The organism is Segatella asaccharophila (assembly GCF_054687055.1).
This window is the reverse complement of sequence record NZ_BAACAN010000023.1, coordinates 1-44750: the sequence shown is the minus strand read 5'-3', so window position 1 is coordinate 44750 and position 44750 is coordinate 1. Positions and strand designations below refer to the sequence as shown.

Sequence of the window (44750 nt, the reverse complement as noted above, 5' to 3'; positions counted from 1 at the left end):
CCTAAGCCAATAGCCGCAGACAGCATACCGCAGCCTGCTTATTCTTTTATTGTGTCAAAACAAATAAGTTAAACCTGAATAGCCGATTTATAGGCTGTTCGCAATAAAAACATTTTCGAATGAAAGGAATAACAAAGGGACAACTAAACGAAGTCTTGGAAATATTCAACTAGACTATAAGATTTACGGATTAGAAGACTTACACGCCAATCTTAACCTTGGGTATGATGTTTCCAAAGCAACAGGAAACAATTTTGTAACTCCAGGATCTTTCTCCAGCGCTAAAGATACTGATTTTAAAAATATCGGACAAGGCAACTCCTGGAACAATCTAAGAAGGAATGAAGTAATGGATTTTTATTTGAATTACATCAAAAATATAGCCCCTATTAAAAGTGACATCAATGTAATGGCGGGATATTCATGGCAACATTTCTATTACAAGGACTACTCCATAGCAAAGTCAAACACCGTTGAAGAAAACACTTTTGGCGACAAAGAAGGATGGAGTTATGACACAACCGACAAACAATATATCAAAGACGGACAACATGCCAGTCCTTATGAGAATTATCTTATATCTTTATACGGTCGTTTAAATTACAATTTAATGGACCGTTACCTATTAACAGCCACAGTACGCCGAGACGGTTCTTCTCGTTTTAGCAAGAACCACCGTTGGGGAACGTTCCCATCAGCAGCATTGGCATGGAATATCATCAATGAACCATTTATGAGTGGCACACACAACATACTATCTAACTTAAAACTACGCATAAGTTATGGCATAACGGGACAACAAGAATTCAGCAATTATTATCTTTATCTCACTACATATTCTCTGGGGACAAATCCTAACGGTCAATACCTTGGCACGTATCTTTTAAAACCAAACGGCTATAATCCAGATCTAAAATGGGAACAGACTGCAACATATAACATAGGTATTGATTATGGTTTTCTTAATAATCGCATCAATGGCAGTATCGATTATTATCAGAAACACACAAAAGATTTGCTCAACACTGTAAGCACAGCTGCAGGTACCAATTTTATCAATCAAATTATTGCCAATGTTGGATCTATGAAAAATGAAGGACTTGAGTTCAATATCAACGCATATCCTATACAAACTAAAGATTTTAGCTGGAATTTAGGTTATAATATTACATGGAATACCAGTAAAATCACTAAGTTGACTGCCTCTTATAATCCAAATTATCCAGGAATAGATGCAGGTAGTGCAAGTTATGGTAGCAATTCCACAGTACTTGAAAAGCACCAAGTAGGTTATACTCCTTATACTTTCTGGTTATATCAGCAAGTATATGACAAAAACGGCAAGCCCATCCAAAACGCATTCGTAGACCGTAACGGTGATGGACAAATTACAGAAGCTGACCGCTATATGACCAAAAAGAGTCCTATGCCTAAGGTTTATATGGGTTTCAGTTCCGAATTTAAATACAAAAGCTGGGATCTCGGATTTAATCTCCGTGCTAATATAGGCAACTACGTATATAACGCTTTTGCAGCCGATAACAGCACTACGGATAATTTCTCAAACCAAGGAATGATAAGTAATTATCCCAAAAGCATATACAAAACTGGATTTACCCAAATCAGCCGTACAGAACAACGTGCCAGTGATTTATTCCTCGAAAATGCATCTTTCCTGAAAATGGATAATATCACATTGGGATATTCTTTCTTGAAGTTATTCTCTACAAATATCTCAGGACGTATCAGCGCTTCAATACAGAATGTATTTACTATCACAAAATATAGTGGCTTGGATCCAGAAACTGCTTCTATTGACCAAAATACAGTTCCTCGTCCACGCACTTATACGATAGGAGTCAATCTTAATTTTTAATAGCATAAATATGAAAAAGATAAATACAATATTCACGTCTGCGATCATTGGTCTGGCAGTTTTTACTTCAAGTTGTGTAAATGACTTGAACGTACAGCCTCTGGATCCCACGCAGATTACGGCAAGTAAAGCATATACCGATTCATTAAGTTATGCCGAAGGATTAAACAAGATATATTCAGTTTGGGCTTTATCTGGTCAAGACGGAGCTGGTGCATCGGATATAAGTGGACTTGATCCAGGAAATACTGTGTTATTGAGAAGCTGGTGGACATTACAAGAACAAACCACAGATGAATGCAAGAATGCATGGCCTGATTCCTGGTGCGCAGAAATCAATGGACAGACCTGGGGGACCGAAAAAGTGGAACCAATAGAAGGCGTTTATCAACGCTGCATGTTCATAGTGGCATTAACCAATGAATTCCTTCGCAATATTAGCAATGCTCCAAGTAATGTAAACATCTCGCAATATAAAGCTGAAGCCAGATTTAATCGGGCATTAGCTTACTATGTATTAATGGATATGTTTGGCAGACCACCCTTTATTACTGAGACGAACTATTCATCAACGCCCAGTCAGCTCTCCCGAGCTGATCTGTTTAAATGGATCGAAGGCGAATTGACGTCTATACGTCCAGATCTGCCTAAACCTCGCACTACCTATGGTCGTGCTGATCAGGCTGCTGATGATGCCCTGTTGGCACGAATGTATCTCAACGCAAAAGTATATACCGGAACCGAACGCTACACGGATTGCATCAGCGCTTGTAACAGAATTATCAACGACGGTGCCTACTCATTAGCAACAAACTATGCAGATCTTTTCAAAGCTGATAATGGAGAAAATGCTGATACACGAAAAGAGATCATCTACCCAATCATGTTCGATGGAAACAAGACACAGTCCTATGGCATGGCAGCTATCATTCTCGGATCTCGAAGTGCCAGTGACTATAGTGTGGTTCCTTCAGGGATCAACAGTGGGTGGGATGGTTTTCGAAGCACTCAGAACTTAATCAACTTGTTTGATTTCAAAAGTGGTGTAGACAAAGCCAATAACACTATCTTAGATAAAAGAGGAATTTTCTATAGTAAAGGACGAAACATTAATATTACAACCAGTGTAAAGGGAACATTTACCACTGAAGGATGGTCCGTTTACAAATGGACAAATATAACGAGTAAAGGGGCTAATGGAAGTAATTTGGGATTTCCTGACACCGATTTCCCCTTATTCAGACTCGGTGATGTCTATCTGATGTATGCCGAAGCAGTAGCTCGTGGCGGCCAGGGAGGTGATATCAACACTGCAGTAAAATATGTCAATATGCTTAGAGAGCGTGGCTATGGTGATAAGGATCATGACATAGATGCTGCATGGCTCACAGCCAACAATTTCAGGAACATACTGAACGAGCGCGGACGTGAGTTATATTGGGAAGGCGTTCGCCGTACAGATTTAATCCGCTTCGGTCTCTTTACATCATCTTCTTATGTATGGCCTGATAAAGGTGGTGTCATCACAGGTGTTGGTATCGATAATAAATATGATCTGTTCCCAATACCCCAAACAGATTTAAGTGTCAACGGAAATCTCTCCCAGAATGAAGGTTATACAAATTAAATTCGTACATTATCATGAAATTATTCCATTATATATTCGCATTAGGCAGCGCCGCACTACTATTCTCGGCATGCGAAAGCAACTTAGATAAAGTTGTATATAACAGCAATACCGCAAAGCCAGCTGTGTTGCAGACATTAAAGCAAAGCTCTTATGTCTTGAATCAAGACAACACACAAGACAGTGCCTTCACCGTTACGTGGGACAAACCGGACGTAGGTTACCAGGCAGAAGTGACAAGTGTTCTACAGATGGATCTTGATGGCAAGGATTTCGCCAACGCAATTGCATTATCATCCACAAAAACAGACAGCTCATACACTCTTACGGTGGGCGAACTCAATAACAAAATATTGAGTATGCTTGACAATTACAACATGGATCTATCACCTGTAAAGTTAGCATTCAGGGTCATCTCTACTATTTCAAATGCATCAGATACCCTTGTATCCAATGTTGTTAATACAACTGTCACGCCCTACTCAGCAGAAAAAGATTATCCCAAGATATACATTATTGGCGATTATTGTGGATGGAATTGGGACAACACCCAACATCTATTCAGTTTTAATAGCGATGCAACTTATCAAGGAATAATTGATTTTGGGACAAAAGCTGCAAATGGATTCAAGATTTCAGGCCAAGCAGCATGGGTTGACGCTGTCAACTGGGGAATCGATTCAAAGGCGACGGCTCCGACATCTGAAGCATCAAGCATCCAACTTATTGCGAGTGGCGGATCAGGAAATATCCAGGCTTATAGTAAAAGATTCTATCGTTTCACTTACAACACTTCTAGTTTAGTCTTGACAAAAGACCTTAGTTTTACGACACTAAGCATAGTTGGAGACGCTGGAAGCGAAGTCAGCGGTTGGGGTGCAAAAGAAGTAGACATGAATTTTGACCCGAAGACGCAACAATTCTATGCAGACGTAGATTTAAGCGATGGTGAAATTAAATTCCGGCTTGATCATGCCTGGGATACAGCATTCGGCTCCAAGACAGATGGTCTACTTGATAGTGACGACAACATAAAAGTAACCGCTGGCAAATACCGTATTTACGTAAACATCAACAATCCCAATAATATGACTTACAAATTAAGTTCAAAGGATTATGGGAAATAAAACTAAATAATTAATAAGAAACAGAGGAACGTATTCGAGATATAGAATTTCTATGCCGTAGCGTTCCTCTTTTCCTTTTTAACAAAATAGGAAACATTATTTAAAGCGAAATATACACACTTAAATTCAGTTGACTTCTTATAACTGGAATATTCTTACAAAACAGGTTCAAACTTGTCAATCTAACAGAAATTTCTATCAGGACATTCCACGTACTATTCTATGATATACGCATCCCACCATCATTTCCTAAAAATTGAAACCATCAGCATGAAAAAGAATTCTATTCTGACGATACTCACCGTCATTATTTTGCTTTTCAACCTGTCCTGCACAGAAAGCAGAACCGGAAATGACACTCCCAATCCAGGAAGCACGGGCAGTGTCCAAGACGGATTTAGTTTCAGCTCCGACAACATAAGTGCTGACGCTCCCCTAACCATTACATTCAAGGCTCCAGACGGAACAGCGCTTTACGGTTACAGCAGCGATCTCTACCTCTACTCCGGAGCCGGAACAGATTGGACCGGAGCTCCGAAATGGAACGATAATGAGAGTAAATATAAAATGACCGCCATAGCCGGTAAACCGGATGAGTGGAGCATCACGATTCCTAATTCACTGAGGTCTTTTTACGGTATATCATCCTCTACCCCCTTTCAGATCTTGAACCTTATTGTCCGGAATTTTGACGGGACCAAACAGACTTACGAATATTCCATACCCGTCAATGATCCGAAAAATGACTTCACCATCAACCAGTCTGATACGGAAACCTGCCCCATAAGCGGGAACCAGCCAGAAGGTGTTCACGTAAACTCTCCTACTTCTGTGACATTAGTGCTTTATGACCAGGACAAAAGTGGACTGCACAAGGACAATGCATTTGTACTGGGAGATTTCAACAACTGGAAACTGGACAACCATTACCAGATGAAATACGACAGCAATGCTCACTGCTGGTGGCTTACACTAGACAACCTGACTCCGGGAACACAGGCCTTTGAATATTTCCTTTACAGTAAAAGGGACGGAGGAGACTTCCTCTGTGATCCCTACAGCGAATCAGTACTTGAAAAGGGAGTAGACAACAACTTTCCTAAGGAGGCTCAAAGCCATTACGTATCCGTAATCAGTACTACTCCGCAGAAATATTATTGGCAAGTTTCAGACTTTAAGATGAATAATCCAAAGAATCCAGTCATTTATGAAATGCTGTTGCGCGACTTTACCAGTCAGGGAACACTTGCCGGTGCCATGCAGAAACTGGATTATCTGAAAGACCTGGGTATAGACGCTATAGAACTGATGCCGGTTGAGGAATTCACCGGAAACGACAGTTGGGGATACAACACAGGAGCTTATTTCGCTCTTGATAATTCATACGGAACCATCAACGACTATAAATCCTTCATAGATGCCTGCCACAAAAAAGGTATAGGTGTAATCCTGGATGTCGTATACAATCATACTACCGACGACAATGCTTTCGCCCGTCAGTATTGGGATCCGTATTTCAATCGTCCATCCACGCTGAATCCGTGGCTGAATGCCGTAACCCCTCATCAAAAATATATATTCTCACCTGATGATTTTAATCATCAATCCACACAGACCCAGAAGTTTGTGATCCGGAATCTCGATTTTCTCCTCAGCACCTATCATGTTGACGGATTCCGCTTCGATTTCACTAAAGGATTCACTCAAAGGCAGACTACCGGTGACGATGATCTGGCAGCAACCGATCCTGACCGTGAGGCCGTATTGAAAAAATACTATGATGCTGTCAAGAACGATAATCCAAATGCCTTCATCGTTATGGAACATTTTTGTAGTGAAGAGGAGAATGACCTTTCAAAATATGGCATCTGTTTCTGGCGAAACTTAAACAATGCTTTTGCACAGTCGGCCATGGGATGGAGTGACAACAGTGATTTCACCTCTCTTTATGATAAAAGCGACTGTTTTGACGGATACATGGAAAGTCATGATGAAGAACGTTGCGCTTACAAACAAACTCAGTGGGGAAATGGAATACTTAAAACTGACCTCACTGCTCGCATGAAACAGTTGGAAACCAATGCCGCATTCTTCTTCACTGTTCCCGGGCCAAAGATGATCTGGCAATTTGAGGAACTTGGATACGATATTTCCATCAATGACAATGGAAGAACAGGTCGAAAGCCAGCAGGATGGGACGATTTGAATGTTACCCAGCGAAAAGAATTACATGACACCTATGCCAAACTGATTGCGCTAAGACACAATAATCCGGATTTATTCCAGACCCCTAACTCCTTCAGCTCAAATACTACGGCATCCAACTGGAATGACGGTCGTTTCCTCACCCTTTCCTCTCCAACTAAAAAAGCGGTAGTTGCAGGAAACTTCACTAATTCTGACGCTACATACACCATTTCCTTCCCCGCTGACGGAACCTGGTACGATTACATGAAAGGCACGACCTATAGCATCTCCGGTGAAAAGACAAAGATCATGATCCCAGCTAACAGTTATATCATTTTCACTACATTCCAATAATGCCTGAGATAGATAGGCATAAACTTCGATCACTGAAAAAGGAACATTTCTACTTCATATAATTCATGATTATCTTGCATAGTCCAGAAAAAATAACCACCTTTGCCTATCCGAAAAAGATTCAGAACCCCACTATCCGCAAACAGCGCTGAGGAAAGCAGGAAAACAACAAGATCGCGCGAAGTACAGAAAGCGTAAACATGCTTGATAAAATTACTGCTCTCCGGCAAATGAACAAATGGGGGCAATCTCATCAGCCCTTTATATTTATCATCAGCTATGACCAGAGTGAATGTATTGTCCTTAAACCGGAAGATATTGATCCGCAAAGGCTTCTTTTTCATTTCAACCGATTCACCAACGAATCTCTACGAGCGCCAGCTCTGCCCCCCAAACAAATAAGTTGGTCAATAGATCCACCGGCTTTTGAACAATACCAGAAAGCCTTTCAGTTTGTCACGCAAAATGAAATGAAGGGCAATTCTTATCTGACCAACCTAACCAGTTGTACCCGGCTGAAGACCAATATGACCCTTCAAAACATCTATACAATGGCCAAAGCCAGATACAAACTTTGGATAAGGAATCAGTTTACCGTCTTCTCTCCAGAAACCTTTATCCAGATCAAAGGACACAAGATCTACTCTTTTCCGATGAAAGGCACCATTGATGCCACTTTAGAGAATGCTGCACAGAACCTCCTGAACGACCCGAAAGAAAAAGCAGAGCATGCGACGATCACAGACCTGATCCGGAATGATCTGAGCAGAATAGCCAGCCATGTGATGGTAGAGAGATACCGTTATGTAGAAGAGATACAGACTAACGGGAAGACACTTCTTGAAACAAGTTCTCAAATCTCGGGTATCCTTCCTGACCATTTCTATCCACGGCTTGGTGATCTGTTTTTTTCTCTTCTTCCGGCAGGCTCAATAACAGGAGCGCCAAAGGGCAAGACCATCAGCATTATAAATGAAGCTGAACACTATAACCGGAAATTCTATACCGGTGTAGCTGGTTATTTTGACGGAGACAACCTTGATAGCGGTGTTCTAATCCGATTCATAGAAGAAGAACCGGACGGCAGCCTCATCTTTAAAAGCGGAGGAGGCATTACCGCCAAGAGCAATTGTAAAAAAGAGTACCAGGAACTAAAAGAGAAAGTTTATGTGCCAATTTATTGAAACATTGAGAATAGAAGAAGAAAGGATCATGAATCTTGAAGCTCACGAGAAAAGGATGAATGATACCATAAAGGATTTCTTTCCGCAAGCATCAAGAGTTGACCTGAGGAAACATATTATGCTCCAGGAACATACAACACGGACGAAATGTCATATTGAATACAATAATGCCATCCTCTCTGTCAGCTATCATCCCTACCGCCCCCGTCAGGTCCACAGTTTATGGCTAACAGAATGTAATACGATCAATTATTCTTATAAATACAAGAACCGCAACCTCCTTCAATTACTTTACGATCAACGTTGTCACTGCGATGATATTCTGATCGTAAAGAACGGATTCGTTACCGACACCAGCATTGCCAATATTGCTGTCTATGATGGTTTCCAGTGGTACACGCCCGCGCATCCCCTCTTAAAAGGCACCCAGCGAGCCTTGCTTCTCCGCCAGGGGATATTAAAGGAAAAGGATATTACCCCACAGGAATTATTTCACTTTCAAAAGTTATGTACGATCAACTCGATGCTTGATTTCGAAGAGATGGAATTCAGAATATCAAATCAGACCATCAGATCATCATTCGCCTCAAGGCTCCCTGAAACAGGAAACTCCTGAAAATGAAAAGAGAACCAGAACATCCATTCTGATTCTCTCCTGATTATCAACATATCATATCTTCAGCCTTAGTACCCAGGATTCTGTAACGCCTCCTTTTGTTTAGCCGTCAAGGTAGACCCATCTGAATTCGTAATTCCATCAAGGAAAGACTGAGGTATAGGGCGATAATAGTTCTTAGCCGGATCAAAAGTACCCTGTCCTAATGTAGAGGCACAGTTGAAGGCTTCCCAGCGAGCGCCAAGGGTCTTTGTGCGAGCCAGGTCTTCCCATCGCTGACTTTCTCCAATCAACTCACGCGTACGCTCATCAAGGATAAAGCACATTACCTTCTGAGCAGTAGTCGTACAGTCTAGAGCCTGATATACCGGTATATCCGGAGCACTGTTGAGGATGTCATCCACAGAGTTCAAGTGCATTGCACTTTTCGTAGAAGCGACCGTACGAGGAATATCATTAGACTCATAATAGGTACTTGAATCACAATAAATAGCACTTTCCGTACCCGGCCTGCCGGCAGTTCCTCCAGAACAATACGGATTGTTCCTGTAAGCCTGTCCACCGTCGACATGCTTTTCCCTGTTCTCTCCAGCCGCATAGCCGGCACGGTCTCTGACCATATTCAAGTAAGTGATGGCATCGCTATAATCTCCTTTACGGGCATAAGCCTCAGCAACCATCAAGACGTCATCAGCAGAACGGGCTATGATTGCATCACGAGTACCGAATTGAGAATTATAGGAATTGCGATACCCATCACGAAACTTACTCAAAGCAACAGAACGGTTAATGGCCGGCATCAGATCATAGTAATTACCCGTAGTCTGACTTTTATCAATATTCCAACTAAACTTCTCCCCCTTATAATAGCGGATGAAAGTATGCTGAGGGAGTAATTTTCCATCCTCCAGAACCCCCAAGTCAGACTTCTTTCCATTCTCATCCGTAAAACGAGAATCTCCTGGGTTGTTGACAATATACTTGATACCAATATCACCCGCTGCGAAACGCTTGTCACCGGCTTTCACACCAGCAGGAGTTACTCCGTCAGCCACATCCTCTGCACTGTACTCAGGTGCACCCGAGGAGAGGTTACAATTGTAAGTAGTGACAAAGCTCTTCCAGAAGCGGGAATCATCCACACGATCAAAAACCTGCATGGCATATTCGGTAGCACTGACATAGGAAAATTCACGGTCACCGGAAATATCCCGAATACAACCGGAAAGATTCTGATAGACAGAAGGATAATACAAGTGCATCTGATTACCATAACGTCCCCACGTAGAAGCATCATCCGAGAACTGCGCTGCCAGGACCACTTCGCTGACCTTTTCATTGTCCCCGTTTGCTTTCTGATAGTCCCAAAGATCCGCAAAATCTTTACATAGAGGGTGAGCAGCTATCACTTCTTTCCCATACTGGATCACTGCATCCAGATCAGCATCCTTGTATTTGCTGTTCCAGGAATCGTAGAGCTCACTGGCGCGGAACAGATGAGCCTTCGCCAGGAAGTGTGCCGCAGCACTCTTCGTGATGCGTCCGGTCTGAGAAGCCGTTTCAGGCAACAGACTATATGCAGTTTCAAAATCCTTGATAATCTGATTATAGCATTCCTCTTCACTGTTACGGGTAAAAGTAGTCTCTACACTAGTGGACGGTGTCAGTTTCAAAGGTACCCCGCCAAACTGTTTCACCAGTTCAAAATAACCGTAAGCGCGTAAGAAATAAGCCTCGCCCAAACGGGTATTATAAGTGTCACTGGCCTTACTATAGTATTGTGGTATGTTCTGAATCAGGATGTTGCAAGGTTCTATCAGCCCATACATATTATCCCACATGGGTTGATTAGCACCAGTCTCAGTAGAATTCAAACTCGTACTATAGGCATTCCAGCCCGTAATATTGTTAGCACCACTGGTAAATTCATCAGTACCCATATTATAGCATTCAATACCCCAGATATAGTTAAACTTGAACTTCAGTTTTGTATAAGCACCAGTTACCAGTTCATCGAGTCCTGCCTGAGTCTTATAATGGTCTGTGGTCTGATTGGTGATCATTTTCTCATCCAGGAAACTATCGCTGCAGGATGTCATTGCCCCGAACATCGTTCCAAAAAGCAAAGCCATTGTTACTATCTTATTTGATTTCATAATCATTCTGTTTTTAACAATTTAGATTCCGATATTAAGACCTACGACCCACCCTCTGATGGTAGTAGTAGAACCATACGAAGTAGTATTATTGTCATAGTTCAGCATATCCGTATCCAGCCATTTGCACTTTCTGTAAATCATGAAAGGATTCTGAGCCTGGACGTAAATCTTAAGAGAACCGATACCTAAAGGTTTCAACTGACTCGGAGAGAAATTATATCCCAATGAAATATTACGCATTTTGATGTAAGAGCCATCCTGATAGTTCATAGAGGAAGAAAAGGCATCTGCAGCTCCAATGCCATTGGATCCCGGAGCATAATATCTTGCATTTTCATTCTTTCCAGCAATAAAATAGTCCACTTTACGCATCATATACATCCCCCCCAAAGTCTCCGCACCTTGAGGAACAGTAAATTTCCAACGACTGTAAATAAAGAATGACAGCTCCAGGTTCTTATAATCGAAAGTGTTGCTCCAGCCAGCATTCCACCGTGGGCGAATCTTTCCGACGATCGTACGGTCATTGCCATCTATCTTACCATCATCATTCAAGTCCTTCACGTGGATCTGTCCCGGCTTACGACCATATTTAGCTGCCTCAGCAGCTTCAGAAGTTTTCCAGATGCCATCATATACATAATCATAGTATACTCCTATTTCCTTACCCACGAACCAACGGTCATTGATGTCCTCTTTCATCCCATTAGACAATGCCTCGATCTTGTTACGGTCAAGGGCCCATGTAAGAGTAGTATTCCACGAGAAATCACGTATCTTTACCGGGACAGCATTCAACTGTAAGTCAATCCCCCATCCTGAAGTCCTGCCCACATTCGCATAAGTTGAAGTATAACCGGTCAGCGAAGGAATAGACATTCCCAGTAGCAGATCTTTCGTACTATTCGTATAAACATCAATGCTCCCATTCAAGCGGCCATTGAGGAAGCCATAGTCCAAACCGAAGTTCCACTCGTAGGTACGTTCCCATCCCAGATCAGGATTAGCCATTTTGTTCGGACTACCGGAAGAAGGATCAGAAGGGACAGAGCCCATCGAAGAATCTGTAGTCCCCCAGTTATAATAAAGGGTTTGAAGTGCTCCTTTTGTTCCATATTCAGGAATGGCGTAATTGCCGGACACTCCCCAGCCGACACGGAGTTTCAAATTACTGATCCATTTTAATTTCTGCATGAAATCTTCCTGATTGATACGCCAGCCTAAAGAGAAAGAGGGGAAACTGGACCATTTATGTCCCTTAGAAAGGCGGGAGCTGCCATCCCAGCGAACACTGGCTGTAGCCAGATATTTATCCTGATAGCTATAATTACCACGAATCATATAAGAAGCGAGTTGGTCTTCAACCAGTCCCGTACTATAATCCAGTGGATCTGCAAGAGAATGCATATTATACCAGAGTTCCTCAGAAGAAGCCACATTAGCTTTCAGATTAGCCATCTCATAGTGAGACTTAGAAGCACTCTGCAATAAAGTAAAACCGAGATGGTGGTCTTTAGCGATCGTCTTATTATAATAAATCAAATTATCCAGTGTCCAGGCGACATGCTGATAAGGATTATACTGGGCAACATTGTTGCCTGATCCGTTGATGCCGTCTGCAGCATAGGCAACACCCAATCGGAAATATTGAAGTTCCGGTCCAAACTGAATGCGATAGGACAACCCGTCCAGAGGATCCCATATCTTGCCGAAATCAATTTGAGCGTATGCGCTTCCGTTAATACGGAAATCCCTGCGCTTATTGGTTGTATACTGCAATTCATTAAGAGGATTCTCCAGGGTGGCATTATAAGCGAATGGCGTATATACATAATTGCCGTTCAAGTCATAAGGCACTGTCCAGGGAATCATCGTACGCAACGCACTGTAATAGCTTCCTGCACCCGTTACACTCTTTGTAAAGCTATAACCATAATTCTGGTCACCGTAAGAAGCGTTCATCGTCATCCCCATAGTGAAGTACTTGATCGGAGTTACCTCCACAGAGGTATTAAAGGTAAAACGAGAATAGGATTGCCCTACCTCTACACCCTTCTGATTTAAATAGCCAAAAGAAGCATAAGCCTTCAACTTGTCCGTACCTCCAGAGACATCCAGTGTATGTTCCGAGGTTACACCAGTCTGCTTGGCGTGAGAAATCCAGTCATAGGAGCCTACAAGTTCAGGATGCCAGACCCCGTTGACCCATGCCCGGCTGATGTTCGACCATCCGGCTGAACTGCCAAAGAATTTATAGTCGCTATCATAGTCCGGTGTGAAAGCGGTACCAGACTGGCCATAGCTCCCGGCATTATAATATGCCTGCCGGGCATAGTCAATCCACTCACTGGCATTCATCCACTTAGCCACATCATGAAGCGTGGAGAAAGTAACCGTTCCCGCATAATTCACAGAAACTTTTCCGGCCTTGCCCTTTTTAGTAGTAACGATAACCACGCCATTAGCCCCACGGGCACCATAAACAGCTGTGGCAGAAGCATCTTTCAACACTTCGATGGATTCAATATCCTGCGGGTTGATATTTGAGATCCCGTTATTCTGGATGACCATCCCGTCAACGACATAGAGAGGGGATGAAACGGCACTGATGGAACGTTGCCCGCGAATGCTGATGCTTCCCACTGTACCCGGTCTTTGAGAATTAGTAATATCTACGCCGGCGGTCTTACCTTGCATACCTTCAAAAGCATTGCTGACTGGCATAGTATTCAGGTCTTTGCTGTCGAGATGTACCAGGGAGCCCGTAACATCACTCTTACGCTGGACACCATAGCCGATGACTACCACTTCATTCAGTTTCAGATTATCCTCTTTTAAAGTGATTTTCAACTGCGTCCTGCCATCAACGGGGACTTTCTGCGTCAGAAAGCCAACATAAGAAACGGTTAATTGGCTTTTATCCGGTACATTATTCAAGGTAAAATTACCGTTCAGATCTGTCACAGACCCTGAAGATGTACCCGAAATGACGACACTGGCTCCAATAACTGGCTCACCAGTATCATCCACAACTGTTCCTGTAATCTTATTCTGTCCATGTACAAAGGATGTACATAGCAGGAAAGACAGCAGAAAGAATAATCTAGCGACATGATCGCTTAGAAACCTTTCATTCATCTTATACATACGTGAATTTTTAATTTGTTTAAGTGTAGATCTAACAACAAAGTTTAGTAAGAGCAAAGATATTCAAAAACCAGTTAAGACAGACTTTGTTTTTTGACTTATAACCTTTGAAATATGATATTTATGATTAATAATTTATACCTCCCCCCCTAAAACGCATACTCTCTAAGAATCAGACCATTCATCAGCCCCTTCCAAGAGATCAAAACCGGCAATTCATCAACTGAAATCTGCAACTGAAAAAAGGAAGTCATTTTTTGATGAAAGATAAAAGAAGTCTGCAAAAAAGTACTATCTTTGTGCCCATGATTAATCAAGGAAGATGCCAGGAATTCTGATCAGCCTCTAATCATAAGGCATGGCATAAGAGAATGAAAAAACGTATTTTTACACCGGATTTGCTTTTCTGAAAAATAAATATCTATGGAATCTATACTGGTCATAGAAGACGAGCAGCGTGTAGCCTGGCTCTTGAAACAGGGACTGGAAGAAAGCGGCTATCAGGCAACGGTTGCCTATGACGGACTGACGGGACTGCGTCTCTTCAGGGAGAACAAATTCAATCTGGTCATTTCCGACATTATCCTTCCAGGTATGAGTGGATTTGACCTTTGCCGTCAGATCCGCGCCCTGGTCCCACAAATCCCCATCCTTATCCTTACAGCCTTAGGGTCCACGGACGATAAACTCGAAGGGTTTGACGTGGGTGCTGATGACTACATGGTCAAGCCTTTTGATTTCAGGGAACTCAACGCTCGCATCAAGGTCTTGCTGAAACACCGGAATACGGATGAAAGGATGAAACAGCCTGAAGAACTCCACTATGCTGACCTTACCATCCATCTGAGCACAAAAAAGGTAACACGAAGCGGGACAGAGATCCAACTTTCTCCCAAAGAATATTATCTGCTATTATATATGGTGAAAAATGCAGACCGGGTACTGAGTCGCTCGGAGATTGCAGATAAAGTGTGGCACACTCATTTTGATACAGGTACGAACTTCATTGACGTCTATATCAATTACCTGAGGAAAAAGATTGACCGGGATTTCAGCACAAAACTCATACATACCCGTACAGGATTCGGTTTTATCTTTACAGACAAGCCATGAAGATCAAATTAAAGCTCACTCTGGAATATACCGCCATCACGGCCCTCCTTTTTCTGGCAGCGATGGTCTCGGTCTATTATGTCAGTGCCCGGACACGCAGCCAGACTTTTTACCGAAGTCTCGAACAGGAGGCTATCACCAAAGCCCATCTGTTTCTGAATGGCAAGATCAACCCAGCGATCATGCACTCCATTTACATAAGCAACAAGAATTTTATCAATGAAGTTGAGGTGGTCGTATACCAACCCCCTTTTCACATGTTATACCATGATGAGTTGCAGAGTGACATTATCAAAGAGACTCCCACGATGATGCAGATGATCCTTCGAGAGAAAAGGATTCATTTCAGGGTGGGCAAATATCAGGCTGTAGGCATCACTTATCATTTCCACGGCAAGCAGTATATCGTTACCGCAGCAGCCTATGACCAGTATGGTATGGCCAATATGCTTGCCCTAAGGAACCTGCTGATCTGGTTTTCCATCATCGGGATCTCACTCCTGGCCCTGGCAGGCTATATTCTGGCACTCCTCGCATTTGCACCTGTCAAAGCATTATCTGAAGAAGCAGAAAAGATCACTGCCAAGGACATCAGTAAGAGACTCCCGGTAAAAGACAGTCATGATGAAGTAGGAGAACTCAGCATTGCGTTCAACCGGTTGCTTGACCGACTGGAAAAAGCATTCCAGTCCCAGAAGATGTTCGTCAGCAATGTCTCCCATGAGCTCCGTACACCGATGGCAGCATTAATTGCAGAACTGGAGCTGGCAGTATTCAAGAAAATGTCCTCAGCAGAATATGAAGAAGCAATCCACCGGTCCCTGCAAGATGCCCATCATGTGGTCAAGTTGATTACCGGATTACTGAACCTTGCCAAAGCAGATTATTTGCCCGAGCAAATCAAGATGAAGGACATCCGGCTGGATGAACTTCTCCTTGATGCCAGGGAAACGGTGCTCAAGGCGAATCCAGATTATAATGTGGAACTCATCTTCGAGAATGAAGCTGAAGATGATTCAGTCCTGACAGTTTCAGGCAACAGCTATCTGCTGACCACAGCTTTCATCAACTTAATAGAAAACAATTGCAAGTTCTCCCCTGACCATACCTCTTCCGTCCATATCTCTTACTGGGAAAAGGAATCTATCCTGCGGTTCACAGACAATGGTATCGGTATCTCGGAAAAGGACCAGAAAGAGATTTTCAGGCCTTTCTACCGGGGAGAGAACCAAGACTATACTTCCGGGCATGGCATCGGTATGGCCCTGTGCTTTAAAATCATACAACTGCACAAGGGGACCATAGAAATCAATTCCCTGAAGGGGGAAGGAACAACCCATATTGTCACCCTGCCCCATATTCCCAGCCCGTCCCTCTAATAAGATTCTAATAGAAGTTTAATTCTCTTCTAACTTTGTCTACTGAAGGATAGTTTTACTTTTGCAGCGGTAAAAAGAACTATCAACGATTAAACAGGAGGGAAAATTATGTGGAGAAAGAAAATCACATCCCGGTATGTATTTGATACCGGTAAGGTATTCGAGGCTGCCAGACAACCACTTGACAACATCTATTCTTATTTCAAGACTACCCCAGAGGGTCTGGATTCTGATGAAATCAAAGACCGGAACCGACAATATGGTCCAAACGACATCGTCCATGAACACCGGAAGAACCCCATCCTGCTGTTCCTCTCTTCTTTCGTCAATCCCTTTACAGGCATACTGGCTGCATTGACTGTGATATCCTTTATCCTCGATGTCCTGCTGGCCCCTCCAGGGAAGAAGAACTGGACTTCAGTCATTATCATATCCGGAATCATCATCATCAGTGCCATTCTGAGGTTCTGGCAGGAGACCAAAGCCAGACTTGCCACCAATGGACTGATGAAAATGGTAACCAACACCTGCAGTGTACTTCGTTCCGGAGAAAAGGAAGAAGAAATTGACATCTGCGAACTTGTCCCCGGTGACCTTGTACGGGTAGCTGCGGGAGACATGATTCCGGCTGACATGCGCATCATCGAATCAAAGGATCTTTTCGTGGGTCAGTCCTCGCTGACAGGAGAATCAGAACCTGTCGAGAAGATCTCTGTCCCTGAGGAAAGCGATTCCAAGTCAGGTAATGTGCTGGAATTGAAAAATATCTGTTTTATGGGTTCTAATGTCATCAGCGGGACTGCCAGGGGGATTGTCTTCGAGACCGGGAGCCACAGTTATATGGGAACGATCGCCAAGACGATCACGGGCACACGGGTTACCACCGCCTTTGATAAAGGTATCAGCAAAGTAAGTTTCCTGCTCATCCGATTCATGCTGTTTATGATCCCGTTTGTATTTCTCGTCAATGGTTTCACGAAAGGAGACTGGCTTCAGGCTTTTCTGTTTGCTGTATCCGTAGCCGTAGGTCTGACCCCAGCCATGCTGCCAATGATCGTTACGGGCAACCTGACTAAAGGTGCAATCGCCATGTCAAAGAAAAAGACAATTGTCAAAGACCTGAATGCCATACAGAATTTTGGTGCCATGCACATCTTATGTACTGATAAGACCGGCACCCTTACTTGTGATCATATTGTCCTGGAACGTTACCTGAAAGCTGACGGACAGGAAGATGAAGACAAGCAGGTCTTGCGGCATGCCTATTACAACAGTTATTTCCAGACCGGACTGAAAAACCTCATGGACCAGGCCATCCTGTCACACGTCAAGGAGCTGGGGATGGAAAACGTCAAGGATGAATACACCAAAGTAGATGAAATCCCTTTCGACTTCCAGCGGCGGCGGATGTCTGTCGTCATCGAGGACAGGAAGGGCAAGCGGCAGATCATCACAAAAGGTGCGGTAGAAGAAATGCTGTCCATCTGCTCATACGAAGAAATCAAAGGAAAGATTTTCCCTTTTGAACCAGAACGGAAAGAAAGAGCTGAAAAGATCAGCCGGACTCTCAATCAGGAAGGGATGCGCGTACTGGCCGTTGCCCAGAAGAGTTTTCTGACTAAAGACCATGACTTTGCGGTCGAAGATGAGAACAACATGGTTCTGATAGGCTTCCTGGCCTTTCTGGATCCTCTTAAACCTTCGGCTACAGCAGCCATTGAGCAACTTCACGAAAATGGCGTAGAAGTAAAGATCCTTTCTGGAGACAATGATGTCATCGTAAGAAACATAGGCCGCCAGGTCGGTATTGATACACGCCTCTCCATTACCGGTATGGAGATTGAGCGAATGAAGGATGAGGAACTAAAACCCATTGTCAAGAAATACAAATTGTTCTCAAAACTTACTCCCTTGCAGAAAACTCGTATTATCAGCCTCTTGCAAGGTCAGGGAAATACTGTCGGGTTCATGGGTGACGGCATCAACGATGCATCAGCCTTAAGACAGGCAGACATTGGCATATCCGTGGATTCAGCCGTCGACATCGCCAAGGAAAGTGCAGACATCATTCTGCTCAAGAAAGACCTGCTGGTATTGGAATCCGGCGTACTCGAAGGAAGGAAGACCTTTGGGAACATCATCAAATACATCAAGATGACTGCCAGTTCCAACTTCGGTAATATGTTCAGTGTGATGGCTGCCAGTGCCTTCCTGCCATTCCTGCCGATGCTGCCGGTCCAGGTTCTCATCCAGAATTTTCTGTATGACCTTTCGCAAACGGCCATTCCATTCGACCGGATGGATCCGGAATATCTGCGCAAACCCCGGATCTGGGATGCCTCGGATCTGAGTAAGTTCATGATCTGCATAGGCCCTATCAGTTCTATTTTTGACATCACGACATTCCTGATCCTATGGTTTCTGTTCGGATACCAGAGTCAAGCTCAACAAAGCTTTTTCCAAAGTGGATGGTTCATTGAAGGTCTGCTTTCCCAGACTTTGATCGTACACATGATCCGCACGCCGAAGATCCCCTTCCTGCAAAGCCGTGCCACCTGGCCTGTCACCCTGCTGACAATGATCATCATGGCCGTGGGGATCGGAATCCCCTATACCCCCGTCGGACATTCCCTGGGCTTCGGACCGATGCCACTCAACTACTACCCCTGGCTTTTCGGAGTCCTGCTGGCTTATTGTCTGACCATTCAATTCGTCAAGAAACTCTATATGCGCCATTTCCATAAATGGCTATAAAAACAACAAACAGGCAACTTCATCTTTCTTCGTCCCTGCAGCTCTGCTACCCGATAAGATGAATATCCTGATAAGAAAGGTTGATATTTAAATCCTCTCTCATCCGGCGAGAACACAAAGAAGTTTTACGAGAACTCTCTTTGTGTTCTTGTCTATATAAACACCATATCGTTTGATCCTCTGAAAGCCCAGAACTCCCTCTGTTATTGCAAAATAAATTCATTTACATCACAAACCTGATACATTGATAAAATAAGATACGTATTTATCAGTTTTAACCATCAAGAACTTCTTCTTTTCATGAAAATTGATTATTTTTGTAGGATGAAAATTGTCTCTTTCATACGTATCATTGATTATCAACTACTGATATTGTTGACTCCCTTGTTATCCGATAAACACTCATATCCGACTCTGAAGAACAACAGGAGTTACCAGAAACAACCTAATGTCTTCTTTACAAGATTTCCCCTATATGATAATAGATCAGATTCTCATAACTAAAATCCAGGAAGGTGATCAGAAATCTTTTGATCAAGTGTTCCTGCATTATTACCCTAAGGTTCAATTATTTATTAATGGAATTATTCATCAGAAGGAAGACTCGGAAAATATCTCTCAAGACCTATTTGTACAACTATGGAGGAGTCGGACATCTCTGGCTCATATTCAGAATTTTGATTCCTATCTTTTCACGATGGCTAAACATGCCGCCTTCCATTATTTGAGAAAAGAAGTATACCATAGTACAGAGTCCATCGAACATATCCCGCCTCAGGAAGATTATTCCTCTGAAGATGAGATTCTGGCAAAAAGTTTACTGGAATATATAAGAGGTGCGATCGACCAGATGCCTGAAAAACGGAAAAAAATATTCTTGATGAGTCGCATAGACGGGCTTTCAAATGAAGAAATTGCCCGCGAACTGCATATCAGCAAACGCACAGTAGAAAATCATATTTATTGTACACTCTGTTACCTGAAAAAACTGATCCTGCTCTTTCTTATCATCTATTCCATATATCTGAACAAGGTTCACTGATAAGGTCCACAGGACATACGAAACCTTAAGATCACACAATTTCTTCTATTCCCTATCAAAAACAAAAAATGGAAGAGATCCTATCAGAAAGTCTCTCTTCCATTTTCCTGTTATTTATTTCTTAGGTGTAAGCCTGTACATCACCACATCATGCCCAGGAATGATCACCTTCTTTGTTCTTTTCGAAGTTCCCTCATTTTTCTTGGTCCACAGATTCCGGATAGAATAAACCATCTGGTCAAAATTAGTAGCACGCTTGCTCAAGTCATCCGTAAAATTGAATTTCTGCCAGTTGAGGACATACTTGGCAGGTGCCGTACCCCTGTTCAGGATACAGAAAGCCCAGTCACCGCCTTCCAAAGGCTTAAACCAGAATTCCAGATCATTATCCGTAGCATACCTCAATCCTTCAACACCCAGTTTATCCTGGTCTACGGCAATCACATCTTTGTTCATAAGAATTCCTGCCGTCTCCTTGCTCATGTGACGAATATCATTACCCAGGATAAGAGGAGCAGCGAGCATGCACCACATAGAGAAATGAGCCCGGTCCTCATTGACCGGCATACCATTGCCCACTTCGAGCATATCAGGATCATTCCAATGACCCGGTCCTGCATATTTCCTCAGCCCTTGCTGCTGGTCAAGGATACTTAGCACACTCTTGAAATTATTCTGGATATCACCCGTAGTTCTCCACGATTGAGCAAATTTGCCTGCCCACAGCCAGGGTTTGTTTGTCCCCCATTCACACAGGCTGAAATACATCGGCCTGCCTGTCTGCTGGATGGCATCTGCCATTACCCTGTAAGCACCCTTGGCATTTATATTTTCCGTATTGCACCAGTCTTCCTTGATATAGTCAACACCCCATCTGGCATATTGCAGCGCATCCTGGTATTCGTGTCCCAGACTACCGGGATAATTGGCACAGGTCTTACTTCCGGCACAAGTATAAATGCCGAATTTCAAGCCCTTTGAATGAGCATAATCAGACAACGCCTTGATACCTGAACTGAACCGTTTGGCATCCGGCTGGATAAAACCATTCTCATCACGAGGTCCATGCCAGGCATCATCCAGATTGACATACTGATAGCCGGCATCTTTCAAGCCAGTAGAGACCATGGCGTCAATGATCTCATGGATCAATTGCTGGTTGATCTGGCAGTTGAACTTGTTCCAACTGTTCCATCCCATTGCAGGGGTTGCACCTAACTTTTCCGTGGTCTGTCCCATAGCAGATAAGGTCAGGCAACATAAAAAGCTCACTAAAACAAAAATTTTCTTCATTCTTCTAGTATTAATCAAATTGTTATTACAAGTTAAGATAGATGATATATAAGTTCTTTTATTAATCAAGGCGATTAAGTTTCCCATCTGCAAAAATACTATTTTTTACATTCAGTGCAATAGAAAATATGCTATTTTTTATAAAAATTATGGAATCAATTCCTTTACGGTAGTTTTATGTCTGTAATTACCGGTAAATGATCCGATCCGAACTTTCCGGTCTGCAACTCTTCATCCACGACATGATAAGGCCCCACGCCAATATCCTTCGTTACAAAGATATGGTCAATCGTAGCCGTCGGGACTTTCGTAAGATCAAAACCATGATAAGTGCCGTCGCAACCAGAATGTGAGGTCGCCAAGTTTTTCGAATCAACGAGGAATCCGCTCTTCAGAAGTACCTGCAATGCTTCTGAACTATCGTCAGAATTAAAATCTCCCGTACATACCACCGGATAGCCCTCAGAAGCACGCTTGATGACGTATGTCAACAGGAGTTTAGCTGATTCCAGCCGGGACTGAGGAAAATCTACATGGAAATGTGAATTAAAAACATAGAATATTTTCCCCGTAGACTTTTCCTCGAACTTCCCCCAGATGCACATCCGGGGATAAGTTGCTTCCCAACTGTACGATCCCGCCTTATCGGGAGTCGTCGAATACCAGAACTCGCCGCTGTCAAGTACGTCCAAGCGCTTTTTGTTATAAAACAGGGCCTCATTCTCATTCGTGGCGCTGAAGGACCCCCATAAGTCCGTACCCAAACGTGCATAGTCAGGCAAAGCGGTAAGGAGATCGTTCACCTGTCTGGTCAGAGCCTCCTGTGTACCGACAACATCCAGATGACACGCCTTGAAAAGCCGTTCCACCTGTATCCGGCGGGCTGCCCATTTCTGTGCATCCACACTGGGGACCGTTTTCTCAAACAGAAGATTGTAACTGGCAATACGGACGCTGTCACCTGACAGCGGAGCCAGGGAACAAGTGTTTTTATAATGAACCTCCAGAGACTTTGATGCCTGGATACTTGACTCCCCCTTAATCCCTTTTACAGTAACGTTCAGAAGGGCCATCGTGTCCTTCTTCAAATCCATTTGCGAAAGTCCAGCCCATATCTGACGGTTTGAAAGGCTCACGGACTCCTGTTCATCCTTCAGTGCTTTTATCTCCCCCGGCAGACTTTCTGAACTGGTATTCTTGATATTGGACAAAGCCAGGGAATAAGTATAGCCTGAAAGTCCATCCCAGACGATATTGGTTACCACAGAATCATCCGCATTAGCCTGATCCGTCTTCCCTATACAAACTTCAGAGGGAGTCAGGTGTACCTTCAAGTCTGTTGCTGAGTTGTCCGGAGATGAGTTAGCTGAATTGCACCCATACAAGACCGAAAATCCTAATAGGAATAACAAGCAAGAGAAATTGATTTTCTTCATCGTTTTTATATAAATCATTAAAATGAAAGATCCCGGATCAGGCACAATCATGATCACGCCTTACCGGGATGTACCACGTCTTTATTTTACTGGATTTCCATTGATACTCAACAGTTCCTGTACCTGGAATTCAGCCATATTCAACACATCCGTACGCCATGAATCCGTAAACTTGATTTTCACGAACCGTCCTTTTACTCCTCCATTTTGGATGGTCTGCCAGTCCGTCTTCTGCCAGTAAGTCGCATTCTGATGTGGGACATTATTTACCGAGCAGAGTTTATCCCAATTATTTGAGGCTACATTATTATAGTCATCCAATGTTCCACCCTGGTCCAAAGGCTTGAACTTAAAAGCATCATCATTGGAGACATAGACATCACAAGATTTGAAGTCACTGTAATTCGTGTTTTGCCGCTGAGTAACTCCCACACCTACCAGATGCTTGACCGTCTGCATATCCAGAACGATTACGGTCTGACTAGTTTTCCTTTTTGCATAAAAAGCATTATAGTCATTAAAATTATAGGCATAATCATCTCCCAGTTTATGCCCTGAGGCCTGGTAACTGGAAGCATAACCCGTACTATAATTAGAGTGCCAGTAAGTATAGACATTTCCATCAAGCAATGCGTATGGGCCGGAATTGTCCGAATTGCTCCCCGACATCTTATTATCATTATTACAGAAAAGGACTTTCCACGAGCTCCGGTCCGGGTTGACAATAGCGTATGTAGGATTTGACAACACGATATAATTTACTGTTGAATCTATCTCTACCTGATCTCCGAGAGACGTGCCGGAAAGTTTTAAGGGTAAGAGATAGGTATGGTCATTTTGCAGATATGCCCTGTCAACAGAAACCGTTGCCGTATCCAGGAATGTACCTTGCGCAATATTCAAGTTCTTGATTTGATAAGCATTCTCTGGCAACACCTCATAAGAAGTATTATGTGATGCATTATAACTTGAAACAAGTTGTGCATTTTCTGTCTGGTCCAAAGTACAGTTAATATCCCATTTATTCATATCACTGTTTGTCAGATTTATCGGGACATTGATATTCAATGATTTATAGATCATCATCTCATTCTGAACCTGGTTCTGAAAAGCGACAAGCGGACTTTTGACATCAAAGATAATAAAAGTCTGGTCCAAAGTAGAATTAATGCTATCCGACTTGCTCTTCAATTGTAATGGAAGGACAAACTTTGCGTCAGGATTTGCCTTGATCTGCTGATAGATCTTTACCGGATCAATAGTTACCGGATAATATTTCCCGGTTACGCCCTTATCAAATGCCAGTTCCTGCCCCTCATCGAAGGAATAAGCATCTGAAGGGATCACTTTATAGTCCACCCCTTCCACATTACTGTATATGGAATCCACTTCCTGTTGGGTCAACACCTTCACATTCACATCAGCCTTCAGGTTCGGATCACTGCCAGCCTTAACAATAACCAGACTGTCTTTATATCCGGACTGAGTGGTATAAAGTGATAGATTCTGCTTCCCCCCATTTTTAAAGTATACAACCTTATGATATTGATCAGGGACTAAGTTATCCAGATTATACTCAGAATTACTGCATGAAGCAACAAAGACCCCAATCAAAACAACCAATATGAAATACGATATTTTTTTCATGATTCTATTAATTTTAATATCCAGGTGCCTGTACTAATTGAGGATCACTATAGAGCTCACTGTTGGCAATAGGCAACAGATACATTCTGTTAGACCATTGGAAAGGCTGATTTACCTTCGTCGGAGTGTTAAACTCCGTGAAAGAAGGATCCTTCTTCTCCATCGCATTCAGTCCCATCCTCGTACCAGCCTTCAAATATTCCGGTGCCAGACACCAGCGACAAAGGTCAAAATAGCGTTGTCCTTCACCCCATAATTCTACGAAACGTTCATTGCGAACCCAATCCATAATTGTCATCTTAGAACTGACATCTGCTGTTGTCAAATCAGAAATACCAGCTCGTTCCCGAACCACGTTCAAATCAGCTAATGCCTGATCTGTCTGTCCTAAGGCTGCATAGCATTCTGCCCGGTCCAGATAAAGTTCTGCAAGACGGATAATCGGATAAGGGGGAATCGAAATATTATTTCCATTATCAGAAGACCTCCATTTGATATTAGGTTGAACCCACTTCTTAGAAAAATAACCAGTTACATTATTATCCCGATTATATAAATCAGGATTATACCCCTGTTGAGAAGAAACCCGGGCCTGTATTACTAAAGGTGATCCATCAGATAAAAATGAACTGTATTCTCCCCCATCATAACCAAGCCAGGCATAGAAACGAGGTTCACGGTCAACATTTAACTTAATGATATTAGAATTTGACAATTTTGCAGAGGTAAACCAATCTGATTGTTTAGGGAAAGTTGAATCCTCTTCTGGCAATCTGCCATCTATGGTATAAAAATGTTCTACAGTATATAAATAAGGAGAAATCCCGCCATAACCTCCAACGGGAGATCCATTATATTTTGTAACAGCATGAGGTATGGAAGCTCTTATATTATCATACCAGGTACTAGTAGTAGCAATCACACCGAATATAGTCTCTTTATTTCCTTCATCTTCCGTGGTTGTCATAAGATAACGCATGAGCATTACTCTTTCCTTAAATGTACTATCTACATTATCTATAGTTGGCAAAGGTACATTTTCATTATTTCTAATTGACTCTGATGTCGCCAAATTAAAAAGGGATCTTTCTCCTTGCGTTGTCGCCCAGGTAATGGCATCATTGCAGGCTTCCAATGCCCGTTTCCACTTATTGGCATCATAGGTATGACTGACCAACTCCTGACCATCCTTGTTTTTCCAACTCGAATAAGGGAAAGAACCATTCCACAGTGGAGAAGCAGCATAGACCAGAAGCCGCGCCTTTAAAGCCTTGCAAGCTGTGGAAGTTGCCCGTCCCAGTTCATCCTCCTGAACGGTAGCAGGAAGATTCTCAGCAGCCTCATCAAACCAGTTGCTGATTGAATCTACACATACGTCATAAGGACTTCTGCCCGGGAAATCACTGGTTGCCGTATTCTGGCTATAGTATTTAGTTACTAAAGGTATCGGTCCGTATGCATTCAGGAGAGTAAAATGATAAAATGCTTCACAAAATTTCACTTCCGCCTTCCACCTTACCTTATCATCTTCTGTAACTCCATTAGGATTTAATTCATCAAGTTCCTTAAGGAAAATATGACACTGTCCTAAATTATTATAGCAGGTATTCCAAGGACCAACTGTGTTTGTAGGAGAAACTTCATTCCAAGAGACTTTCTGTGCATCTTTAACCCATAAAGGAGGAAGAGCAAATTCATCCGAAGAATTATAATATTGATATAAAGCATCCGTAAATAAAGAAGGTATACCAGCATAGCAAGAATATAAAAATTCTAATGCTGCCTCCCTATCCTTCATCGTATCCTTTAAATCCGCAGTTTCAGGAGGAACCACATCAAGATAATTACAAGAGGTCAAAACTAAGGTCAGTAAACAAATAATCTGTATATGTTTTTTCAAGAATCTATTAAATGCTTTCATAAGTTAATTGATTTAATTAGAATTTAACTTGTATTCCAATATTCAATGTCCGCTGCAATGGGTAAGTATTCCACCAGATCTCCGGATCCCACAACTTAAATGGACTCCAGACTGCGAGATTATCTCCGCTAAAATAGACCCGGCAATGAGGAAAACTATAGCCGATTTCAAGAGTCTTCCAGCGAAGGAAGTTTCCACAACGCATCCAATAGGTACTTGGCTGCGTATTATTGCTGATATCTGACTGCGTCAGGCCTAACCGAGGATACTTGGCATCGGGATTCGGATTACTTTCTGACCAGTAATTCTCCGCAATCCATTGCATCACATTCCGGTTACCATGTCCACTTTGTGTGTTGAACGGATCCAAACCGTTAATCATAATACTGCGTTTGGCTGACCCATTGAAGAACACTCCAAAGTCTATCTTTTTCCAATCAAAACTAATTCCAATGCCATATTGCAGACGTGGAGTTGATCCATAAGGAGAAATCATCACTTCATCTTCGGAAGTAATCTTCCCATCACCATTCACATCCCGATACTTTATATCTCCAGGCTTTGGAGTACTTCCCAAAGAAGTCTGATCCGGACTTAATGCAATATCCCGCTCATCCTTAAAGAGCCCCTCTGCAATATAACCGGTCAACCGTGATAGAGGCTTCCCCGTAGTTGTCTGCCATACGTAGGGATAATCGGGATCATCCACATATACATATTTGTTCTGATTATAAGTCAAATTACCCCTCAAGTCTATATGAAAATCTTTGGTCAGATTCTTTCGCCAATTCACACTTAATTCAAAACCTTTATTATCTACTTTTCCGATATTACTCCATGGTGTAGCATTCCAATAGCCCATAATCTGTGGCCAAGAGCCACGTCTTAAAAGAATTCGATCACGCTTATTATGGAAATAATCAAAAACCACATTAACTTGGTTTAACAGATTCATATCCACACCCAAATCCAGTTCTTTAGCTCGTTCCCAATGTGCATTCTCTACCGCATAACTATTAAATCCAGGCCCCCTTTTACTTATACTATTAGAAAATGATGTTCCTGTATAAAAAGCTGCACTTCCACCAAGTGCAACACTGTTTTTATACAGAAAGTGTGCTGCTCCGGCACTCTCACCCGTTTCATCACTGCCTACCAGACCATACGAGCCACGCAATTTCATAAAGTTAATGTATTTTTCGATAGGCTTCCAGAATTTCTCGCTACTGATCACCCATCCTACTGAAGCAGCAGGGAAGAACTCAAATCGATGACCCTTGGCAAGCCGCTCCGTTCCATTATATCCGAAATTGACCTCAGCTAAATATTTCTCCTGATAATCATAGGTAACACGACCGGAAATGCCTTGATTTCTATTTGGAAGAACATCACTACGATACTCACGCATCATATACATCAGCATGGCCCCTATATTATGATCACCAAAACGCCGGTTATAATTCAGACGGGTATCAAAATAGAAAGTATTGTTATTATACCTTGTAATCCCTGATTGGGAGATATAATCTGTTCCGGAAGCCCCGACCTGTTCAAGTGTATACTGACTGGGACTGTCTGCGCTCCAGCTCCCGTCTACCACCCGATAGTAATAAGGGGTCAAGGAACGTGAATAATAGGAATCCGAATAGGATTTCCAATTAATCAATGCGGTAAGATTCAGCCCTTTGGTCAGGAAGCCCAAATCCTGGTCAAAATGCAGAGACGTATTGATGGTACTGTAATTATCCTCCTGAAAGGAATTCAGCATATTAGCGTAAGGATTGGTATAAAGTTGCGATCCACTTAAGATGGCATTACCGAATCGGATATGGGTATCGCCGTCTTCTGCCGGATAGTAAGCCGGAAATGAAACAGGATCCACATTCCAGGTCTGCCATAGAATATCAGAAGAAGAGGCATTCGGGCCTTTTGAATTTCCTATCTGGGTATTGATATGTAATCCTAATTTCGTAGTGGACGTCAGTTTATAGGTAATATTGTTCTGGAAAATATATTCCCAGTCATTATAGTTATTGCTGAGCGAATAATTATTAGGAATATTCAGCAATCCTGTATTATGGTTCGCCTGGAGACTCATATAATAGGTAACACGGCTTCCGCCACCCGTTACATTCAGGTTGGCACGCTGATTGAAACAGCCACTTTTAAATAACAGTTTGTACCAGTTGACATCCGGATAAACGTATGGATTCACATGATTCCGGGTATTGTCAATAGTTTCCTGGGAATACTTAGGAGTAGCGCCCGGAGTGCGGGCTTGCAGAGCTTCATTATACATATCCATATAAGTTGCTCCATCCACATATTTCACCCGTTTCTGGGGACTTAAATAAGAATTCTCTATGGTTACATGAATCTGAGTCTTTGAGTTTTCTGTCCCTTCCTTGGTCGTGATCAACATGACCCCATTGGCTCCGCGGGCTCCATAGATAGCCGTTGCAGAAGCATCTTTCAAGATCGTAAAACTCTTAATGGATTCGGGAGGTATACGGTTTAAATCACCAGCTGAGATCTCCACATCATCCAAAAGGATCAGAGGAGTGGTCCTCCCTCCGAAGGTGCCTACACCACGAATATAAAATTGAGAAGTTGAACCGGGTTCGCCACTACTGGCCATAGAAATTACGCCAGCCAACTTCCCCTCAAGAGCATTGGTAAGTGAAGAAGAAGGTGTCTTCAGTTCATCCCCACTGATAGAAGTGATGGCACCGGTCACGGAAACTTTCCGCTGGGTACCTGCTCCTACCACGACCACTTCGCCCACCTGATCATTGACAGAATTCATTTTGATAGTCATCACTGCCAGATCACCAGCCAGCACCGTTCTGGTCTTGTAGCCGATATAAGAAACCGTCAGTTCCGAAGAGGTAGATACATTCCTCAACACGAAGTCTCCGTTTACATCCGTTACGGCTCCTCCCGGCTGCCCTTCGATCTTAATAGTCGCCCCTATCAGCGGATCATTCGTGATATTATCTACAACGACCCCCTTCAAGGTGTGCATACTCTCTTGTAAGTTTACCCATTTTTTCTCCGCCTTTCTCGTTGGAGGAATTTCTTTCTTTTCTGCTTTCTCTGACAGAATGAGATGACGGCCCTGAATGGAATAGGACAAATCCTTGCCTGCGATCTGCTTCATCACAGATCTTACCGAATTCGACCCTTTCCTGACCGTAATCAGTTTCTCCATGTTCAACAGATTCCCTGTGTAGTCCACGGAATAACTGGTCTGTTTTTCTATCGCCTCAATAGCGGTCTTTATGCTCACCTTCGATTGCCCGAACCGGACAGTCTGAGCAGATGCCGACAATAGGGGCAACAGGAACAGAAAGAGAAGGAAAGACCTTAACATACCTGTCCCAACGTCACAAAAATCTACTTTCGCATTTTCCATCTTGATTATTAATTAAATATTTAATATTCGATTCTTCTTAATTAAGATACACCGTATTGTCTTTGATGCTGTATTTGAAATCCCCCATCTTGGAGAGCACTTCAAGCATATCCGTCAGAGATTCTGAAGGACTGAACTGTGTAGTGAACAATTGATTTACAGAAACGCCCGCCCCGATATGAACCTTAACGTTAAAGTGACGGGAAATATCCATAATGACATCGCTCAACGGGCTCTGCCGGAATATCAGGCTGCCATCTGTCCAGGCCATATAATCATCTGCATTCACCCTTTTCTTTATGAATCTATGTGTATTGGCATAAAAGACACTTTGCTCACCTGGAACAAGACGGATAGAAACGGACTCTCCCGACTTATCATCATACTCGCGTACGCCGCCTTCTGCCAAGGTTGTAACCACCATACGTGGCTGGTAAGCCTTCACATTAAAGCGGGTACCTACATCTTTGATGACCAGATCACCCACATGGACCAGAAAAGGTTGGGAAGGATCATGCTTGATCGAGAAAACTGCTTCACCATGCAGGTAGACCTCACGGCGGTCTTTCTTAAAATGATGTGGATATTCAATAGAAGATCCCGAGTTCAGTTTCACGACTGAACCATCAGAGAGATAAATGGTCTTGACCTGGCCATCAGGCACATTACAGATTTCGAGTTTTTCTCTTTGCCTTTCGATCCTGTCCATAAATTTCCATGTCCCCAAAGCTACGGAAACGAGCAGCAAGCCCACAGCCGCGTATTTCATGTAGGAATGAATGGAATGAGAAAGTGAAGACTCCATGCCCAGGCGGACATGTACCTTGTGTAGAGACTGACGGGTGCTTCGATCTGCCTTGGCATCTATATGGTTCCAAACCATATACAGTGCGTCATCTTTCTCTTGCCGGTCTTTTTTGTCCAACAGCCATCTCCTGACAAACGCACGATACCGGCGGGGTAACGTGTTATCAAAAAACTGACGGATAATCAGGATTATTTCTTTCTTTTCCATTTATACGCTTTTTCTAATATGAAGAGAAGAAAAAACGCGGAAGCTACTTAGTTAAAAAAAACTAAAAAGCAGGAACGACGAGAAACAGGAGATGATTTATTCTTGCAGGATCTTTCCTATACCATCGTCTGGAACCTTGCCAAAGGGCAGGATTCCAGACGAGGAAGAGCTGCTGAAAAGGAAAGAATTACATCAAGGCAAAGTTTATATCTTTCCCTTTAAAACAGGTATCATGATACAGGAAGCATGATCCTTATCGGTATAGATACGTACCGTACACGGCTTGAAAGCAGACTCGCCACAGGTATAGATATTTGTAAAAGTCTGCGGATTACGGTCAAAGAGCGGAAAACAGGAACTCTGTACCTGAACCATCAACCGGTGGCCGGGAAGAAAGGTATGTGCAATATCATTCATCCGGAAAGTTACTCTGGTGATCTTGTCTGGAGTAAAAGGCACCTCCCGGTCAAAGCCGTCTCTGAATTTTCCTCTCATGATATCCCCTCTGACCAGCATCTGATAGCCGCCCATCGGATAGTCCCTTACGGGGAGTTGATCTCTGATTTCTCCAGGATAGGTAAATCCATCAGGATAAACATCTATCAGTTTAACTACGAAATCAGCATCGGTAGAGGAAATGGCCGTCTGCAGTTCGACGTCCAAGGGACCGCCAAGACGCAAAGTATCCTGAAGAACATCACTCGTATAAGTCAGCACATCCGGACGGGCAGATGCAAAGCGTTGATCGGAGGCCATATATTCCCGATTACGATAGTTTTGTATATCAGCCGTATAAGGAACAGGATGTGCAGGATCAGAGAGATAAAACCGATAGGCATGCTCCTCCTCAGGTTTCGAAAGGGAGAGCTTTCCGTCAACATGCAGATACAGTGGCTCCATCTGTACATTTGGCAGAGGCCATGGGCCCGTATGATACCAATGGTTTTCGCCACTGAAATAGATATTCACCGAATGCTTCGGCTTGGCTTCTTCGTTATGGTTCAAATAGTAATCAAAGAACGGAAACTCGATATTCTTCATGAAATAAGCAGAAGTAGAATCACCAAACCACACCTGTCCCAGATTCTGGTAAGAAGCATTATTCCAGCCTCCATGATACCAGGGGCCGAAAGTCAGATAGAGCGGAGTCTTCGGAGACTGTTTCTTAATTGCTTTATACAGGTTCCATGCTCCATAGCAATCCTCTGCATCAAAGAGACCGCCAACTACCAGCACGGCCGGTTTGACAGCCTTGCAATATTGAAGAGGTGTCCGTCTGACCCAGAAGGTGTCCCGGTCAGGGTGATCCATAACAGTATTCCAGAATCTGACACTATCCCCGAAAGTCCTGGTGAAATTGCGTATCGGCCCCATCTTCAGATAATCCGTATAAATATCATTGGGGAATTTGACCCCTCCGGATAGGTGTGCAAGACCATTAGGATGATGAGGAACATCAAAAGAAGCATCAAAGCGGTAAGTATCCACCAGGCAGAAAACACCGTTATGATGCTCGTCATCTCCCATAAACCAGTCGGACACCGGTGCCTGTGGAGAGATCGCCTTGATGGCCGGGTGGCCGGACAAACCAGCCATCAACGCATAGAATCCAGGATAAGAGGTGCCCATAACTCCTTCCTGGCCATTATTATGGGTGTGCCTTAAAAGCCAGTCAGTCGTATCATATACATCTGAAGCCTCATCAAAGACCTTTCCCTTTTTCTTAGGGATAAAAGGACGGATATTCTCATATATCCCCTCACTTCTATAGGTTCCACGAACATCCTGATAGACAATAATATAATGATGAAGGGCAAAGAACTTCATTGAATTCCAGAGTGACGAACTGAACCGGCCCGGACCGTAAGGCTGGCAGGAATAAGGTGTCCTGCAAAAGATGATCGGATGCTTTACCGTATGATCCTTCGGCTCATAGACTACTGTATATAGTCTTGCTCCGTCCCTCATGGGGATCATCACTTCCTGCTTGGCGTAATTTTCCATTACCCATCCCTGACTGACATTCTCTGCATGACTTGATATGCAGAACAGCAGCAGGAAAAGAAAGATACCGAGAAAATGCTTCATATTCTTTAAGGATTAAATCTGTTTCTATTAAACATCATCTATAACGGATCGTCTGATCTCTTTATAATTTAAATGCCATTTGCGGATGACAATAACCAAAGAAGAGGACTCCGAACAAGTTGGCATTCCATCCTTGTATGGGATAGCCGCAGTTATTACCATTTTTGCTGTTGATATATTCGTTAGGTACATAATCACCAGACTTTACCAGATCATACCCGGCAACCGTCTTGATCAGCCGGATTGCCTCCGCAGTCCGGCCGAGTCTCATCCTGGACCAAGCATCCACGAATGATAACCAAGGCCACACAGCCCCATTATGATAGGCCCCTGGAGCATCACATACTCCTTTCAAAAAAGGATAGGAGTTCCGGATCCCATACGGTGATGAATTCTGTAAATTCAATTCTTCTATGATCTTCATGGCTTTCTCATGGGGAATAACATCATATAAGATGCCTATGGTCTGGTCTTGTATCAGCAGATCCCAGGGTTTCCCTGACTTGGAGATCTGTGCATAATACTTCCCGTTCCATAATCCCCCATCTTCCACATTCCGGTTTATCTTTTCAAAACCTTTCTGATAAACATTCTGATAAACATCAATTCCATCCTGATCATCAACTACCTTTGCCATTTTGCTCATTTGGTCAGCTGCTGCCAGAAACATCAGGCAGGCATAAGCCGAATACTTACGATCCTGCATGAATGACGTATCTTTCCAATCAGCCCAAAATGAAACTTGCTGAGGTAATCCTGTATGGTCAAAGTCACGAGAAATCACCCAGTCCATGACACGGCGCATCTTCGGCCAGATTTGCTGCAATTGCCTGCGGTTATGATATAAGGCATAATATCTGGCCGTTCTCAAGATCAAATACAGATTGATATCCAGATCATCATGGCGATCAATTTCCGGAAGGATACAAGTAGGTACTTTTCCGGAAGGATGAATATGGTCATAACTCTCCTCGATCATCTTCCATTCCATGTTTTTGAAAAACACAGCATGGATCCATGTCGTCCAGAAAGAGTCCCGCTGGTTCAATTCCCGATACCCAAGCGTCAACACTTTATTATCCCTCGTACATCTGGTAAGAGAAATTCCTGCTATCATATACCAACGCAGATATTCATCAAGTTGGTGATCACCAGTTTGAGGCAACAGATCTGAAAATGCTGATGTATATTCCTTGAGCAGTGGCCAGGATGCCAGCGTATAATCGCATAATCCTCTAATGTCAACAAATTGACTGGCTGTAATCCAATCCTTATCGTAAGAAGCGAATAAGACCTTCACTTTCATGGATTTGTTTTCCACAATGGTCAGAGGAATAATCAATTTCCCATTCTCCCATTTTCCTCCCTGATTACTGATAAGTGCCATTGTCTGGTTGCGGACGGCATCACTTATCGATTTAGAAGGAGTGATCTGCAGTTCTAAAGATTCAGTCTTTTTCTTCTCCCCTGTAAAAGAAAACTCAAACATAAGGACAGGCAGTGCAGACAAGTGCTCATCATTAAAAGCCAAAGGAGAAAACACTTCAGCATGTAACTTCGAAGTCATGATAGAGCCATCGGCATAATCATTTTCCACGAACGGGAAAGATCTTTCTATCTTTTTATGTCTGAATGAAGAAAGGTCAACTGCCCTTCCATTCTTGACTATTTGAAACTGCAATGACCCTTTATCTTGTAACCATTCACCTAATTTCCCGGGATTTTGCCAGATGTGACCGACCAGACTACCATCATTTAATATTTGGGTAGTAAGGGCAAAGTTTGCTACGGGACAACCTCCATACAGCTCGCGAGGGACCGAAGTGATCAGTCCCCCATTTCCGCCATTAAAGTCATTTCCATAACAAGAAAACGTAAAAGCCCAAAACAGTAAAAGTATACTAATACCTTTTTTCCTATACTTGCCCAGCACAGGCAACAGCAATAATCTGTTCTTCATTCTATTTATTTTTACATTCATAATCATTTTATCCCGGAAATACAGGAATCATCCGTATCTCATGGAGAGCACCACTTCCTGACTGGTATAATTCCCCACTATCCATTCCTGACTGTCATCCTCTGCATGACTTGACATGCAGCAGAACAGCAGCAGGAAAACTGGAAAATGCTTTATATTCTTAATGGGTGAAGCCTATTTTCTTTCATTCATCACTTTAAACTGATACTTTCCGGAGCCCAGTTCAAACTGAAATCCGTGCCCGTTCTTCTGACGACCGAGAATGCCCTTCCTGCCCCTGATGATCTTCAGCTTCGCATGGTCCGGCATCTCCAGCAGGAGGGTCGCCGTGGTATTGGCCGGAACTTCGGCCGTATAGGTATAGCCGTACTTCGAGGCATCGTCAATATCCGGATTATGATTATTACTGTCCCATGCGCTGCTGATGCGGCCGTACATACTGTTATAGGAAGCATGGATGTAATTGAACCGTCCTCCTACTCTTGGCTGGAGATAAAAATGCTTGTAAGCAGGATGATCATCATCACGCTGAATGCCAGCACTATACTCCATCATCCATTCCTGTACGGCACCATAAGAGTAATGGTTGAAGGAATTCATGCCGACTGGTCCGAAACCGTTCTTGATCGTATAGGAATTCCAGCGCTCCCAGATCGTCGTAGCACCCTGCAACACAGGATAAAGCCACGAAGGATAGGCCGTCTGCTGGAACAGTTTATAGGCTATACTGTCACATCCATTCTGAGAGAGGACCAGATTGAGATAAGGCGTTCCGATGAATCCCGTATTCAGGCAATAATGATTGCCTGCAATGACATTCGACAGATGAATCAATGCCTTCTGCTTGACTTCACCCTCGAGCAAATTCATTTCCAGGGGCATGATATAGGCTGTCTCCGTAAAAAGGCGCCGCTGTATCTTCGTCCGGGGGCCTGTACCGAATGCCGTCGAATAGGAATCCGTAAAGAGAGGACTCCCCACCGGGGAGAGCATATATCCTTCGTTATCTACAAAACGTTTATTGAAAGCCTCTTTAATCTGTCCGAATAACTGTTGGTAACGCAAACTGTCAGCCGTCTTTCCTAAGATTCCTGCCATCTTGGACATCAACTGGGCATCATACGCAAAATAACAGGTATTCGTCAAATCAGACTGGGTACCCAGAGGAGCTACCCAGTCACCATAACCTCCTATCGGTTCGATATAATCCTTTGCATGCTTTTCTGCATATTGCATATATTTCTGCATGGAATCATACTGGTCTTCAAGGAAGCGGGTATCATCGTACTGCTGGTAAACCTGCCAGGGAATAATGATTCCGGCATCCGCCCAACCGAAGCAGCTTCCACCCTTGTCACCTCCCTGCGGAGATGTTCCTACAACAGGAGCGAAATCACTGAAGTTCCCGTCATCTCCCTGATTATCCCTGACCGTATAAAACCACCGTGTAAAAAACGGATTTACATTGCGGTTATAAGAAGCTGTACGGGAAAAGATCTGGGCATCACCCATCCATCCCAGGCGTTCGTCACGTTGCGGACAATCCGTAGGAACAGAAAGGAAGTTTCCACGCTCTCCCCACTGGATATTACTATACAGTTTATTGATCAGACGGTCTGAGGTATGATAAGAACTCTCCTGCCTGCCCGGAAGAGAATTGAGGACCAGGACCTTTACATCCTCTTTGTCCAGAGGTTCTGACAGTCCGGTGATCTGGATATAGCGGAACCCATGCGTCGTAAAATGAGGTTCAAAGACCTCACCATCAGGACTGCCCTTACAGATATAATGGTCTGTTGAAAGAGCACTCCTATAATTATCCGTATATAATTGTCCTTTGAGTTTTTTATAATCTTCTATAGTATAAGGAGGTACCGGATCGACAGGAATCACTTCAGGATAAGTCATCTCACCATATTTTACAGTGATTCTGTCTCCAGCCTTTCCTTTAAGCAGGATCCGGGGGATCCCCACCATGTTTTGTCCCATATCATAGATGTACGTATGGGGAAGAGGTTCCGTCATAGAATGTGCCGCACATACAGTATCCACCCGTACAGGCTGTCCGGTATAAGGCTGCATCCGCACCTTTTGTGAAGGGGCTTCAAAAACGGTTGCAGGCTCCCATCCCAGGGAAGAGAATCCGGCCGTAGACCAGCCCGGCATCTCCTTTCGGGCATCAATATCCTCACCGTTGTACAGACTATTTGCTGTAATCGGGCCCTTGGACGTACTCTGCCAACTCCCGTCAGAAACGATTGTCTGAGTTTTCCCGTCTTCATAAGTAATCACGAGTTTGGCCAGCAGGGACTGCTCTACCCCATACTGGTCCATCCACTCCGGGTTATAGCCACAATAGTCACTCCACCACCCGTTTCCTAAGATTGCACCGAGGGCATTCTCCCCATTCTGAAGCAGAGAAGTCACATCATACGTATTATACATGATCCTGAAACGATAATCCGTCCATCCAGGATTCAAGAAGTCCTCTGCCACCGGTCTGCCGTTGAGATACATTTCATAGATTCCACGGGCCGTGGCATAAAGCCGGGCATTTTTCACACGACCAGAGAGAGAGAATGTCTTACGGAGCATCGGAGCAGAGATCTCCGCTCCCGGATACCAGGTATTCAACTTTCCATCTCCAGTCAAGGTATATACCTTCGGGTCATCGTATAACACCGTTCCACGGGCTTTCTCACGAATCTGCAAATGAGAAAATACCGCATCCTCACCCTCCGGCTGCCGGAAGCCGATGGCAAACAACCGGCACAGTTGCCCCCAGTTCTTGAAGTACAACCGGAAAGCCTCTTCTTTTTCCGATGCCCGGACCTTCTTTCCATCTATCTCAACCCAGATACGGTAATAGTAACATCCGTCCGAATCCAATATCAGGCGCACATGATGAGATCCATAAAAAGAAGAGGAAGGGAGCAGGGACGACAGGTCAGTCTGCCCCGTTTCCTTTTCCACTCCATTCTCAGTCTGCAGAAAGGCGAAGAAGGGGATTCCATTCTTCCCCAATGCCAGTTGTGCCCCTACATAATTCAAACTGTCCCGGCAGCCGAACACGAATACTGAGGAATGGCTGTGACGGGCAATCTGCACCTCATAATCGAGGATACAGTTTGAGAGATATTTTGAAAGCAGAGGGCGTCCTGAGCCGATCCACTGCGCCCCGTCCCATCCACTGTTCATTAAAGAAGTCTCAAACCATACAGGCCTGGAGTCACAGGGATGCCCTTTCTGATCCCATACAATAACTTTCCAGAAATACCGTGTACAAGGCTGCAAGGCCCGGCCATTGTACGGGATGCTCACTGACAGGCCGGAAGTGATCTTTCCACTGTCATAGACATAAATCCCGTTCTGAAGGTCCTCCGGAGATTCCCCTACCAGAACGCGATAAGCCTTCTGCAGGGATTTATAACCTCTCCCCACATCCATCTTCCAACTGAACACCGGTTTGCCTTCCACACCGTATGGAGTGGTTTCATAATTTGTGAGAAGATCCGTAATCTCCATCCTGCTCTTAGCCTTCAGGGAAGTACAGAAAGTACTCCCTATCATGGCCAGTAATAAAATTAAAAAATATTTATGTCTCATGTCTTTAGTCTATTCTTATAAATCATCTTCTTGCACCCCCACGGAAGAAGTAAAGCCGTGCAAATAGGATCACATGGGTAAGGGGCATACATCGATTCATCTCCGCACGCCCCCCGGCAGATCATTAAACGGTTATGCCCTGCGGAATCCGTATGCAAATCTCGTGAAATTATTTGAGATATGCAAAGATTTCGACACCTTCAGGGAATATTCTCCCCTTGAGGATTATGCTGACAGGTCATCAGGGAGCTACGGGAAAGGCAGCCGGACATTTACTGAAGATCGCCCTGATGCGTTTCATATCAAACTTAGGTGTCCGGTCATAATAGTAAATCCCGTTCTTTTCCTGCTCTACATCCGTCAGCTGCGTATAGCAGAATCCACATACGTTCTTGCAAGATCTGATCGCGTCCATCTCCTTCTGCAGACAGTCATAGAAATCATCCTTACTCTTGAACTCCTCTCCGTATCCCCATGATGTCTGACGGTCCTGAGCTTTGATCCAGGGCAGGCCGCCACACTCATCTATGATATAAGGCTGGCCGTCATACGATGCCAGGAAATCCTTCCCCTGCAGATTACTGTAAGGTTCCTGCCCTTTGGTAAAGGTCAGCACCTTGGCCAACTTATCCGGATTACGCTCATAGTCATGAACACTCCAGAGGTCCGTGGCCACATGACTGCCACCACTCGCATCATTGATGGGACGAGTAGGATCCATGGCTTTCGTGATGTGATAGACATCCCTGACCAAACGCGGATAAGTCCCCGGCTGACAGTTCCACGTCTCATTGAAGGGGGTCCAGACAGCTATCGACGGATGATTACGTCTGTTTTCTACGATCTCGCTCCATTCTCCGATAAAATTGCGTGCAGCCATTTCATCATTGATATTCAAGACCCAGCTCGGAGCTTCCGCATAAGTGAAATATCCCAATTTGTCAGCCCAATAGAAATACCGGTCTTCAAAGGCTTTCTGATGGGTACGGGCCCCGTTAAAGCCAGCCGCCTTGCCCAATTCTATATCTTTCTTCAAGTCCTCATCCGTAGGTGCAGTCCATTCTCCGTCAGGATAATAGCCCTGATCCAGCACCAGGCGCTGATAATAGGGTTTATTGTTCAAACAGATATATCCGTTCTCCGTTGACACCTTACGCATGCCCGCATACGAATTCACCTCATCAATGATCTTTCCTTTTCTGTCTGTCACCTTATAAATGACTGTATACAGGAACGGAGACTCGGGACTCCATAATTTCATCTTCTTGATCGGCAACACCAGAATGTCGCTGTTCGCGCATCTCACCGATCTTACTGCTACCACCTTTCTTCCATCCAGCACCGTTGCCGTCAGTCTGTCATCAGACTCATGGTAGAACCTGGGATAGACTACCAGTTGTTTCTGGTCAATGTCAGGACAGGCATACACAGATTCCAGCCCCTCAGGAGAGACTGCTTCCATCCACACGGTTTGCCACAACCCCGTCACACGGGTGTAAGAACATCCCTGAGAGAAAAAGTTGGTACACTGCTTGCCCCCCGGCTGCATCCCAGACCGCAGGTCATCCTTCACATAAACCACCAGACTATGGGTCGTACCAGGGGCAGCATAACGGGTGATGTTGACGGAAAAAGAAGTACTGCCACCCATGTGGCCCTTCACGAACTTGCCGTCAATATAGATCTCTGCCTGATAATAGACGGCACCAAAGTTCAGCATAACCTCCTTGCCCTTCCAGTCTGAAGGGATCGAAATATCCCGCTGGTACCACATAGCATTGATAAAATCCTTATAGCCGACTCCGGATAACGGACTCTCGGGGCAGAACGGGACGATGATCGTATGATCAAAATGACTAGAAGACTGTAAGTTACGGTCTTTCCCCGAATTGCCGAAATCAAAAGTATAAGTCCACGCTCCGTTCAGATTTCTCCAGTCAGAACGCTCAAACTGTGGGCGGGGGTATTCGGGACGGGGTATTGTTTCCCCTGCCCTTATACCTGTTAATGCCAAAAACAAACAGAATACAAAAACACATGTCTTTTTCATTACCTATTAAATTAAGATGAGTTTAACTACCAAATTAAAGATGATTAAAATTATTCTGGAACATACTGATATCCAAACCTGCATAACATCTACTCACTGTATATTACCGTCCGCTTACCTGATGCCATATCCCTATCAGTACCACTGCTGCTCCATACGCTGCCTCTGAAAGGCTTGCGTTATCCACCATTTTAGTGTACCAAAATGGTGGATAACACCCCACCCCAATGCACCATAGAGAAGAGCTGGATGCACCATAGAGATGGGTTCTATGGTGCATAGAGACGAGAATTGACTGTAAACAAGACTTTAACTGAACCCGATAGTAAAGAAGAGTTACCTTAGCGGAGCATCTGGTACGGATAGGACCAGATCTCCACAGGTCCCAGCAGTCCTGATGACTGCAGCGGCGTATCCGCCTTCAGATAACTGAATGTCTGCCAGGTAATACGATCCCCCTCCGGCAGGCTCTTGTCATGAATGAGCCGATTCATCCAGTCATTGACTACCGTCACTTCCAACCGGTTCTCACCTTTTCTCAGGTACTTAGTGATATTCAGGCGATAAGGCCTGGTCCATACGCCACCGACCTCATGACCGTTCAACATCACCTTCGCCATAACCATCACCCTGCCCAGGTTCAGGTAAGTCTGCCCTGCCGGCAATGCCTTCATCCTAAACGATGTCATATAGGTAGCCTCACCGGAAAAATATCTGATCCGCTCATCAGCACTCTTCGTCCAGTCTGACAGGGAATCGAAGACTACCGGTCCGTCAGGACCGCCTCTCCCGTCCTGAAAGGTCACCTTCCACGGCCCGGAAACCGCCAGCCTCAACTGGCCGGCAGGGTAATTCTCTCCTTCCATCTTACGCTTTGCGGAAGGCCGGTGGAACACCACAAAAGCACTTTCATAAGGTTGGAGCTCCATAGGTATCTCCGTCATCTCAGGGTGCTCCTGATACTGGGGCAACAGGCGGATCTCCGCCGTCTGTGGGTTCCATAACTCCGGCCGGAGGCCACTGACCCTGAAGGAAGCATTGAAATCCTGCGTCCTGCCACTCTGATTAGAGATAAAATAGCACTCCCCGGAAGCCAGTTTTCTATGAATAAACAGCAGCGAATCAACATTGCTCTGAAAGTCAGGAATGACCTTCAGATCATCAAGGACCTTCTTCAATGAAGTATTCCCGGGGTAAACCCGTCCCCTGCCATAACAGGAATAGTTTCCACCCGGGTTCGTGTCCGGGTTCCACAGTTCCCCGGCCATCGCCTGAACCTCCCTGTCTGCCTCCGGATAGCCCTGCAGGCTCGGAGACTGTACAGGAGCCGGGCCGAGGATGGTCAGTCCTTCCTTTACGAGTTTCCGGATCTGGCGCAGCATCTCCGGACGCATTGTAGTGATCCGAGGGAGCACCAGCACACGGTACTGCATGCCGCTCTTCAGCGTGAGCAGGCCATCCTGCACCGTAGCATCCTTCATGAGCACCTCGCCATTGATATAGTCAAAGGAATACCCCTTCGGCAGCGAGGGCTCACAGATCCCCGTCATCTTCGGGGCATCCTCACCGATAAAATAGGCCACGTCGGCAATATACCTGCCCTGCTGGAGCATATAATTACAGCGTTTCAGATATTTAGCGAAGACATCCAACTGGGAGAACCAGGTGTTATGACGGTTGAACTCATTGCCGAAAGGAGCATTGATGCCCGGGACACGCTCATCCGGCTGCTCGATATAAAGATGAAGCAGGGTAGAATTGATCCCCTCCGTGAAAAAGCGGTCCCCGCGGGGTTTCATGATCCCAGGGCAGCGGGTGAAATCAGGACCGCCGCACGTGAACGACTCCGCCCACACTTTCTTCTTCCCGTAGATATGACCGCATGAGGAAGCAGCACGGTTCTCTATGTTCCCCAGGTCTCCCTCGCTCCAGAATTCTCCGGACACCTCATCCGACTGGCCCCCATACTGCAGGAACTCTCCCGGAAATCCCCAGTGGCCGTAATTCTCCAGCCACGTCGTCAGTCCGTGTTCATGGCTCACTTTCCGCAGTCCGCCAACATAGTCATAGGCCACCTCATCGGCCACCAGGCGACGCACATCCCACAGGAAACGGTCCGACTGGTCCTCCGAGCCGACGACGACACCACGGAAGACCGGCAGATAAGGCACCGGATCATAGCCATAGCGCTTTCTGAAGTCAGGGATCATGGAATCAGTCCAGTTCTGGCCGCCGCTCTCATAGCTGTCTTCGACCACGATCCTGAACGTCTTCCGGTCTGCCGCCGGTATACGCCTGAGGATCTCCCCCAGATAAGCATTGAAGTGAGTACGGATATGAGCCTTGCTCATCTTGTCCACCTCAAGGCCCGTAGCCTCCGGGCTCGCCGGGGAATTGGTCTGGCCGGTGGTCAGCATCGCCGTACGGAGGATCGTCCAGCGGCCTGCCGGAACTTTCCAGGACAGCACGCCCTGTGAATCCATATATTTCGTGATGTCCAGCACCCTGTTTACCGGGACGATCTCACTCTTGTCCGTACATACCGGCTGTTTCTTCCAGAGATAGTCATAGAACATCGGATGCGGAGTCTGCCACATCTTCGCCAGCGTCTTTTCCGGATAGCGCTCCACACGGGGGACATCCGAAAGGTCTATGCTCTCGATCATTCCCGCACTCTGCCGGTCAATGACCAGCCTGAACTCACTACCCTTTATCCCAGGCAGAGAGATGACCACGGGGGCATAAGGATCAAATCCCACGTTGATGGAAGCATTGCTCCGGTCAATGACAAATTTTGCCACGGAGCGGTAACGGCCGTTCTCCTTTACCAACAGTTCAGCATCCGTCCGGTGAGGAGCGTGGACCGTCTGGATAGTCACGCTCCGGACGATCGCCGGCGACGGGCTCACCAGGTCAATGACCGAAGCACTGTCGAGTTTCTGGAGAGGTACGAAAGTACAGCCCTGCCGAATATCCGGATAGGCCAGCACCTTCACGTCCTGGGCGTCCCTGCCCACCTCCGGAAGAGCCGCATGGTAGTACGAAGGGCCCTGGACTTCCGTCCTGCTGGATGCCAGATAGCGCATGGACTCCGAAGGCTTGATCCACGGGCCACCCGACTGGCTCCATCCCGGACAATTGAAGATACCGATCTCTATTCCCAGTTTTGTGGCCGTCTTCAGGGCCGTATGCAGGATCCGCCACCATTCCGGTGACATGAACTTGACTTTACCATAAGGGACATCCTGAATGCCGATATTCCCGATGTAAGCTCTGGTAATGCCCGCCCGCTTCATCGCATACAGGTCCTTGACTACACCCTCTTCAGAGATGTTGTCCGATATCCAGTACCAGTAGACCGCCAGAGGCTGCGTGGCCGGTATATTCAGGAAGTGCTGTTCCTGCACCTCCATCGGTTTCACCTTAGTTCTCCCCGTACCTGCTGACACCATACCACAGATGAGCAGCAGGAGAACCACCAACTTATACTTCATTCTTCCATTCATATCCCAAACGTCATTTCTTTTCTTCAGCAACATTTTTATTTCCTCACATTAAAGCAGCAGGGCCTTCTCCATCAACGCCGGCCTGCAGTAGCATTCTTCATTTTCATTCGAAAATGTTTTTATTGCGAACAGCCTATAAATCGGCTATTCAGGTTTAACTTATTTGTTTTGACACAATAAAAGAATAAGCAGGCTGCGGTATGCTGTCTGCGGCTATTGGCTTAGGC

Annotated in this window: 23 protein-coding genes and 1 pseudogene; 10 read left to right on the top strand and 14 right to left on the bottom strand. The window is 44.5% G+C overall.

Annotated features, from left to right (window positions below; translation table 11 throughout):
• Positions 1–121: 121 nt before the first annotated feature.
• The 6 genes and pseudogenes from ACYRYG_RS11165 to ACYRYG_RS11140 all read left to right on the top strand — a co-directional run.
• Positions 122–1876 (top strand): annotated as a pseudogene (locus tag ACYRYG_RS11165) (SusC/RagA family TonB-linked outer membrane protein); the annotation flags it as partial.
• A gap of 10 nt (positions 1877–1886) precedes the next feature.
• Positions 1887–3503, top strand: coding sequence for a RagB/SusD family nutrient uptake outer membrane protein (locus ACYRYG_RS11160; RefSeq protein WP_460198179.1), 1617 nt, complete (start codon positions 1887–1889; stop codon positions 3501–3503).
• Between the two features lie 14 nt (positions 3504–3517).
• On the top strand, positions 3518–4630 hold the full coding sequence (locus tag ACYRYG_RS11155; RefSeq protein ID WP_460198177.1) for a SusE domain-containing protein: 1113 nt from the start codon (positions 3518–3520) through the stop codon (positions 4628–4630).
• 270 nt (positions 4631–4900) lie between these two features.
• On the top strand, positions 4901–7171 hold the full coding sequence (locus tag ACYRYG_RS11150; protein WP_460198176.1) for an alpha-amylase family glycosyl hydrolase: 2271 nt from the start codon (positions 4901–4903) through the stop codon (positions 7169–7171).
• Positions 7172–7371: 200 nt separating this feature from the next.
• Positions 7372–8355 (top strand): aminodeoxychorismate synthase component I, encoded by a 984-nt coding sequence (locus ACYRYG_RS11145; RefSeq protein ID WP_460198175.1) that lies wholly within the window; start codon positions 7372–7374, stop codon positions 8353–8355.
• Positions 8339–8971: an aminotransferase class IV gene (locus ACYRYG_RS11140; RefSeq protein ID WP_293426990.1), complete on the top strand. Its 633-nt coding sequence runs from the start codon at positions 8339–8341 to the stop codon at positions 8969–8971. The genes ACYRYG_RS11145 and ACYRYG_RS11140 overlap by 17 nt, the downstream gene beginning before the upstream one ends.
• Positions 8972–9039: 68 nt before the next feature.
• On the opposite strand, the gene ACYRYG_RS11135 is transcribed toward ACYRYG_RS11140, so the two are convergent.
• Both ACYRYG_RS11135 and ACYRYG_RS11130 read right to left on the bottom strand, forming a co-directional pair.
• Positions 9040–11127, bottom strand: coding sequence for a RagB/SusD family nutrient uptake outer membrane protein (locus ACYRYG_RS11135; protein WP_293419540.1), 2088 nt, complete (start codon positions 11125–11127; stop codon positions 9040–9042).
• A 21-nt stretch (positions 11128–11148) separates the two neighbouring features.
• Positions 11149–14277, bottom strand: coding sequence for a SusC/RagA family TonB-linked outer membrane protein (locus tag ACYRYG_RS11130; protein WP_460198174.1), 3129 nt, complete (start codon positions 14275–14277; stop codon positions 11149–11151).
• A 423-nt stretch (positions 14278–14700) separates the two neighbouring features.
• On the opposite strand from ACYRYG_RS11130, the gene ACYRYG_RS11125 reads away from it, so the two are divergent.
• The 4 genes from ACYRYG_RS11125 to ACYRYG_RS11110 all read left to right on the top strand — a co-directional run bounded on the left by ACYRYG_RS11125 (position 14701) and on the right by ACYRYG_RS11110 (position 20565).
• On the top strand, positions 14701–15390 hold the full coding sequence (locus tag ACYRYG_RS11125) for a response regulator transcription factor (RefSeq protein WP_293419535.1): 690 nt from the start codon (positions 14701–14703) through the stop codon (positions 15388–15390).
• Positions 15387–16769: a HAMP domain-containing sensor histidine kinase gene (locus tag ACYRYG_RS11120; protein ID WP_460198173.1), complete on the top strand. Its 1383-nt coding sequence runs from the start codon at positions 15387–15389 to the stop codon at positions 16767–16769. The genes ACYRYG_RS11125 and ACYRYG_RS11120 overlap by 4 nt, the downstream gene beginning before the upstream one ends.
• Before the next feature lie 105 nt (positions 16770–16874).
• Positions 16875–19523, top strand: a complete 2649-nt coding sequence (mgtA, locus tag ACYRYG_RS11115; protein ID WP_460198180.1) for a magnesium-translocating P-type ATPase — start codon at positions 16875–16877, stop codon at positions 19521–19523.
• Between the two features lie 475 nt (positions 19524–19998).
• Positions 19999–20565, top strand: coding sequence for an RNA polymerase sigma-70 factor (locus ACYRYG_RS11110; protein ID WP_293419529.1), 567 nt, complete (start codon positions 19999–20001; stop codon positions 20563–20565).
• Between the two features lie 114 nt (positions 20566–20679).
• Here the strand turns inward: ACYRYG_RS11110 and ACYRYG_RS11105 are convergent, their stop codons facing one another.
• The 12 genes from ACYRYG_RS11105 to ACYRYG_RS11050 form a co-directional block, all read right to left on the bottom strand.
• Complete coding sequence (locus ACYRYG_RS11105; RefSeq protein ID WP_293419526.1) at positions 20680–21858, bottom strand: glycoside hydrolase family 27 protein; 1179 nt, start codon at positions 21856–21858, stop codon at positions 20680–20682.
• A gap of 164 nt (positions 21859–22022) precedes the next feature.
• Positions 22023–23294, bottom strand: a complete 1272-nt coding sequence (locus ACYRYG_RS11100) for an endonuclease/exonuclease/phosphatase family protein (protein WP_460198171.1) — start codon at positions 23292–23294, stop codon at positions 22023–22025.
• A gap of 81 nt (positions 23295–23375) precedes the next feature.
• Positions 23376–24941: a DUF1735 domain-containing protein gene (locus ACYRYG_RS11095; RefSeq protein WP_293426984.1), complete on the bottom strand. Its 1566-nt coding sequence runs from the start codon at positions 24939–24941 to the stop codon at positions 23376–23378.
• 13 nt (positions 24942–24954) lie between these two features.
• Positions 24955–26862 carry a RagB/SusD family nutrient uptake outer membrane protein gene (locus ACYRYG_RS11090; RefSeq protein ID WP_460198169.1) on the bottom strand — a complete coding sequence of 636 codons (1908 nt, stop codon included), beginning with the start codon at positions 26860–26862 and terminating at the stop codon, positions 24955–24957.
• Positions 26863–26878: 16 nt separating this feature from the next.
• A complete protein-coding gene (locus ACYRYG_RS11085; protein WP_460198168.1) occupies positions 26879–30277 on the bottom strand; it encodes a SusC/RagA family TonB-linked outer membrane protein in 3399 nt (1132 codons plus the stop codon).
• Between the two features lie 37 nt (positions 30278–30314).
• Entirely contained in the window at positions 30315–31292 is a 978-nt protein-coding gene (locus ACYRYG_RS11080; protein WP_293417485.1) for a FecR family protein, read from the bottom strand.
• A 204-nt stretch (positions 31293–31496) separates the two neighbouring features.
• Complete coding sequence (locus ACYRYG_RS11075) at positions 31497–33380, bottom strand: CocE/NonD family hydrolase (protein ID WP_460198167.1); 1884 nt, start codon at positions 33378–33380, stop codon at positions 31497–31499.
• Between the two features lie 61 nt (positions 33381–33441).
• Positions 33442–35340 (bottom strand): GH116 family glycosyl hydrolase, encoded by a 1899-nt coding sequence (locus ACYRYG_RS11070; RefSeq protein ID WP_460198166.1) that lies wholly within the window; start codon positions 35338–35340, stop codon positions 33442–33444.
• Positions 35341–35535: 195 nt separating this feature from the next.
• The gene (locus ACYRYG_RS11065) at positions 35536–38967 is read right to left on the bottom strand and encodes an alpha-L-rhamnosidase (RefSeq protein WP_460198165.1); all 3432 of its coding nucleotides are present in this window, start codon (positions 38965–38967) and stop codon (positions 35536–35538) included.
• Between the two features lie 241 nt (positions 38968–39208).
• Positions 39209–41017 (bottom strand): glycoside hydrolase family 2 protein, encoded by a 1809-nt coding sequence (locus ACYRYG_RS11060; RefSeq protein ID WP_293417473.1) that lies wholly within the window; start codon positions 41015–41017, stop codon positions 39209–39211.
• Between the two features lie 103 nt (positions 41018–41120).
• A complete protein-coding gene (locus ACYRYG_RS11055) occupies positions 41121–41297 on the bottom strand; it encodes a hypothetical protein (RefSeq protein WP_460198163.1) in 177 nt (58 codons plus the stop codon).
• Positions 41298–41358: 61 nt separating this feature from the next.
• A complete protein-coding gene (locus ACYRYG_RS11050) occupies positions 41359–44523 on the bottom strand; it encodes a glycosyl hydrolase (RefSeq protein ID WP_460198161.1) in 3165 nt (1054 codons plus the stop codon).
• Positions 44524–44750: the final 227 nt, after the last annotated feature.

Bases quoted from the DNA above. Each gene is read 5' to 3' on its own strand.
- ACYRYG_RS11140 (WP_293426990.1), top strand. From the start codon at position 8,339: ATGTGCCAATTTATTGAAACATTGAGAATAGAAGAAGAAAGGATCATG.
- ACYRYG_RS11125 (WP_293419535.1), top strand. From the start codon at position 14,701: ATGGAATCTATACTGGTCATAGAAGACGAGCAGCGTGTAGCCTGGCTC.
- ACYRYG_RS11150 (WP_460198176.1), top strand. From the start codon at position 4,901: ATGAAAAAGAATTCTATTCTGACGATACTCACCGTCATTATTTTGCTT.
- ACYRYG_RS11095 (WP_293426984.1), bottom strand. From the start codon at position 24,941: ATGAAAAAAATATCGTATTTCATATTGGTTGTTTTGATTGGGGTCTTT.
- ACYRYG_RS11055 (WP_460198163.1), bottom strand. From the start codon at position 41,297: ATGCACCATAGAACCCATCTCTATGGTGCATCCAGCTCTTCTCTATGG.
- ACYRYG_RS11145 (WP_460198175.1), top strand. From the start codon at position 7,372: ATGCTTGATAAAATTACTGCTCTCCGGCAAATGAACAAATGGGGGCAA.
- ACYRYG_RS11060 (WP_293417473.1), bottom strand. From the start codon at position 41,017: ATGAAAAAGACATGTGTTTTTGTATTCTGTTTGTTTTTGGCATTAACA.
- ACYRYG_RS11130 (WP_460198174.1), bottom strand. From the start codon at position 14,277: ATGTATAAGATGAATGAAAGGTTTCTAAGCGATCATGTCGCTAGATTA.
- ACYRYG_RS11120 (WP_460198173.1), top strand. From the start codon at position 15,387: ATGAAGATCAAATTAAAGCTCACTCTGGAATATACCGCCATCACGGCC.
- ACYRYG_RS11100 (WP_460198171.1), bottom strand. From the start codon at position 23,294: ATGAAGAAAATCAATTTCTCTTGCTTGTTATTCCTATTAGGATTTTCG.
- ACYRYG_RS11080 (WP_293417485.1), bottom strand. From the start codon at position 31,292: ATGGAAAAGAAAGAAATAATCCTGATTATCCGTCAGTTTTTTGATAAC.
- ACYRYG_RS11065 (WP_460198165.1), bottom strand. From the start codon at position 38,967: ATGAGACATAAATATTTTTTAATTTTATTACTGGCCATGATAGGGAGT.
- ACYRYG_RS11085 (WP_460198168.1), bottom strand. From the start codon at position 30,277: ATGGAAAATGCGAAAGTAGATTTTTGTGACGTTGGGACAGGTATGTTA.
- ACYRYG_RS11135 (WP_293419540.1), bottom strand. From the start codon at position 11,127: ATGAAATCAAATAAGATAGTAACAATGGCTTTGCTTTTTGGAACGATG.
- ACYRYG_RS11110 (WP_293419529.1), top strand. From the start codon at position 19,999: ATGATAATAGATCAGATTCTCATAACTAAAATCCAGGAAGGTGATCAG.
- ACYRYG_RS11090 (WP_460198169.1), bottom strand. From the start codon at position 26,862: ATGAAAGCATTTAATAGATTCTTGAAAAAACATATACAGATTATTTGT.
- ACYRYG_RS11105 (WP_293419526.1), bottom strand. From the start codon at position 21,858: ATGAAGAAAATTTTTGTTTTAGTGAGCTTTTTATGTTGCCTGACCTTA.
- ACYRYG_RS11075 (WP_460198167.1), bottom strand. From the start codon at position 33,380: ATGAAGCATTTTCTCGGTATCTTTCTTTTCCTGCTGCTGTTCTGCATA.
- ACYRYG_RS11155 (WP_460198177.1), top strand. From the start codon at position 3,518: ATGAAATTATTCCATTATATATTCGCATTAGGCAGCGCCGCACTACTA.
- ACYRYG_RS11160 (WP_460198179.1), top strand. From the start codon at position 1,887: ATGAAAAAGATAAATACAATATTCACGTCTGCGATCATTGGTCTGGCA.
- ACYRYG_RS11050 (WP_460198161.1), bottom strand. From the start codon at position 44,523: ATGAATGGAAGAATGAAGTATAAGTTGGTGGTTCTCCTGCTGCTCATC.
- ACYRYG_RS11070 (WP_460198166.1), bottom strand. From the start codon at position 35,340: ATGAAGAACAGATTATTGCTGTTGCCTGTGCTGGGCAAGTATAGGAAA.